The organism is Paenibacillus allorhizosphaerae, from assembly GCF_042659105.1.
Taxonomy (GTDB): Bacteria; Bacillota; Bacilli; order Paenibacillales; family NBRC-103111; genus Paenibacillus_G; species Paenibacillus_G allorhizosphaerae.
This window is the reverse complement of sequence record NZ_JBHSRV010000019.1, coordinates 1-57,671: the sequence shown is the minus strand read 5'-3', so window position 1 is coordinate 57,671 and position 57,671 is coordinate 1. Positions and strand designations below refer to the sequence as shown.

Annotated in this window: 44 protein-coding genes and 5 pseudogenes; 37 read left to right on the top strand and 12 right to left on the bottom strand. The window is 48.8% G+C overall.

Annotated elements, in window-relative coordinates:
* Window positions 1–278 precede the first annotated feature (278 nt).
* The gene (locus ACFQI7_RS33450; protein WP_218101933.1) at window positions 279–782 is read right to left on the bottom strand and encodes an Rrf2 family transcriptional regulator; all 504 of its coding nucleotides are present in this window, start codon (window positions 780–782) and stop codon (window positions 279–281) included.
* 184 nt (window positions 783–966) lie between these two features.
* Here ACFQI7_RS33450 and ACFQI7_RS33445 point away from each other — a divergent pair, with 184 nt between their 5' ends.
* The 8 genes from ACFQI7_RS33445 to ACFQI7_RS33410 all read left to right on the top strand — a co-directional run bounded on the left by ACFQI7_RS33445 (window position 967) and on the right by ACFQI7_RS33410 (window position 11,977).
* Window positions 967–1,614 (top strand): FMN-dependent NADH-azoreductase, encoded by a 648-nt coding sequence (locus ACFQI7_RS33445; protein WP_218101934.1) that lies wholly within the window; start codon window positions 967–969, stop codon window positions 1,612–1,614.
* A gap of 331 nt (window positions 1,615–1,945) precedes the next feature.
* Window positions 1,946–2,584, top strand: coding sequence for an HD domain-containing protein (locus tag ACFQI7_RS33440; RefSeq protein ID WP_218101935.1), 639 nt, complete (start codon window positions 1,946–1,948; stop codon window positions 2,582–2,584).
* 1,307 nt (window positions 2,585–3,891) lie between these two features.
* Window positions 3,892–5,685 carry a cache domain-containing sensor histidine kinase gene (locus ACFQI7_RS33435; RefSeq protein WP_218101936.1) on the top strand — a complete coding sequence of 598 codons (1,794 nt, stop codon included), beginning with the start codon at window positions 3,892–3,894 and terminating at the stop codon, window positions 5,683–5,685.
* A gap of 6 nt (window positions 5,686–5,691) precedes the next feature.
* Window positions 5,692–7,323 (top strand): response regulator, encoded by a 1,632-nt coding sequence (locus tag ACFQI7_RS33430; protein WP_218101937.1) that lies wholly within the window; start codon window positions 5,692–5,694, stop codon window positions 7,321–7,323.
* A gap of 115 nt (window positions 7,324–7,438) precedes the next feature.
* Entirely contained in the window at window positions 7,439–8,350 is a 912-nt protein-coding gene (locus ACFQI7_RS33425) for a carbohydrate ABC transporter permease (RefSeq protein ID WP_218101938.1), read from the top strand.
* Between the two features lie 15 nt (window positions 8,351–8,365).
* Window positions 8,366–9,265, top strand: a complete 900-nt coding sequence (locus ACFQI7_RS33420) for a carbohydrate ABC transporter permease (protein ID WP_218101939.1) — start codon at window positions 8,366–8,368, stop codon at window positions 9,263–9,265.
* A gap of 130 nt (window positions 9,266–9,395) precedes the next feature.
* On the top strand, window positions 9,396–10,772 hold the full coding sequence (locus ACFQI7_RS33415) for an ABC transporter substrate-binding protein (RefSeq protein ID WP_218101940.1): 1,377 nt from the start codon (window positions 9,396–9,398) through the stop codon (window positions 10,770–10,772).
* 86 nt (window positions 10,773–10,858) lie between these two features.
* Window positions 10,859–11,977, top strand: coding sequence for an alginate lyase family protein (locus ACFQI7_RS33410; protein ID WP_218102012.1), 1,119 nt, complete (start codon window positions 10,859–10,861; stop codon window positions 11,975–11,977).
* A 342-nt stretch (window positions 11,978–12,319) separates the two neighbouring features.
* Here ACFQI7_RS33410 and ACFQI7_RS33405 read toward each other — a convergent pair whose 3' ends face one another.
* Both ACFQI7_RS33405 and ACFQI7_RS33400 read right to left on the bottom strand, forming a co-directional pair.
* Window positions 12,320–13,645: an ABC transporter substrate-binding protein gene (locus ACFQI7_RS33405; RefSeq protein WP_218101941.1), complete on the bottom strand. Its 1,326-nt coding sequence runs from the start codon at window positions 13,643–13,645 to the stop codon at window positions 12,320–12,322.
* Window positions 13,646–13,679: 34 nt separating this feature from the next.
* Window positions 13,680–14,537: a helix-turn-helix transcriptional regulator gene (locus ACFQI7_RS33400; RefSeq protein WP_218101942.1), complete on the bottom strand. Its 858-nt coding sequence runs from the start codon at window positions 14,535–14,537 to the stop codon at window positions 13,680–13,682.
* A gap of 746 nt (window positions 14,538–15,283) precedes the next feature.
* On the opposite strand from ACFQI7_RS33400, the gene ACFQI7_RS33395 reads away from it, so the two are divergent.
* Genes ACFQI7_RS33395 through ACFQI7_RS33385 form a run of 3 tightly spaced genes read left to right on the top strand, consistent with a single transcriptional unit; the run spans window position 15,284 to window position 17,898 of the window.
* Complete coding sequence (locus tag ACFQI7_RS33395; RefSeq protein WP_218101943.1) at window positions 15,284–15,607, top strand: metallophosphoesterase family protein; 324 nt, start codon at window positions 15,284–15,286, stop codon at window positions 15,605–15,607.
* Window positions 15,604–16,755: a sulfatase family protein gene (locus ACFQI7_RS33390; protein ID WP_218101944.1), complete on the top strand. Its 1,152-nt coding sequence runs from the start codon at window positions 15,604–15,606 to the stop codon at window positions 16,753–16,755. Before ACFQI7_RS33395 ends, ACFQI7_RS33390 begins: the two co-directional genes overlap by 4 nt.
* A gap of 39 nt (window positions 16,756–16,794) precedes the next feature.
* Window positions 16,795–17,898, top strand: coding sequence for a glycoside hydrolase family 76 protein (locus ACFQI7_RS33385; protein WP_230415478.1), 1,104 nt, complete (start codon window positions 16,795–16,797; stop codon window positions 17,896–17,898).
* Window positions 17,899–18,044: 146 nt separating this feature from the next.
* Here the strand turns inward: ACFQI7_RS33385 and ACFQI7_RS33380 are convergent, their stop codons facing one another.
* On the bottom strand, window positions 18,045–18,944 hold the full coding sequence (locus tag ACFQI7_RS33380) for an AraC family transcriptional regulator (RefSeq protein ID WP_218101945.1): 900 nt from the start codon (window positions 18,942–18,944) through the stop codon (window positions 18,045–18,047).
* A 215-nt stretch (window positions 18,945–19,159) separates the two neighbouring features.
* Between ACFQI7_RS33380 and ACFQI7_RS33375 the strand changes: the two genes are divergently transcribed.
* Genes ACFQI7_RS33375 through ACFQI7_RS33350 form a run of 6 tightly spaced genes read left to right on the top strand, consistent with a single transcriptional unit; the run spans window position 19,160 to window position 27,189 of the window.
* Window positions 19,160–20,461 (top strand): sulfatase family protein, encoded by a 1,302-nt coding sequence (locus ACFQI7_RS33375; RefSeq protein ID WP_218101946.1) that lies wholly within the window; start codon window positions 19,160–19,162, stop codon window positions 20,459–20,461.
* Window positions 20,462–20,514: 53 nt separating this feature from the next.
* Entirely contained in the window at window positions 20,515–21,813 is a 1,299-nt protein-coding gene (locus tag ACFQI7_RS33370; RefSeq protein WP_218101947.1) for an ABC transporter substrate-binding protein, read from the top strand.
* Between the two features lie 17 nt (window positions 21,814–21,830).
* A complete protein-coding gene (locus tag ACFQI7_RS33365) occupies window positions 21,831–23,045 on the top strand; it encodes a glycoside hydrolase family 76 protein (RefSeq protein WP_218101948.1) in 1,215 nt (404 codons plus the stop codon).
* A 27-nt stretch (window positions 23,046–23,072) separates the two neighbouring features.
* Complete coding sequence (locus ACFQI7_RS33360; protein WP_218101949.1) at window positions 23,073–24,407, top strand: sulfatase family protein; 1,335 nt, start codon at window positions 23,073–23,075, stop codon at window positions 24,405–24,407.
* Window positions 24,408–24,437: 30 nt separating this feature from the next.
* Window positions 24,438–25,865 carry a sulfatase family protein gene (locus ACFQI7_RS33355; RefSeq protein ID WP_218101950.1) on the top strand — a complete coding sequence of 476 codons (1,428 nt, stop codon included), beginning with the start codon at window positions 24,438–24,440 and terminating at the stop codon, window positions 25,863–25,865.
* A 37-nt stretch (window positions 25,866–25,902) separates the two neighbouring features.
* Entirely contained in the window at window positions 25,903–27,189 is a 1,287-nt protein-coding gene (locus ACFQI7_RS33350) for a glycoside hydrolase family 125 protein (RefSeq protein WP_218101951.1), read from the top strand.
* Window positions 27,190–27,954: 765 nt separating this feature from the next.
* Here ACFQI7_RS33350 and ACFQI7_RS33345 read toward each other — a convergent pair.
* Window positions 27,955–28,314, bottom strand: coding sequence for a winged helix-turn-helix transcriptional regulator (locus ACFQI7_RS33345; protein WP_218101952.1), 360 nt, complete (start codon window positions 28,312–28,314; stop codon window positions 27,955–27,957).
* A 134-nt stretch (window positions 28,315–28,448) separates the two neighbouring features.
* On the opposite strand from ACFQI7_RS33345, the gene ACFQI7_RS33340 reads away from it, so the two are divergent.
* Window positions 28,449–29,129 (top strand): NAD(P)H-dependent oxidoreductase, encoded by a 681-nt coding sequence (locus ACFQI7_RS33340; RefSeq protein WP_218101953.1) that lies wholly within the window; start codon window positions 28,449–28,451, stop codon window positions 29,127–29,129.
* Window positions 29,130–29,334: 205 nt separating this feature from the next.
* Here the strand turns inward: ACFQI7_RS33340 and ACFQI7_RS33335 are convergent, their stop codons facing one another.
* A complete protein-coding gene (locus tag ACFQI7_RS33335) occupies window positions 29,335–30,525 on the bottom strand; it encodes a XylR family transcriptional regulator (protein ID WP_218101954.1) in 1,191 nt (396 codons plus the stop codon).
* Between the two features lie 588 nt (window positions 30,526–31,113).
* Here ACFQI7_RS33335 and ACFQI7_RS33330 point away from each other — a divergent pair.
* The 8 genes and pseudogenes from ACFQI7_RS33330 to ACFQI7_RS33295 all read left to right on the top strand — a co-directional run.
* Window positions 31,114–32,658 (top strand): sulfatase-like hydrolase/transferase, encoded by a 1,545-nt coding sequence (locus ACFQI7_RS33330; RefSeq protein WP_218101956.1) that lies wholly within the window; start codon window positions 31,114–31,116, stop codon window positions 32,656–32,658.
* A 124-nt stretch (window positions 32,659–32,782) separates the two neighbouring features.
* Window positions 32,783–34,063 carry an ABC transporter substrate-binding protein gene (locus tag ACFQI7_RS33325; RefSeq protein ID WP_218101957.1) on the top strand — a complete coding sequence of 427 codons (1,281 nt, stop codon included), beginning with the start codon at window positions 32,783–32,785 and terminating at the stop codon, window positions 34,061–34,063.
* Window positions 34,064–34,097: 34 nt separating this feature from the next.
* Window positions 34,098–34,822 (top strand): annotated as a pseudogene (locus tag ACFQI7_RS33320) (ThuA domain-containing protein).
* An 85-nt stretch (window positions 34,823–34,907) separates the two neighbouring features.
* Window positions 34,908–35,948 (top strand): NAD(P)-dependent oxidoreductase, encoded by a 1,041-nt coding sequence (locus tag ACFQI7_RS33315; protein ID WP_218101958.1) that lies wholly within the window; start codon window positions 34,908–34,910, stop codon window positions 35,946–35,948.
* Entirely contained in the window at window positions 35,945–37,045 is a 1,101-nt protein-coding gene (locus ACFQI7_RS33310) for a Gfo/Idh/MocA family protein (protein ID WP_218101959.1), read from the top strand. The genes ACFQI7_RS33315 and ACFQI7_RS33310 overlap by 4 nt, the downstream gene beginning before the upstream one ends.
* 587 nt (window positions 37,046–37,632) lie before the next feature.
* Window positions 37,633–37,955 (top strand): annotated as a pseudogene (locus ACFQI7_RS33305) (IS1595 family transposase); the annotation flags it as partial.
* Window positions 37,956–38,134: 179 nt separating this feature from the next.
* On the top strand, window positions 38,135–38,554 hold the full coding sequence (locus ACFQI7_RS33300; RefSeq protein ID WP_218101960.1) for a DUF1579 family protein: 420 nt from the start codon (window positions 38,135–38,137) through the stop codon (window positions 38,552–38,554).
* A gap of 278 nt (window positions 38,555–38,832) precedes the next feature.
* Window positions 38,833–39,120, top strand: a pseudogene (locus ACFQI7_RS33295) (aldo/keto reductase); the annotation flags it as partial.
* 122 nt (window positions 39,121–39,242) lie between these two features.
* On the opposite strand, the gene ACFQI7_RS33290 reads toward ACFQI7_RS33295, so the two are convergent.
* Window positions 39,243–40,592 (bottom strand): sulfatase family protein, encoded by a 1,350-nt coding sequence (locus ACFQI7_RS33290; protein ID WP_218101961.1) that lies wholly within the window; start codon window positions 40,590–40,592, stop codon window positions 39,243–39,245.
* A 248-nt stretch (window positions 40,593–40,840) separates the two neighbouring features.
* Here ACFQI7_RS33290 and ACFQI7_RS33285 point away from each other — a divergent pair, with 248 nt between their 5' ends.
* Together ACFQI7_RS33285 and ACFQI7_RS33280 are read left to right on the top strand one after the other, a co-directional pair.
* Complete coding sequence (locus ACFQI7_RS33285) at window positions 40,841–42,154, top strand: ABC transporter substrate-binding protein (protein ID WP_218101962.1); 1,314 nt, start codon at window positions 40,841–40,843, stop codon at window positions 42,152–42,154.
* An 18-nt stretch (window positions 42,155–42,172) separates the two neighbouring features.
* Window positions 42,173–42,298, top strand: a pseudogene (locus ACFQI7_RS33280) (winged helix-turn-helix transcriptional regulator); the annotation flags it as partial.
* A gap of 515 nt (window positions 42,299–42,813) precedes the next feature.
* On the opposite strand, the gene ACFQI7_RS33275 reads toward ACFQI7_RS33280, so the two are convergent.
* Genes ACFQI7_RS33275 through ACFQI7_RS33265 form a run of 3 tightly spaced genes read right to left on the bottom strand, consistent with a single transcriptional unit; the run spans window position 42,814 to window position 43,722 of the window.
* The gene (locus ACFQI7_RS33275; RefSeq protein ID WP_218101963.1) at window positions 42,814–43,209 is read right to left on the bottom strand and encodes a hypothetical protein; all 396 of its coding nucleotides are present in this window, start codon (window positions 43,207–43,209) and stop codon (window positions 42,814–42,816) included.
* Between the two features lie 7 nt (window positions 43,210–43,216).
* Complete coding sequence (locus ACFQI7_RS33270; RefSeq protein ID WP_218102016.1) at window positions 43,217–43,486, bottom strand: NAD-binding protein; 270 nt, start codon at window positions 43,484–43,486, stop codon at window positions 43,217–43,219.
* On the bottom strand, window positions 43,465–43,722 hold the full coding sequence (locus tag ACFQI7_RS33265; RefSeq protein WP_218101964.1) for a potassium channel family protein: 258 nt from the start codon (window positions 43,720–43,722) through the stop codon (window positions 43,465–43,467). Before ACFQI7_RS33265 ends, ACFQI7_RS33270 begins: the two co-directional genes overlap by 22 nt.
* A 208-nt stretch (window positions 43,723–43,930) precedes the next feature.
* On the opposite strand from ACFQI7_RS33265, the gene ACFQI7_RS33260 reads away from it, so the two are divergent.
* Complete coding sequence (locus ACFQI7_RS33260; protein WP_218101965.1) at window positions 43,931–44,680, top strand: SDR family NAD(P)-dependent oxidoreductase; 750 nt, start codon at window positions 43,931–43,933, stop codon at window positions 44,678–44,680.
* A gap of 115 nt (window positions 44,681–44,795) precedes the next feature.
* Here ACFQI7_RS33260 and ACFQI7_RS33255 read toward each other — a convergent pair whose 3' ends face one another.
* Complete coding sequence (locus tag ACFQI7_RS33255; RefSeq protein ID WP_377518313.1) at window positions 44,796–45,581, bottom strand: IclR family transcriptional regulator; 786 nt, start codon at window positions 45,579–45,581, stop codon at window positions 44,796–44,798.
* Between the two features lie 264 nt (window positions 45,582–45,845).
* On the opposite strand from ACFQI7_RS33255, the gene ACFQI7_RS33250 reads away from it, so the two are divergent.
* The 8 genes from ACFQI7_RS33250 to ACFQI7_RS33215 all read left to right on the top strand — a co-directional run bounded on the left by ACFQI7_RS33250 (window position 45,846) and on the right by ACFQI7_RS33215 (window position 56,758).
* Complete coding sequence (locus ACFQI7_RS33250) at window positions 45,846–47,156, top strand: aspartate aminotransferase family protein (RefSeq protein WP_218101967.1); 1,311 nt, start codon at window positions 45,846–45,848, stop codon at window positions 47,154–47,156.
* Between the two features lie 30 nt (window positions 47,157–47,186).
* Window positions 47,187–48,506, top strand: a complete 1,320-nt coding sequence (locus tag ACFQI7_RS33245; RefSeq protein ID WP_218101968.1) for an ABC transporter substrate-binding protein — start codon at window positions 47,187–47,189, stop codon at window positions 48,504–48,506.
* Window positions 48,507–48,518: 12 nt separating this feature from the next.
* Window positions 48,519–49,781, top strand: a complete 1,263-nt coding sequence (locus ACFQI7_RS33240) for a Gfo/Idh/MocA family protein (protein ID WP_218101969.1) — start codon at window positions 48,519–48,521, stop codon at window positions 49,779–49,781.
* A gap of 35 nt (window positions 49,782–49,816) precedes the next feature.
* Window positions 49,817–51,229, top strand: coding sequence for a neutral/alkaline non-lysosomal ceramidase N-terminal domain-containing protein (locus ACFQI7_RS33235; RefSeq protein WP_218101970.1), 1,413 nt, complete (start codon window positions 49,817–49,819; stop codon window positions 51,227–51,229).
* A complete protein-coding gene (locus ACFQI7_RS33230) occupies window positions 51,213–52,934 on the top strand; it encodes a dihydroxy-acid dehydratase (protein WP_218101971.1) in 1,722 nt (573 codons plus the stop codon). Before ACFQI7_RS33235 ends, ACFQI7_RS33230 begins: the two co-directional genes overlap by 17 nt.
* A 66-nt stretch (window positions 52,935–53,000) precedes the next feature.
* On the top strand, window positions 53,001–53,708 hold the full coding sequence (locus ACFQI7_RS33225) for a sulfite exporter TauE/SafE family protein (protein WP_218101972.1): 708 nt from the start codon (window positions 53,001–53,003) through the stop codon (window positions 53,706–53,708).
* 77 nt (window positions 53,709–53,785) lie between these two features.
* Complete coding sequence (locus ACFQI7_RS33220) at window positions 53,786–54,688, top strand: SMP-30/gluconolactonase/LRE family protein (protein WP_218101973.1); 903 nt, start codon at window positions 53,786–53,788, stop codon at window positions 54,686–54,688.
* A 30-nt stretch (window positions 54,689–54,718) separates the two neighbouring features.
* Window positions 54,719–56,758 (top strand): beta-galactosidase trimerization domain-containing protein, encoded by a 2,040-nt coding sequence (locus tag ACFQI7_RS33215; RefSeq protein WP_218101974.1) that lies wholly within the window; start codon window positions 54,719–54,721, stop codon window positions 56,756–56,758.
* A 481-nt stretch (window positions 56,759–57,239) separates the two neighbouring features.
* On the opposite strand, the pseudogene ACFQI7_RS33210 reads toward ACFQI7_RS33215, so the two are convergent.
* Window positions 57,240–57,402 (bottom strand): annotated as a pseudogene (locus ACFQI7_RS33210) (response regulator); the annotation flags it as partial.
* Between the last annotated feature and the right edge of the window lie 269 nt (window positions 57,403–57,671).

Here is a 57,671-nt window from a genome sequence, read left to right as displayed (position 1 = left end):
TCCAGAAACGAGTATTAGAATCGGGGCACTTAGGGAGGCGTGCAGTATGATTGCACAGTGGGGATACCAATAGACCTGAGTTTGCCATTCACTTTTGGGATGTACACGCGGCGGGCAGGTAGTGGTATAGGTGATATCCGTCATCCAGACCTTACCTTAACACCTTCCTGTATCAACGTTCCCAAGCATACAAAATGTTAGAGCTATATATGTTTTGTTTCACATTATATAAATACTCAGAGGTCGTCGCGATCTAAACATCCTGTCTTTTATTCGGTTTAGTTTATGGAATCGTCCTTTGCAAAGAAAGCTCGTATATCCTTACGTGTCTGTGCGGGCAAAACACGATCCAACTCCTCCTCCAGCCAGGACAATTTCTTACTGCGTAAATAATTTTGCATAGTCTCTTCGGCTTGGAGCATAACTAAATTAATTGAGCAGGAGCTTGTCGAAACTGTGCAGTCTGAACAGTCGCGATTGCGATATAGATAGCCCCTATCCTTGATGTTTTGGCACTGGAAAATTGGCTTCTTGCCCTCCACTGCCTCGACCACATCCCAGAAGGATATTTCCTCCGGATCCCGTGCAAGTTTAAATCCACCTTTAACGCCAGGAACCGACGAAATGATACCCGCTTTAGCAAGATTTGTAAATATTTTGGATAAGTAGGTCTCCGGAATGCCTTGAAAAAATGCAAGTTCCTTGATACCAATCTTTGAATCGTTTGGAATTAAGTAAACTAGACAATGCAGTGCATATTCGACTCCGACACTATACTGCATAATAACTCCTCCCATTTTATTATGGGTAAATATTTATAAATCTAATGATAACCGCTCCAATTGTCAACTGTAGGCCGAACCATAAAAATGGATTTGACTTGGCACATGCATCGCTGTATATTGGGGTCTAAGGTTATCGGCGATTAATCTTGTCGCCAATAAAATCAAATTTAGGAGTGGAAACATGGAAAAATTACTTGTTATCAATGCGCATGCCACTGTTGATTCCCCTGATTCAGTTAGTCTTGAAGTCGGCAAATATTTTATTGAGAACTACCGCAAGTTGAATCCGAACGAATTGATCGAGCAAATTGATCTATATGGCGAAGAAATTCCGGAAATAAACAGCACCGTTCTGAACGCTTGGGGGAAATTTGCATCTGGTGGAGAGTTGACGGACGAAGAGAAACGCGTTACCAGCAAAATGAACGAAATTTTACAGCAATTCAAGAGCGCGAAAACATACGTGATCGTCATGCCGCTTCACAACTTCAATATCCCCTCCCGGCTTAAGGATTACATGGATAACATCATGATCGCCCGCGAAACCTTCAAATATACGGAAAATGGCGCAGTAGGTTTACTAACTGACGGACGTAGTCTACTCGTGATTCAAGGAAGTGGCGGTATCTACACGAATAACGATTGGTACACAGATAACGAATTCTCACACAACTACCTCAAATCGATGTTTAACTTCCTCGGCATTGAGGATTACCAAATTGTCCGAGCTCAAGGTACAAGCAAGCTTGACAAAGCAAACGTGCTGGATAAAGCAAAAAATGAGGCCCAAGAAGCGGCAGCGCGTCTAGCAAAGAAAGTAACTGTCTAGCCGTATTTAATGCCATTTGTGACCATCGCAATATTCGAAGACAAAATAAAGCGATCGTTGCCGAAAGGAAATGATCGCTTCCTCTTCAGTGTTAGATGAAATCCGGAAAGTAGCTATTAGGGATTATTGGTATTAATTGTTCCGCAATATTCGTTCCCAGCAATGAAAAATATGGAGGCGAGACGCATAGTGGAAGAGGGCATTCCGTGTTTGAGCGGCATGCCAAGCTTTCATTCAGGTTGTGAGCGATCCTTGAAACAAAAAGCGCATTATTTTCGCAACGATCAAATCCTATAATAGGTTAGTCGAATGAATAAGGGGGAAGTTGTTGATGACGAAATTAATCGCTGATATAAAGATTCCGGATAGTAAGCTAGCCGTTGAAGCTGCTGAATTAGTGCGTGAGCATGCCGACGACCTTCTATGGAACCACTCGAACCGCGTATATTTGTTTGCGGCTATGAGGGGGAACATGAATCAAATGAAATACGATGCTGAATTGCTTTATATCAGTTCACTCTTCCACGATATAGGCCTTACTCCCGCATTCCGAAGCAAGGACAAACGCTTTGAGGTCGATGGGGCTAATGCTGCCCGTGATTTTCTTAAAAGCCGCGGCATCCCGGAAGATTCCATTCGGCTGGTTTGGGATGCTGTTGCCCTGCATACAACCATCGGAATCGTCGAATATAAGGAAACCGAAGTGGCGCTTATGAATTTTGGCGTCGGTTATGATGTCGTCGGGAAGAACTTCGATCTCATCTCAGCTGAAGCTCGGCAAATAGTCGTCCAGGCTTTTCCTCGCAGTCAGTTCAAACACAACATCTTACATGCCTTCTTGGAAGGCTTCAAACACAAACCGGAAACAACATACGGAACAATTAACGCCGACATATGCGAAATGCTTCTTCCGGGATATAAGCGCCCTAACTTCTGCCATCATGTACTTCATTCCAAATGGGATGAGTAATTGGTTTGAATGATTGGTTGCCTTTGTTCGGCAGAGTTGACAAACCACGCTTGAATCGTTCGGAGGGCCGACGATGACTCGTTGATTGAACCAGGAAACGATGAAACGACTTAAGCAGAAAGAAGGTAGATCCACGGAGGGTCTGCCTTCTTTCTGTTTACGTCGACCCGAACTTCTTAGTCTCCTCATTGTAACGCCACGGACTTACCTTCCTCGTGTGAATACTTGAAGTCGGAAGCCATTCGAAATTATTGACGCTGTTTCTTTATATATCCTATAATTAGCATCAGAATGGGAAGCTCGATCATTCTCCGGGAGTACTGCCGATACGAACATAATGCCCGCAAACCACCAAATGATATTCTTCCAATTCTTGATTCCGAGCTATTGAGCCGTTCCGTATGAGCAAATAAACATATAGAGGAACAGCTTGAGGAAGACGGCAAACAACCATACGAGCATTAACCAAATATCCATATTCTCAATAAACTCGAGCAGGGAATAAACCGAACGGCAAAGAAGTACGGGGACAAAAAAATTAGCCGGGTAATGGGGTCCGAACAGCATAATTACTAAAATTGTCGCTAGAGTAACGGTTGCGTTTGTCGTTAGAATAACCAGAGTAAATGCTTACCGGCTTTCTTAGGAGTTCTAAGGAACGGCATCAGCATAAAAATGAAGTAAGTCTCGCCCAGGGCAAATCTAAATTGAATGGGGGCATGATTGATTCATCATTGAGGGTGATATTGTGGGATTGGAAGAACAACAACAAGATTCTCTGGTACGCTGTCCGACGACACAAACATAGGTGCTTTGAGATCCCCGTAAAATTGGGGATTTTTATTTGAAAGCACGTATGTTTGTGTCGCGGTGTCATGACACAAACATACGTGCATAATCGTTTTGCGACACAAACATATGCGCATAATCGCGAAGGATTTAATGTGTTGTATGCTGCGGGAAAAGGAGCATCGGTTTTTATAAATCTCCGTTACACCACAATTCCATAAACGCAACAACAGTGATGAATAAATCTGGAGCATCATTCTAATAGAAGTATGGTCAACGAAATTGTGCGTGGTGAATGTCTGTAAGCGAACGATCCAATTCTAATCTCCTCGGAGGGACTCCTGCAAAGGGGTCCTTTTCCTTTTTATATAAGGCATAAGCCTAGCTGAGAAAGTTATCCAGTGGTTTTTTCCTTACGTGGGTGGTATATCTACATTAATCGCTCCGGCTTCGTAAATTTTAAGCCCTTGCCCGGCAAGGCCGGGGTATGGAAAAATGCAATCAAGGGGGACGGACTCATGGGACTGATTCGGCGGATTTTCACCGCATTTCAAAATTACAGCTTGCAGCGCAAAGTATTTCTTACCACATCTATCGTCATCTGTTTGGCGGTTCCGCTGACAGGTGCATTCTCTTATAATGAGGTTTCCCGAATATTGCAGGACTACGCCTATAACGCGGCAGACCAAACGGTAAATCAGCTGAGTGGCTACATGGGCAATGAAATGAAGAATGTCAGCGACCGGATGTACCTGATCAATTCCAGCGAAGCGATGAAGCTGGCGATGAGCTGGAGCCTGAATAAAACGGATGAACCTTATACGAAGGTATTCAACACGATGTTCTCGTTGTTTTCGCAAATGCGGACCAACTCGACTTCGATTAAGACGATCTATATGAGTACGCCGCGGGGAGATTTTTTCGAAGGGCCCTTTGAGAAGAAAAAGGTGCCCTTTCGCGAAACTCCATATTATGCAGCTATCGTCAACTCACCGAAAAACGTGTGGGTGCACAGCCAAATCGATCCGTTATTCGCTGGTCAAGGGGATGTCATCAGCCTGCTCACAAGGCCAGCGGCGGACATGAGCTACCTCGATCAAGACAGTTACCTGGTGATGACGCTATCGACGGAAAAATTCGTGAATAATTTGAAGAGCATCCGCCTTGTTCCGCAAGGTTTTTCTCTCATTTTGGATGAGTTCGGTAAGCCTCTGCTGATGTCCGAGGAATCTTCGGCTATGGCGGAATTTATTCGAAATTCAGCGCTCGCCCGTTTGAAGGAAGCGCCTTCCCATTTCGAAATGGACATCAACAAGGAAACGTTCCTAGTCAACCATTCGGAAATCCCATTTACCCAGTGGCGGGCTGTCGTCGTCCAGCCGAAGGATAATCTGCTCGAGAAGGTCGGTTTCATCAAGTATTTCACTATTTTGATGACCGTTATTTTATTGATCGTTTCGTTCCTCGTAAATAATTGGATCGCCAAATGGGTAACCAATCGACTGCGCAATCTGATGATGCTGATGAACAAGGTCAAGCTTGGCGATCTTAACGTGCGCTTCTCTTCCATTTACCGAGACGACATCGGCGAGCTCGGCAACCGGTTTGACGAGATGCTGGAGCGTATTCAAGGCCTGCTTAGGCAGATTGTCGAAGAAGGGAAGGCCAAGCGCCAAGCGGAGATGCGAGCGCTTCAGGTGCAGATCAATCCGCATTTTCTATACAATACGCTGGATGAGCTGTATTGGAAGTCACTCGAGTTCGAGGATCCTACAGCCCCCGAGATCATATTGTCCTTATCGCGTTTTTTCCGGCTCAGCCTCAACAAGGGGAGAGAGGAAACGACCATCGCCAATGAAATGGAGCATGTGGAGCATTATTTGAAGCTGGTGAATCACCAGTACAAGCGGCAATTCACTTATGACATCGAAGCGGATCCGCGTGCCCAAAACGTTCTGGTGCCCAAAATCATCATGCAGCCGCTCGTCGAAAACTGCGTCCTGCATGCATTTAAGGCCAACGAATATATAGACTTCCATATCCATGTGTCGAGCAGGGTCACAGAGTCGGGCACGGTGATTTTGAAGGTCAAAGACAACGGCTGCGGCATTCCACCTGAGCGTATCAAAGATTTTAATGAACCGGTTTTACCTGCCGGTGACTCTGTCTCCGTTCAAAGCGGGGGGTATGCGATCGTCAACATCAAGGAACGGCTGCTCTATTTCTTCGGAGACCGGGCTTGTTTGCGTGCCGAAAGCGGCCTAGGAGCAGGAACGGTCATGGAAATTCATATTTTTGGGTTCAAGGAGTGATCAACGATGAATGTGTTGCTGGTGGATGATAAAGAGAGCGTGGTACTGGGTATTCGTAAGCACATGCCTTGGGAGGAGCTCGGCGTCGATCGAGTAGAGATCGCCTTAGACGGGATGGAGGCTTTGGAAAAATATGCTTCCTTTCCTGCCGATTTGGTGATTACCGACATCAAGATGCCGAATATGAACGGCATCGAGCTCATGAGCCGGCTGCAGACGGAGCAGCGGCCGATCCGGTTTATTGTGTTAAGTGGATATGACGAATTCGATTATGCCAAGCAGGCGATTTCACTCGGCGCATCCGAATATGTGCTGAAGCCGGTCGATATTAAAGAGCTGACGATGATCATCGAAAAGGAGCTTTCCGCCATTCGCAAGCAGCTTGAGTTGGATGAGCAGCGCAAGCAGTTTCAGCGGAAAATACAGGTGAGCCTCCCGGCCTTGCGGCAGCAATATTTGACGGAAATGGTCCTGTTCCGGGATCATCGGCCTTTACGACTGCTGGACAAGTGGAATTTCGCGGAAATACCCGTGAAGTCGGCGCACTTCGGGCTGCTCGTTTTTTCCATCGACCGGTTTGCCGAGATTTCTCAGCAGCCTGTTCAGGAAGTGGAGCTGACGCGGTTTATTGTCGAGAATATCATCCGAGACTGCCTGGCCTCGTGGGGGAACGGCGTCGCGTTTTATTCCGAATGGGGACGGCTTACCCTGCTCGTCAATTACGATCCGGGCGAATCGGAGAAGAACATAAAGCTTCATTTGCTGCACTTTGCTGATTACTGCAGAACGTCCATAGAACAAAACTCCAATATTACCGTCACTGTAGGGCAAAGCTCTCTTTGTCCGGAACTCAAGGATCTGCCGGATGCTTACCGGCAGGCGTGCGAAGCCATAGAGCATATGTCTTTCTTCGGCATGAATCAGGTTGTTCACTACGAAGATCTGTCACACTACCGCCTCCGGGGGCGTGAATACCCGGTGCACGCGGAGAACGAGCTGATGAGCGTCGTCCGAAGAGGACAAACGGAGCTTGTTCCACAAGCTGTAGATGTTTTTTTCACGAGCCTGCACAGCAGTGAAAGCACTCCACAGGAAACCCGTCTGTCCTGCATTCAACTGGCTGCAGTGTTGTACCGTCAAATGTTGGAAATGGATATAGAGGGCGGGCTTTCCGACGATTTCAGCAGAACATGGCCTGAAACGTTCGAGGACACGAGTTTGGCGGAGCTGCGCCGCCGGGTTCTCGAGCTCTGTACGGCCGCCGCACAGCAGGTGAAACTGTGGATTCAGGACGGAACGAAAAATATCACCGAGCAGGCCAAGCAGTACGTCGAGGAGCAGCTGTTGCAAACGATTACGCTGCCCGCTGTAGCAGATCATGTCGGCGTAAGCCCTAACTACCTGAGCAGCCTGTTCAAGAAAGAAACTGGGAGCACCTTCGTGGAATTTATTACGGACAGAAAGCTGGCGCAGGCAAAGCAATGGCTCGCCGATCCGCATATCCCCATCTATGAAGTGGCGGAACGTCTCGGGTATCACGACCGACGGTATTTTCGCGAAATTTTCAAGAAAAAAAACGGAATGACGCCTTCCGGATACCGGGATCACCTGCTCGGGACGGTTACTCTCGACGAATGACGACAGCGTAAAATCTCCCCCCTCCTGATGAAAATTGCCTCCCTAGAGGAATCGGCCGAGTGCCCATATACTTGGGTTAGCAATCACAACTGGAGAGAAAGGAGATTAACCAACAATGTTACTCAGAAAAAAATGGAGAGAGTATTCCGGCCCGTATCTTATGGTGCTTCCATGCGTGATATTGCTTGCTCTCTTTACGATTTACCCGATGGGCTGGGCGTTCAAATATATGTTCTACGATTACGACGGCTTTTCCGGAGCGCGGTTTATCGGGCTGGACAACTTCGTCCGCCTGTTTACCCGGGACGCCGAGTTTTGGCAATCCGTATGGAACACCGGGGTGTTTACGTTCGGCAAGCTGATTGTGACGCTGCCACTGGCGCTGCTCCTGGCTTTTATTTTGAACCAGGGCCGGCTTTTCGGTAAAAACACAATCCGCGCGATCTTGTTCATGCCGACTATTATTAGCGCGTCGGTCATTTCGCTCGTATTTTACCTGATGTTCAACTCGTACAATGGCACTATAAACAACGTTCTTATTCAGCTCGGAATCATCCAATCCCCCATCGAATGGCTCGGCATTAAATACTCGATGGTGACGGCGATCATCGTGGCGATCTGGGGAGCGGTCGGCAACTACATGGTGCTTTTCCTCGCCGGACTGCAGGGCATTCCGAACGATCTGTACGAAGCCGCTTCGATTGACGGCGCCAACAAAACCCAGCAGTTCTTCCACATCACGATTCCGATGCTTGGACCGGTGATGCAGATCATCATCATGCTGGCGATCGTAAATACACTCAAGAGCTATGAAAGCATCATGGTATTGACCGCAGGAGGACCTGCTGGCAAAACGGAAGTGATGTATCTGTACATCTACAAGCTGTTCTTCCCGGTATCCGAGGGAGAGGCGGTTGTGCAGCAATACGGCTATGGGGCTGCGGCCGGCTTCGTATCGGCCTTGATTGTCGGAATCATTACCGGACTATATTTGTTTATCTCGCGCAAGTCCAGCGAGTCGCATTAAGGAGGTCAGCCAGCTATGAGCAGCTTTTCTGCAAGAGTCAATCCGGCCGGCGGCACGGAGGCTAAATCCGCCGATCGTCTCGCTCCGACGATCGGTAAGGGGATCGTTTGGCTATTTTTGCTCGTTATCGTATTTTCCATTCTTTATCCGGTATTGTTTACTTTATTCGGCTCGCTCAAAACCAACTCTGAGCTGCTCGGCAGCACAAGCATTATACCCGAGGCTTGGCAGTGGCATAATTACATCGACGCTTGGAAAAAAGCGAATTTTGCGGTGTATACGTGGAACAGCTTATTCATTTCCGTCATATCGACGGTGATGAACCTGATCGTCTGCTCTATGGGCGCTTATGCGCTTGCAAGAAGGAATTTCCCCGGACGAGGGGCGATCCTATTCGTTCTTGCTGCGACGATGTTCATTACGATCGGTGCGATTACCTATCGCCCTCTGTACGATATGATGAAGTCAGTTCATATGCATAAATCGCTGTGGAGCGTCATTTTGATTTTTGTCGGCACTCACTTGTCGTTCTATCTTTTCCTCTTGGAACGTTTCGTTAAAGCCATACCGAAGGATCTGGACGAAGCCGCCACCATCGACGGATGCGGATTTTTCGGGATTTATTGGCGGGTCATTCTGCCGCTGCTTGGGCCAGGACTCGGCGTAGTCGGTCTGTTTACGTTCCGCGATGCATGGAATCAATACATTTTGCCGCTTATTTTTACAATGACGAACCCAAGTCTCAGACCGCTGACGGTAGGGGTCATTTCCCTGAAATACTCAACGAACGCCGCTGCGGAATGGCACCTGATGCTGGCCGGCTCAATGCTGTCGATGCTGCCTATTCTGGTCGTCTATTTCATGACCAACAAGTCCTTTATCGCCGGAATTACAAGCGGTTCGGTAAAAGGGTAAACAGGGGGACGAGGATCACAAAAAATTCCCCCCTAACCGGAAATTTACCGCTCTACCGATCTGAAGCTATGAAAAATATAATCAGCTATAGCAAACGAAACCGAATTAGAATAAGGAGATGCAGCGAACGATGATGAGCAAAAAACAAGCAGCTATAACCGGACTTCTGGCGCTTTCGCTGATTGCGGCGGGTTGCACAACGACGGAACGGACTGATAGCGGCAAAAGCAATACCGCCGCCTCCGGACAAAAGGTCAAGCTGAAGTTCTGGACAAACGCCCGTCACGACACCGATCTGATGCAGGAGAAAATCAAGCAGTTCAACGAAACGAACAAAAGCAATATCGAAATCGAATATCAAGTGATGACCGATAACTACGAGCAAGTATTGCAAACGGCCATCCTGGCCGGAGAAGCGCCGGACATCATGAACGCCAAGAGCAAGCTTGCGATCACCGATTTGGTTAAAATGAAGGCTATCGAGCCGCTTGACAGCTATACCACGCCGGAGCTGAAGGCGAGATTCGGCGATAATCTTCTTAAGCTGGACGGCATCAACTCGGTCGACGGCAAGCTTTACAGCCTGCCTAACTACGGCTCGACCTTCCGCTTGATCTACAACAAAGATTTGTTCTCCAAGGCCGGACTTACTGAACCGCCGAAATCGCTTGAAGAGCTTGTCACCTATGCGCAAAAAATTACTGAAGCCGGCAAAGCCGACGGCGTATACGGCTTCGCGCTCAATATGAAAAATCCGGTGGCCGCTTACGAGCGAAGCATCATGCCGATGATGCGTCTGGACGGCAAGGACATCTATGACTGGAAAACCGGCAAATACGATTTCTCCACACTGAAGCCGTATGTAGAAACGATCAAGAAAATCGTCGACAACAAAAGCATGCTGCCGGGCTACGAATCGCTCGACATCGACCCGCTCCGTAACCAATTTGCTGCCGGCAAGATCGGGATGTACATGTCCCTGTCCGCCGAACCTAGCGTTTATGATTCCCAGTTCCCGACCAAAATCAACTGGGGCGTAGCTCAATTGCCGACCATTGACGGCCAGGCGCCGAAAGGGGCTAACTATATTAACGCGGCCGGCAACTGGCTGTATATCTCTTCGACCAGCGAACACAAGAAAGAAGCATGGGAATTCATGCAATTCATTCATGGCGACGATGTGCTCGTTCCGTACTTCGAGCAAGGCAAAGGGGTTGCCCTTATCCCTTCCGTAATCTCGAAAGCGAAAGAGCCGTCCTTGAAAAACTTCAAGGATTTCACGCCGAAGGACGACGCGATTTGGCCGGTGTATCCGGTTCATAAGGTGGAAGGAAAAGCATGGCAAAGCGTCGTTGTGGAGTACATTCTCGGGGTGCTTCCGCTCGATAAAGCGATCGATGATATGAACAAGCGCTACAACGAAGGACTTGACGCCGCGGAGAAGAGCGGCACCGTCAAACGCGTAGTCATCCCTGATTTCAACGCGAGAAACCTTATCAGCAAATAATAAACAAATATAAATACCGCTGTATGGAGCCGAACGACGCTTTACAGCGGTATTTTTATACAGAGGAGCTGTTTCAATTGCCATTTATGACGTCCGTCGGCCGGGACTGCCTGGAGCGTTTGTTTAACCCGGATCTCATTGTACAACAAGCGAAGATGTCCTTGGAGGCTGAACCGGTCCATATTACCGACGCGGTCGCAGCGAAGAGTCCCGGTACTGCGCACGACTATTATTCGAACGGCGACTATTGGTGGCCAAATCCGGAAACGCCGGACGGATTGCCGTACATCCGCAGAGATGGCGAAAGCAATCCGGGCAATTTCCACAGCCACCGCATCCTGCTGCGGCAGATGAGAACCCATGTCGCCCGGCTCGCCAGCGCTTACGCCGTTACAGGGCAGGAGGAGTTCGCCGAAAAGGCAGTGCTGTTCTTGAAGAGGTTTTTCCTGGACGAAGAGACTCGAATGAACCCTCATCTCCTGTACGCGCAAGCGATTCCCGGCGTCTGCGAAGGAAGGGGAATCGGCATCATCGATACGCTGCATTTGATCGATGTTCCGATCGCGATTCAGGCGCTGCAGTCTTCTCCGCATAAGTACGAGGAAATCGCAGCCGGCCTAAAAATATGGTTCGCCGATTATCTGCGTTGGATGAGTACGAATCCGAACGGGATCGAAGAGATGAATGAGCGCAACAACCACAGCGTTTGCTGGTTTGTTCAAGCTGCTGTATTCGCCCATTTTACCGAAAACGACGCCATGCTGAATTTTTGCAGAAAAAGGTACAAAGAAAAGCTGCTGCCCGATCAGATGGATATGGACGGAAGCTTTCCGCGGGAGCTTGCCCGAACCAAGCCGTACGCGTATTCGATTTTTCAATTGGATAATCTGGTGACATTATGCCATGTGCTTTCCACGCCTGAGGACAACTTATGGACCTATTGCCTTCCGGATGGCCGCAGCATCGAACAGGGGCTCCGATTCCTGCTCCCATATCTGATTAATAAGGAAAGCTGGCCTTACCCGCCAGATGTCGAAACCTTCGATGATTGGCCCGTGGGCATGTCTTCACTGCTGTTCGCAGGATTGGCCTTGAAGCGGAATGAATGCGTCGATCTGTGGGTTTGCCTCGACAAGGATCCGCAGGACGTGGAGATTCGGCGTAATATTGCGATCCGGGAGCCGCTTTTGTGGCTGCTTGCGTAACGGATATGGCTCGCAGCAGGTTTTACAATTAATTTAACTCATCCCTTATTGCCGCGAGGCTGCCGAAGATGATCCGGCGGCCTCTTTTAGGCTGTATTGAATGTGCTTTCTTTTAAAATCTCATATATTTCTCCTATAATACCTTGTTCATTAACGGAACTACTATGAATGTGGCATTCTCCAACGAGCATGGAGCTGCGCTAACGGATAACGATAGTATGGAGCTGCCACGAGGTCAGCTCTTCTTTGATGTTATTGAAGTAAACCCACCCCATTGGTGACTACGACAGTATAGCTGCCTGCACGGTTCCTTAAGGTCCCAGCAACTATGCGCCCTCTGAATTATTTCTTTGCCGCTTTCGCTTCGTTCAGCGCCTTCATTGCTTTCTCTTCCTGCTCCCGCATCGCCGTGTTCATGTCCTTCTTGTTCAGAGCCATGTCTTCGGCCACAGCGTTCGAGTACGTGGTAATGAGGGCCGACCATTTGGAATAATCGGGCAGCGGCGCCGGAGCCACCTTGAAAATCGACTGCAAATTTTTCCCTTCATACACTTTGGAATTCTGCGCAAACATCGCCTTCAGCTTGGGATCCTTCAGCGGTGTGATGCGGCTGTTTTTGGTCAATTCCTCCTGCGCGCCGGGAGACAGCATCGTCAAGAGCACCCGATAAGCAGCTTCCTTATTTTTGCTTGCTTTGCCGACGGTCAGCATATGAAAATCGACCGGATTGCCAATATTCGGGCGCTCTTTAAACACTGGATGCGCAATGACGTCCCAATTGTACGCCGGCTTGCTCTTGGCGACGGTACCAGTCCACGAGGCGATCCAGTTGGGCAGCATGGCGATTTTTCCATTGTTGATATTGGTTTGCTGATACGTTTTGCCTTGAATCATGCCGGTAATTTCTAAAAAACTCTGCTCCAGGGAGTAGATCACCCGATGCTTATCCGACGTCAAAATAATTTTCTCGTCCGTGGCGTTGGCGCTGGATGCGCCGTATTGCTTAAGCAAATTTGGAACACTGGACGGCGATCCCCCTATGTACTGCACGCCGCCCTCCATGCGGGTCAATTTTTTGGACAGCTCCAGGTATTCGTCCCATGTTACAATATCCTTCGGATACGGGACGCCAAATTTATCGAATAAGTCCTTATTGTAGATCGTAGCGCCGTAATTCATCCCGAACGGCAGCCCGTAGATGGTCCCGCGGCCAAGCCCTTTCAGCGCGTCTACGATACTCGGTTCGATCAGATCGAGATTGATGTTGAAACGCTTAATCATCGCCGTCAGGTCCTCGGGATAATCCAGATCAAAGTAATCGGTCAACAACGTGTTGCTGACGGCAACCAGATCGGGCGGCGTTCCTCCGGCGACCAGCTTCTGAAAATCTTTTTCCTGGGTGAGCTTCAACGTAATATCTGGATATTTTGCCTTTACAGGCTTTGCAAAATAGTTTTCAAACTCTTCCGGGGTCATACCGGAGTTTCGGTCCTGTACGAGCAGCTCTACCGGACCGCCTGTATATTCGTCCGAAGCCGGAGCCTTCCCGTCTGTTACTGATCCAGCGGATCCGCTCTGATTGGAAACGCTTCCGGCACAACCTGAGAAAAAGAGGAGCCCTGCAATCATCGTAGGCAGTAGCGTCATTTTTATCCTTAGAACAGCCATTGTTTTCATCTCCATTTCGGCGCAACCATCTGCACTAATTACTCTCTTTTGCTTGATGCGTGAGTTTTTTGAACCGCTCCGGTGAAATCCCTTCCTGTTCCTTAAACAACCGGCTAAAATGGGAAAGATTCTTAAATCCTACCTCATAGCATACATCCGTTACCGAGCTTGCTTGTTCCAAGCTAAACAGCAGCTTGGCATGGTTGATCCGCCGACTGTGCAAAAAATCGATAATCGTCATTCCGGTCGCCTCGCGAAAAATCTTCGACAAGTATTGCTTGCTCAAATACACTTGCTTTTCCAGCCGATCAAGCGTAATTTCTTCCGCATAGCTGTGTTCGATAAAGGAAACGATTTTTCGCACGCTTCGCTCCCTCTCAGAAGCCTGGATGGCGGTTGACCCCAGCAAATGCTCGCACCGGCCGTAAATAAACATTAGCATGTCGTAAAACGCCATCAGAAATCGGCTGCTGCTGATGAGATCCTGTCGGACGTATAAGCGGTTCAGTCGCAGCAGCATGTCCTCGAACTCCGCTCTGTATTCATCGGTGAGCCGAATGCGGCAATGGATAAGCTGCTCGAAAGGAAGCAGGGGATTCAATCCGTGCAACTGCTTGTCAAAATAACGAATGATAGAAGGATCTAACTGGAACATCGAACGTACATACTCGTCGTCCGCATAAACCTTGGGGCCGTGCGGTGTCAAACCGTCCATGATGATCAGATCGCCGGGATGCAGCGAAATTCTCCGGTCCCCCAACCAAAAATCCCCTTTGCCGCTGTGAAGATAGAAAATTTCGTAAAGTGCGTGCGAGTGAAATGAAAATTTCTTTTTCTTTGGCCAGTTGTAGTAGTATTCGCCGAACAAACTATATGGAAGTGGCAGCTTCAATACATCCCCCTCCGTAAAGAAATAAAGATAAGCAGCATCAAATCCATCTTACCATACGATATGGAAGTTCACTTTGCTGTGATTAACAACATCTTTAAACGAATAACTTAAAATTGTATCAAGCATAACGCATTTTGTTTCGTTGTGCGAAAGATGTATTTTTGCGCCGACAGAAACTACAACAACGACTGTCGGGTGATAAGAAACATGGTGACATTAGAAGTTGCATATTATGCGTCTTTTTCATTTTATGCCATAAAGTTCTTGTCAAAATTAGCTAACAACAACATTATGACACCCGATTTGACATGAACATTATGACATTCCTTACGGATCGCTGCTACTGAATATGGATGACTATCGTAATCTCGGGCACGTCAGCTGCTGATTAAACTAAAGGGCAGTTTAACGCAACAAAACCATTGTCGAACACGAACAAAAGTCAAACTTCTGGATCTAGACTCTTGAGTAGTTTTTTTCAGATTTCTTCTAACGCTTAAAAGTGATATAATTTTCTGAAATGGTTTTCAAAGGAAAAAGGTGCATCCATCTGGAAGAATTGCTCCGCTTGTATTGTATCTGCACCAAGCAAAAAACAACATGCGAATTTAATAAAGAACATATCTTCCCCGAGGGCATCGGGGGATCGGCATCATTATGACAGCGTTGATCATCACTAGACGGACCACTTTCTTATCATCCGTTGGAAAGATTTCAAGCGAAATTTGAGTCAAGAGGGCATTCAAATGAGATTAGGTTTATTGCACTTGAGCGATATTCACATGACCTTAGGGGATAATAGTGTTATTTCAAAGTACCCCAATATTATACCGGCTATACAAGAGTATTTGTTTGAAGTAGATGCGGTATATGTGATCATTTCAGGTGATAGTGCTTACTCGGGAAATGAAGGTGAATACGAAAAGGTAATAAACATGTTGAAGCATATCGAAAATCAAATTGTCGAATTAAAAAAATTTAAGCCGCGTTTCGTTGTTATTCCCGGAAACCATGATTGCGATTTTAAAGATACTTCCCTCTATGCTGTCCGTTTCGCGGCTCTTTGTTGACAAGCCGGTATCCCCACAACTGCGTTTCCGGACACGAGGTTCAGCTGCCGTCAGGGCAGAAAACGATTGCTCATGTGTTCAACGAACACGGTTACAAGACCGCCTACATCGGGAAATGGCACCTAGACGGATTTCATGAAAGGGAAGGGCGGGCCGCCAAGCACATCATTCCGCCGGAAAGGCGTGGAGGCTTCCAACATTGGATCGGGTACGAGAATAACAATAGCCAGTACGATTGCTGGGTTCACGGTGACGAAGGGGATAACGCCTTCCATTATCGATTGCCTGGCTATGAAACGGACGAGCTGACCAATCTGCTGATTGATTATATTAAGCAGCAAGGGAAAGCAAAGAATCGGGGGGACGAGGCACCGTTTTTCGCCGTATTATCCGTTCAGCCTCCGCATGACCCATACATCGCGCCAGAGGAAATGAGAAAGCGCCACAATCCTGCCCGAATCGAGCTGAGGCCGAATGTTCCGAACATCCCAAGGATCATCGATCAGGCGAGAAAGGAGTTGTCCGGCTATTATGCCATGATCGAGAATCTGGACTGGAACGTGGGCCGAATCCGCAAAGCGCTTGAAGCATGCGGATTGGACGGAGACACGCATCTGATCTTTTTTAGCGACCATGGAGATATGCACGGATCTCACGGACAGTTTCGGAAGACGATTCCTTTCGAGGAGTCGATCCGCATTCCGTTCATTATGGGTGGTGAACAGTTGTATCACGGCAGGGTCAGAGGCACGGATACAACACCGATCAATCATGTTGACATCGCGCCGACAACACTGGGTTTATGCGGTATCGAAAAGCCGACTTGGATGGAAGGTACCGATTATTCCAGTCATCGGCTGAGGGGTAACCCGAAAGACAATGAGCCGGACTCCGCCTACATTCAAAACATTAATGCATTAGGAGAAGTGTGCCGGCCCTGGCGCGGAATCGTAACGAAGGACGGCTGGAAATACGTATGCTACGAAGGCGCAGAGTGGATGCTATATAATTTACAAGAGGATCCTTACGAACAAGTGAACCTTATCAATTTTCGATCCCATCAGCGTAAATGCAAGGAGCTGAATGAGCGATTGCGGGAATGGATTAAGACAACCGCTGACAGTTTTACCTTACCTGAATATCACTAAAGCAGCAGAAATTACAAACTTGGTAAAGGCGTGAGAATTGTGAAGGAAGAAACGCTATATTTGTGGCAAAGCCGCGCGCAGGAGGCACAGCACACGTTTGACTCCTGCTTCTGGAATGCCGACATTCGCATGTATAACATTGAATCTCCTTGTCCGGACGGGGAATGCAATACGATATTTCATTATTGGTGGATGGCGCACGCGGTTGAGAATTTGACCGACGCTTATCTGCGAACGCAAGAGCCGCTGTTCAAGAGCAGATTGGCACAAATATATGACGGTCTACTCGAGAGGAATGGCGGAGTGTGGCCGAACGAGCTGTACGACGATATGGAGTGGATGGCCATCGCCTGGCTTCGCGCCTATCATGCCACTCGGGAGGAGCGTTATTTACACGCTGCTCTTACGCTATGGGATGATATTCAGACAGGCTGGAACGACCATATGGGTGGAGGCATCGCTTGGCGGAAGCAGCAGCTGGATTATAAGAATACTCCAGCCAACGCACCGGCCGTCATTCTCGCTGCCCGTCTGTATCAGGCATTCGGCCGGGATGCGGATCTGGAATGGGCCGTCAAGGTTTATGATTGGCAGACGCGCCACCTGGTCGATCCAGACACCGGCTTCGTCTGGGATGGCATCAACCGGACCGGGGATGGCAAGATTGACATGAATTGGAAATTCACTTACTGCCAGGGTGTCTATATAGGGGCAGCTCTGGAGTTGTATCGCATCACTGGAGATCAAGCCTATCTTCGGCAAGCGGTCCGAACAGCCCATGCCGCAATAGCGCAATTGGTCGATCCGGTTTCAGGTATGCTTCCTCTCGAAGGGCCAGGCGACGGAGCCTTATTTAAGGGCATCTTCGTCAGATATTTGACCGATCTATTGACGGAGCTGAAGCTTTCTCCGGATAAAGCCGAACCGACGGACCGAAGCACGTTGGTGGGCTCGCTTCTGCGGAACGCAAACTCGCTATGGGAGAATGCGAGAAGAGAGCAGATGCCGCTATTCGGCAACAGTTGGGCGCGGATTGCGGAAGGAAAGATCCAGCTAAGCGCACAACTAAGCGGGGTTCATCTACTTGAAATGATGGCTGTACTGGAGACACTATATGTTCTCGAGAAATCGGAGCGAAGCTAGAGGGTATGACTTGGGAGAATGCGATCTTGCCAAACAAGTCTCCACACGGCGGACGCTATACAATATAGAGGATTGGCGAACTGGAGGAGCTGTACAGCAAGATACCCCGACACCTGGTGTGCGGGGTATGTTTTTTGCTGCTTCATTCATCTTTCCACGCTCTCCCTGTACTCGGTCGGTGTCAGCTTGACCACTTCCCGGAACATTTCGTGAAAATAACCGGTATCGGCAAATCCGACCTCCTCGGCAATTTTTTTGACGGTCCAATCGGTGGAGTTGAGCAGCACTTTGGCGTTCTCGATGCGGTGATGGCGGAGCTTTTCCGAGAAGGTCATTCCATAATACTGGATCAGGATGCGGTTTAATTGCCGGATGCTGACTCCGATGCGGCTGGCCAGCGTCTTGTGAGACTTGGAGGCTGCGGGATTAAGCCGGAAAAAATCGTCCACGATATCCCTTCGCCGGTCATTGACGATTTTTTTCGGCAGCGAGTAGTTCGGTTCAGCGTCGCCGGTTATGCAGCGCGCCGCCTTCGCGACAATTTGCGATATCAGGTTTTGTACAACCGAATAGCACCCGATTCGCGGGTTATTGAGCTCAAGCATGATTTGCTTGCACAATTCTGCGATGTTCTCTGTATCGTCGCCGAACCAGAACGGATTGCAGGTGAATATATGGAATAGCTGATCAACTTCGCTTTGAATGAAATAGCTCGTTTTTCTGCTCTTGCGGGTTAGCTGCTTCAACTCAATATTAATGCAAAATTCGCTCATCGGCTCATCAGGGTTCGTCTTCTGCTGATGGAATACTTCCGGCCCGGTAATATAAAAACAGCCCGGCGTTATGTCGTACGTCCTTTTTCCGACTTGTAAAGTGCCTTTGCCGAAAGGGATAAAGTGAAGCTCTAAGCTGCTGTGGGAATGATTTTTTACACTCCAGGTAGGTGTAGGGGGCTGATAAGTGATGTACAGCACATTGATGATCAAATTGCCCAACTGAAATTTGAGATCAAGGTCATCCTTATACTCGATTCTTTCCGTAAACATTCGCTGATCCCACCGTCCGTATATATTGAAAGCTGCCTACCTCTATATTACAACATTAAGGAACAGTCAACAAATACGTCATGTTTCGGAAATAATGTCTTTCCTGACCATTGGATACAATATTGAAAGCGGTAAAATAGAGTCATAGGCACGAAGAGTACTGTTGCCGACAGCAATCTCAGCTTAATCTATCAAAATAACAGGGATGTGATCGTATGGCTGAAAGCCGCAAACCGAACATCTTATGGATTTTCTCCGACCAGCACCGTGCTCATGCACTAAGCTGCTACGGAGACGAGAACATTCATACTCCGAATCTGGACCGTTTGGCAGGAGAAGGCATACGTTTTACCCGGGCTTATTCGAACACACCATTATGCGCACCGTTTCGGGCGACGCTGTATACCGGCAAATACGCTACAACCCATGGAGTCGTCTCGCTGCACATCCCGCTGCAGCCGGGGCAGCTTACACTGCCGGAAGTGCTGCAGGCAAACGGCTACCATACGTCCCATATGGGCAAGTGGCATTTAGCAGGAGGTGCGGCGTCGAGCGCCTTTGTTTCACCCTTTTTCCGGCCCGGCTGGAACAACTGGTGCGGCTGGGAAAACTCGAACCGGCCGTGGGAGACGCAATATACCGAAGGGGACACCCCGCTTCCACTTAAGACGCTGCCCGGCTACCAGACCGATGGCTTGACCGGTTTGACGGTGGAATGGATTCACAAGCAGCCGGCGGATCGACCTTGGTTCCATGTCGTCTCCATTGAACCGCCGCATCCGCCTAATTCCGCACCGGAGAAGTATGAGGCGATGTTCCGCGACAAGCCGCTCAAGCTGCGGCCGAACGTCCCGGAGGAGCATCCGAAGCGCGACAAATATATCGCCGATTTACGCCGTTATTACGCCCAAATCGCTAATCTAGACGACAATGTCGGACGTATCCTGGAAGCGCTTGAGGAGACAGGGCAGCTGGAGGATACGATTGTTTTCTACTTCTCCGACCACGGAGATCTGATGGGCAGTCACGGCATGACAGGCAAAAGCCGCCCCGAGGAGGAATCGGTCAACATCCCGCTTATCATCCGTTATCCGAAGCGGGTACCGCAGGGCAAGATATCTCACGGTTATATAAGCGGGGTAGACATCATGCCGACCTTGCTCGGGATGATCGGAGGGGATATTCCGGACGATGTGGAAGGTACCGACCTGAGCGGTACCGTATACGGCCATCAGGAGGAAGGTGCGGACGAGGTTCTTCTCCAGTATGAGCGTACATTTTTTAAGAAGTCACCGGAGAGTTCGTTTCGCTCCATTCTGACGGAGGATTGGTCGTACACTTGCTTCTTGACGCAAGGCCCCGCACAGCTGTTTCATTTGGGGGAAGACCCTTATCAGCTGCACAACCTGATTACGGATGACTCGTATGCCCATGTCAGAGATAAGCTTCACACGAAATTGGCAAATAAGCTTCAGGCGCACAACGACGATTTTTTACAGAGAACCAGTTGGGCTTGAGAAACCGCCGATCAATAGGGAAAACCATACTAGGGGGAAGGGATGATTTCAAGATGAACAAAAAGTTAAGGTATGCAGCTGCTATTATGGCCGCTATTGTCGTCACATCGGGCTGCGCGAAAGATTCGAAGCAAAGCGGCGACTCACAAAAGGGCGCCGCGGAAAAGAACGAACCGGTCACACTCACGCTCTATCAGCATAGCGCCAAGCTGTCGGATGAGGAATTCAAGCAGCTGGTCGCCGACCCTGTTAAGGCAAAATATCCTCATATCACGATGCAGTTAATTAGACAGGGACCTAACAACAACCCGCAAAACCTCATCACCGCCGGGCAGTTTCCGGATATGATGTTCGCAGCTCCTAGTGCGCTCAAGGAATACGAAAAGCTGCAAATCGTAGAAGATTTGAATCCGTTCGTCAAGAAAAACAGCTTCGATCTGAAAAAGTTTGATCCGCACTCGTTCTCGACTGTCAACAACATTTGTGGGAAAGACAGGCTGTGTGCGCTGCCGTTTTCTGCTAATCCCGGCGCATTATTTTTCAACAAAGATATTTTCAACAAATTCGGTGCTCCGTACCCGAAGGACGGGATGACATGGGACGATGCGATCGAGGTGGCGAAGAAGGTGTCGCGCCAATCCGACGGCGTTCAATATATCGGCCTAAATACGGGACAGATCGAATGGATCACGACACAGCTGTCCACACCGAGAATCGATCCCAAGACTAACTTGGCCAATTTCCTGCATGACGATTTTAGGCTGACCTTGCAAAAGTATAAGGATATCCAGGATATTCCTGGGAACAGGCGGGCGAGCAGCGCCATCAACAACTTCTTCAAAGACAGGGATACGGCCATGCTGACTTATTTGATCGGCGGCACGATTGGACCGTTGGTTGAGATGAGCTTGAAAGGCGACGTCTTCGACTGGGACATGGTTTCCATCCCAACCTTCAAGGAAGCGCCGAAAAAGTCGTATCAGAGCGACTATCACCTTCTCGTCATGTCATCGACCAGCAAGCACAAAGAGGAAGTGTTTAAGGTCATGCAGCTGCTGACGGATACGGCATCCCAGACGAACGTATCGAAGTATGCACGGGTTACGTCGCTGCAAGACACGAAGATCAAGGAGGTATTCGGTGAGGCGATACCGGCTTTGAAAGGGAAAAACATTAAGGCGCTGACGGTTAACGAAGTGGCCGATGTCGCTTATCATGAGTATGACAGTGTCGTCGGCCCAATCCTGGTCGATGCGATCCGAAAGATCGGAGAAGGCAGCAAAGATATAAACACGGCGCTGCGAGACGCGCAGGAAGCGGCGAATAAGGCGATCCAGGAAGCGAAGAAGTAGATCAGGGGGGACCTGCGATGAACCATGTCAAAGTGCTCCTGCTCTCCGCCGCATTATGCGTTGGGACGGCGGCGTGCTCATCTGTCGCTCCGTCTCCGGGGTTGCAGCCTGAAGGCAAGGCCCCGGAAGCCGCTGCATCAGAAGAGCGAAATAACGCTGTACCGGCAAAGCAGATGGCGGACCAAACCTACCGAGCATTGATGAACTTTTATTATATCGAAAAAAGCAATCTGTACCTGGAAAATTATACACCTGCGAAGGACGACAAACCGAATTCGTTCCTATGGCCATATTCCACCGTCATTTCAGCCGTTAACGCGCTGGCGAGTATGCCAGATGGCGGCGGCGAGAAGTACCGCGACGATTTGATCCGAGTGCTCGATGGAGTGGAAAAGTACTGGGTATCCGGAGGCAAACCGCCCGCGTATGCCCCAACCGTGCAAAATGGGCGTGGGGGAGGACAAAAATTTTACGACGACAACGAGTGGGTCGGACTCGACATGGCGGATGCTTACCGAACGCTCAAGGATCCGAAGTATTTGAGAAAAGCGGAGGACATTTTCCGGTTTGCCGTCAGCGGCTGGTCGGAGGAGCTGGGCGGGGGCATTTTTTGGCGCGAGCCGAAGCCGAACGAGGAGCGGACCAAAAATACTTGCTCCAACGGCCCGGCAGCCGTGCTGGCTCTTAAGCTGTACGAAGCGACGAAGGACCAATCTTATTTGGAATGGGCCAAAAAAATACTCGATTGGACGGCTAAGCTGAAGTCGCCCGAGAACGTGTACTGGGATCATATGAAGCTTGACGGCAGCATCAACAAGCGGATTTTCACCTACAATGTCGGAACGGTTCTTCATGCCAATGCGCTGCTTTACAAAATAACCGGCGAGAAGAAATATCTTGATGAAGCTAAAGCGCTGGCTGCTGGAAGCCTGGCGCATTTTGCCAAAAAGGACGCTTCCGCTGGAGTGGCGTTCTTTCCGCAAACCCCTTGGTTTAACGTCGTGCTGCTTCGAGGGTATGCCGAGCTGTACCGGGTCGATCCCGCACATGACCGGACATATATTGACGCGATGCGGGCGAATGTTCGATACGCCTGGGAGCACGCCAGAGACCAGAATGGGCTGTTCAGCAAAGATTGGTCTGGCAAAACAGACATAGCGGAACCTCACAAACGGCTGCTGGATCAAGCGCCGATGGTGGAATATTACGCTTTGCTCGCTCAGCTCGAATAGTGAAGCCTGCAGGACGGGAGAATCCCTATGAAAAAAATGACGAGAAGGCAGTTTATCGTTAACGGATCCGCGCTGTTGGCGGCCATGATGAGCGGATGCAGGAAAACCGTCAGCGATCTTGCAGGCATGAAGGAAACGGAAGAAGCCGTTAAGCGTGTGCCTGTCAGACCGACCCGAGACAAGCCGAATCTTCTGTTCGTATTTTTCGACGATGCAGGCTATGGCGATTTCGGAGCTTACGGAAACCGGCAAATTAAAACGCCGGTTATAGACCAAATAGCGCAATACGGGGTTAAGTTCACGCAAATGTATGCCGCTGCTCCTGTCTGCAGTCCGTCCCGCGCCGCCCTGTTAACCGGACGATATGCGCAAAGGGTAGGCATTCCCGATGTGCTGGGACCCGATGCGAAGACGGGAATAGGCAAAACAGAGAAAACATTGGCCACTTATTTGAAGGACCAAGGTTATGTCAGCAACATGATCGGGAAATGGCATCTCGGCTCGCTCCCGCCCTTTTTCCCGACGAAGCATGGATTTGATCGTTTTTATGGCGTCCTGTACAGCAATGACATGGAGCCGTTCGATTTGTACGAGAATGAAGCTATGGTGCAGGCGAACGTAGACAAAACAAAGCTGGCGGAATGGTATTCGAACGAGGCGATCCGATTCATCGAGACGAATAAAGATCGTCCGTTCTTCGTTTATTTGGCGCACAATTACCCGCATGATCCGCAAATGCCTCCGCGGGAGTTCGCCGGAAAGTCGGAAGGAGGCAAATATGGGGACTCCCTCGAAAGCGCCGACTTTTATCTTGGCAAGATTATAGAAACGTTGAAGAAGAACGGCATCCTGGACAATACGATCATCATGGTGAGCAGCGACCATGGACCGGGCCGGCTGGGAAGCACGGGAGGCCTCAGGGGACGGAAGTTCGACGTGTACGAAGGCGGCATACGCGTTCCTTTAGTGGCGCAGTGGAACACGGTGATTCCGCCCGGGACGGTGTCGGGCGAAGTATCCAGCCTCATGGATATCGTCCCGACGATCGTTTCCTTAGCCGGCGGGACGGTGGACAGCAGCCGTGTGGACGGGAAAAACATGTTCCCGCTGCTGCAAGGACAAGGGAGCTCGCCTCACGAGGAGCTTTACTTTTATTATCGGAACAGCTTGAATGCCGTACGGTCGGGACAATGGAAGCTGCATATCGCCAAGGGCACGCAGGGCGATAAGACGGGTATGCCTGAGCTTTACGATTTGGCTGCGGACCCGGGGGAAAAGACCAATTTGGCCTCCAGGCATCCCGAACTGGTGCAAGCTTTGACGGCAAAAATACGATCGTTCGACCAAAATATGAAGCGATAACTTAAGCTGTAAATAAAGGAGCACACAACGATGATGAAATCTTCTGCGGGTAAAGCGGATGAAAGACCGAACATTGTATATATTTTAGCGGATGATTTGGGATATGGAGATCTCAGCTGCTACGGGGCAACTCTGGTTCAAACTCCTCATTTGGATCGTCTGGCTAAGGAAGGTATCCGGTTTACCGATGCCCATTCGCCGTCCGCCGTCTGTACGCCGACCCGATACGGCATCTTAACGGGCCGATATTGCTGGCGCTCCGAGATGAAGAAAGGGGTGTTGAACGGATACTCGCAGCCGTTAATAGAAGAGGGACGAATGACCGTCGCTTCCATGCTGCAGCAATCCGGATATGCGACAGCCTGCATCGGCAAGTGGCACCTCGGACTAGGCTGGACTCAAATCTCCGAGAAGCCGGACGATATCGATTATAACCGTACCCTTACACATGGTCCCGTGCAGCTCGGGTTTGACTATTTTTACGGGATTTCCGCTTCGCTGGATATGCCTCCGTACTGTTTTATCGAGAACGATCGGGTCGTCGATCCGACTATGGTTCCAAAACATCCGTATAACGACTTGCAGGAGAGCCGCGGAGGGCTTATGTCCGCCGGCTGGAAGGATGAAGATGTCAACGGTGTGCATACCGCTAAAGCGGTGGACTTTATTCGCCGTCAAGCGGAGCAGCAATCGGAGCGGCCGTTCTTCTTGTATTTGCCTTTGACCGGACCGCATACCCCTTGGACGGCTGCCGAACCTTTTCGGGGCAAAAGCGGGGTTGGCCGGCGGGGCGACATGATTATGGAGCTCGACTGGACGGTAGGGCAAATAGTCGATACATTGGAGAATCTGGGTATAAGGGAGCAAACCATGATCATCTTCGCCAGCGACAACGGTCCGCATCCCCAGCCTCAAGAGGCGGAGACGTATGGCCATCGTGCTACCGGTCCGCTGCGGGGCATCAAAGCAGGCATCTGGGACGGGGGACATCGAATTCCGTATATCATGAGCTGGACTGGGAAGATCAAACCGGGTCAGGTTTATGACGAGCTGATCGATTTGGTCGATTTTATGGGAACTGCCGCCGCGATCGCTGGCCAGACTTTGCCTGCTCATGCAGGAGAGGACAGCTTCAATCAGCTTCCGCTTCTATTGGGACAGCCGCTTGAACAGCCGATTCGGAAGTATGCCATCCATCATTCCTTGCAAGGGATGTTCTCCATACGCGACAAGGATTGGAAGTACATCGAAGGGAGAGGCTCCGGCGGCTTTGATTGGAATAAGAAGAAGTCGGAGGAATCGGTGGATGAACCTGCTGGTCAGCTTTATTTTATTAGGGAAGATATTGCCGAGCGAAATAACTTATATGACAAGCTTCCTGAAGTGGTGAACGAATTGGGCAAGGTGTTGGATCTCACACGAACACAGAGCTTTACGCGTCCGATCGACAGATCATGATTCCCGCCTAAAGCAAACAAATCGGAGGTAAAAGGCTATGTCACAAATCACGGAAACACCGTTGTCCGTCACAACCTTGATCGAGCAGGTAAGCAGGAAGCTTAGCCACCGCCCCAATATCGTGCGAATGTTCGAGACATGTATTAAGAACACGCTTCATACGACGATCCATCGGTGGCCGGACGGCACAACCTATGTCATAACCGGAGATATCCCGGCCATGTGGCTGCGTGATTCGGCGGCACAGGTTCGTCCCTACTTGACGGTTGCAGCGGACGATGAACAGATTGCCGATATGATTCAAGGTTTGGTAGAGCGGCAATTTCAATTTATCGTTCATGATCCATATGCGAATGCGTTTAACGATTCCCCAAGCGGCAAAGGCCACCAAAACGACCAGACAGCGATGACTCCGTGGATCTGGGAGCGTAAATACGAAATCGATTCCTTATGCTACCCGATTCAGCTGAGCTACTTGCTTTGGAAGAACACGGGACGGACCGCTCAATTTAACGATTCGTTCGTTCGTGCAGTTCGTGAAATTATGGCTTTATGGAAAAAGGAGCAGCGTCACGAGACGGACTCCGATTACAGCTTCCTCCGTATAAAAAAGCCCGGACAGCTGCCGCGTGACGGTAAAGGAAACTTGACGGCTTATACGGGCATGACCTGGTCCGGATTCCGTCCAAGCGACGATCCTTGTCAGTACGGGTATTTAGTTTCTTCCAATATGTTCGCCGTCATCGTTTTGCGTTATACGGTAGAAATCGCGACAGCCATATTGAAGGATCCGGCTTTAGCCGAAGAAGCGATGGAGCTTAGCCTTGAGATTGATAAAGGTATCAAGGAACACGCAATTGTGGATCATCCCGAGTTTGGACCGATATATGCTTATGAGGCGGATGGCCTCGGGAACTGCAATTTGATGGACGATGCCAATGTTCCGAGTCTGCTGTCGATCCCCTATTTGGGTTACGTCTCGGCAGACGACCCGATTTACCGAAACACGCGACGATTTGTATTAAGTGAAGCTAATCCTTATTTCTACAAAGGGCAAGCAGCGGAAGGGATAGGAAGTCCGCATACTCCGGACCGATATATCTGGCATATAGCGCTTGCCATGCAAGGGCTGACGGCCGATCGTACGGAGGAGAAAGAACGGATGTTAGATTTGCTGGAGAGTACGGATGCCGGCACAGGTATGATGCACGAAGGCTTCGATGCGGACGATCCGTACAAATTTACCAGAAAATGGTTTTCTTGGGCGAACATGATGTTTTGCGAGCTAGTACTTGATCTGTGTGATATTGGTGTTAAGAAATAGAGACTATCGATTATAAGGGGATAAGGATAAAAGGAATGACTAGCCTACAAAGTAAGCTTCCTACGGAAACTCGTTCTCGTAATGGCTGTTGTTGCAATGTTAAGGTAAAGCACTTGGCTTCCAGTTGCAGTTGCCGCCGAGATATGTAGTTGCATACGCACGTGTTTTTAATCAAAGTTACTCTAGTATATTGGTTTAGTGGCTCTTAATTGGAGAGCATTCAATCCTACAGAGACCTGCTTTGGCGTACTCGTGCACTGTCGGGTGACAAGAATAATATCTCATTAAATGCCGCGTAAATGGGACTTGACAAAGTATTTATCTAAGTAAAACGCCGATGATCCACCACAATAAATAGTGGATCATCGGCGTTTGTTATTCTAAATATTGTACCATTTAATTGTGTGATGCCATTTGTCAACAGTACCTAAATCGCGGCTTTTTGTGTTATGGGATAAAAAACACAAACGGTGATAGCGCATATGTTTGTATCGTGAAAGCGTATATGTTTGTGTCGCGAGGTCACGACACAAACATTGGTGCATAATCGTTTTACGACACAAACATAGGTGCATAATCGCGGAGATAGAAAAACTTGAATTTGTAATGTTTGTTCAAAAGGCCATTAAGCTAAAGGGCAGGATAGTTCGAATTTATTGATCTTCTTTATGTTCTGGCAGGCCGTGGTGCCGGACATGTCTCGTAATCACTTTCGTTATATTGTGACTCGGAGCAGAATGAAACGGACTAGCGTAATGTCGAACGCTAGTCCGTTTCTGTTTGTTCATTTTTCTCCTTTTTGAGCTGCTTTCGCTCAACGTGGGCCACTCCCCATTGATGTAAGGTTTCCAAAATCGGAGACAGGCTCATGCCGTATTCCGTGATGGAGTATTCTACTTTAAGCGGGATTTGCGGATAAATAACTCTTTTAACGATTTCTTCTTCTTCCAATTCGCGCAGATGGAGCGTAAGCATCCTTTGAGTGATATCGGGCAGCAATCTTCTTAGCTCATTGAACCGCAAAGGTTTACCTTGAAGCAAATGATAAAGGATAATCGGCTTCCATTTGCCGACGATCGAATCCAGCGCCACAACGAATTGACATTGGACAGGATTTTTTTGCATACGTAGGCATCCATTACAGTACCTTTTTTAATACTATATCACATTAATGTGCGTACTTAAAATATGTAAGTATATATAATATGATTATCCTTGAAAGTATAATTATTCTGATTATAGAAGGGAAGTTTTGATTCATGGCAACCGTATTGTACATCACTGCACACCCTCTCGATCCTCAATCATCGTATAGCCTCGCTGTAGGCAAAGAGTTTATCGAAGCGTACCGCGAGGCAAATCCGAAAGATGAAGTTGTTCATTTGGATCTCTACAAAGAGAATATTCCGCAATTTGATGCTGATGTTTTAAGAGGTTGGGAAAATCTTCGGTCGGGTTCATCTTTCGATCAACTGACTGATGCTGAGAAGTCAAAAGTGGCTCGTCTTGAGGCGGTTGTTGATCAATTCGTGGCTGCAGATAAGTATGTATATGTTTCCCCGATGTGGAATTTCATGATCCCACCGGTTTTGAAAGCATACACTGATGCGACTTCAATTCCGGGTAAGACTTCTAGATATACCGAAAACGGCCCTGAAGGTCTGTTGAACGGTAAGAAAGTCTTACACATTCAAGCTAGTGGTTCTGTTTATTCGGAAGGTCCTTTAGCTCCACTTGAAATGGGATACAACTATCTGAATAAGGTTTTACAGTTCTATGGGATTCAATCTATTGAGGCAATTTTTGTAGAAGGAACGGCATTAAAATCACAAGAGCAAGCTCCAGCTATTAAAGAAAAAGGATGCCTAACCAGTCATGAGCGGCGGATTCGCTACTGCCGGTTCCTCGGTCGTGAAAAGTACAGCAGCAAGCGCTCATGACCGCGATATGTCTCAACATAAACAAGATCGCTAATTTCCTAGCCAAGAAGCTGGACAGCCATCGATTCCTTTTCTTTGTACTTTTCTCAGAATAACAACACAACAAAAGCCCCTAGAAACCGGTGCTTTTCCAACAATCTGCGGCTAACTCTGTATTTGTGTTAGTCGTTTTTTTTATGAGTTTGCTGTAATCGTGAAGTTATTATTAAGTTTTTCTCTTTTTTCTGTACGATCCTGGTGACATCCCCGTCTTTTTCTTAAACATCACATTCATATACTCCGCATTCAGGAAGCCGATTCGCTCTGCGATGATGGGCAGTGTAAGCTCCGTTTCCGACAGTAGGTGCTTAATCAGCTTCACTTTGACCTCGATGATTTCCTCGTGCGGGGTCCGGCCGAGTAGCTTGCGGAAACGACTTTCCAGCACACGCCTCGATACGGGAATATACCTTAAAATATCCTCTACTTTAATATTCTCGTACGCATGATTGCGGATGAAGCGAACCGCATCGGAAACAAACTTATCCTCCATGGCGACTACATCTGTAGACATTCGTGTGACAATATCGATGGGTTCGATGAGGTAAAGCTCCGGCTCGATCGTTTCTCCTGACATCATCCGGTCAAGGAGCGACGCAGCCTTATAGCCTGTACTTAATGTATTGGGCATGACGCTGGACAGCGGCGGATCGGAGAGATTGCACAGCAGTTCGTCATTGTCAACGCCGATGACGCTCACTTCGTCAGGTACCGCTATTCCGGCAAGCCGGCACGATTCTAGCAACTTGTGCCCCAAAATATCGTAGCAAGCCATAATACCGATCGGTTTGGGAAGCGATGACAGCCATGTGGCCAGATTCTTGCGGTCGAGCAGCCACGATTGGGAATGCCCCGTTTCGTAAACATAGCACGAGAAGCCCGCCTCCCGGACAGATTGGGAAAAGAATGTGGAACGCTGGTTCGACCAGGCGAAATCTGTGTCCCCACAATAGCCGAACTGTTTGAACCCGCGTTCCATCAAGTGCTTTGCAGCGATACAGGCGATCGATTCGTTGTTCGTCTCCACGCACGGCAGCCCGGGTAGAAATCTGGAGGTACTCAAGTTGACCGTAGGGACGCTCAGGCTCCGGACTGCTTCGGCAATTTCCGGGGTTTCGATTCTAGCGATGATACCATCCCCTTTCCAATCCTGCAACCAGGACAGATCGATGTGCCCTCTGCTTTGCTCACCGAGGTAAATGGACCAGGGTTTATGCTCCCGGATGTACGATTTAATCCCCCGGAGCAGGCCTCGCGCATATTCATTCGACGTTTCCACGATCAACGCGACATGAGTGTGTTTTTCGAAGCGGGAGGCGGCGATCGCACTTTCTTCTGTAAAAAAAACCATTTTCATTCACTTCTCTTTCCCCTGGTCGATAGCGGAACCCATCTATCCCATATATCTCTATTTATTATTGCATCGCTTTCATTGTCAAGGTTAAATAACTCAAGGTCTGGGAACTTCTATTAGTAAAAAAAAATGATCTATTAGGAAGGTACGTGGATAAAGTGTATGCTGGCAAGCATGGGAACATTATTGGGGTTCAGTTAGGAGGATATATTGATAATTGGCTTTATATGAGCAACATCAAGCGCACGATAGGGGAAGTAACAGGCTGTTTTCAGGAATATAAATTTCCACTATGTCTGGTTAATGCCGCCGAAAGCGGTTAAAAATTTCATTGGCAGTTAACGCTCTCAATGGAATAATTAAGAATTGAATATTGAGTATTTCTATGGCTCCTCAGTATATTTACATAATATCGCGATGTTAAATATCTCAATAACAAAGCGAAAAAACTCATCGACTTGCGCGCTTCATTTCACTATAGTAAAAATTAACCTAATCGATTCCAAAGTTAATCATATGGAAAGAAATTCCCCACTTCTTCCATATGAAAGCGCAAACAAATATATGAATCGATAGAAGGAGGTTATTGGTATGAGCCAACCCAATATTGTCGTTATTTGCAGCGACCAGCATCATCCACTCGTAACGGGTTACCGTGGGCATACCTTTGTCCAAACGCCTCATCTAGATCAGCTTGCAGCAGATGGTGCTTATTTCAGCAGAGCGTACAGCAATTGCCCGGTATGTACGCCGAGCCGGATGAGTTTCATAACCGGGAAATACCCGCATCAAATCGATAGCTGGTTCCTCGGTTGTCCCTTGGACCGTAAGGAAATGACATGGTCCCGAAAGCTGCACGAGGCGGGAATCCCTTCGACTATGTTTGGAAAAATGGACTTTTGCGGCGACTACCAAGATGGAGGATTTACAGATTATAAAATCATCAAAAAACGAGCCGCTTTTAACCCGTATCCGCGGACCACGCCGCTCCCCTCGCGTTTGGAAGGAAGCCTTCGAACTCAGAAGCGCATTCTTATCGAGAAAGCTGGATATCGGGATGAGACAGTATCGTTCGAACCCCGCAAGGACGGTGGTGAAGGGTACAACCTTGCCGTAGGCTTTTACGATCATGATAAGCAAGTAACGGACTGGGCTATCGAATTTGTGAAACAAAAGGGACAGGAATCAACCAAGAAACCATGGGCGATGTATATGGGCTTCATGTTCCCGCATTGGCCTTTCATGGTACCAAAAAAATATTTCGACTTGTATTACCCGGATCGCGTCGCGATTCCGCATGATGCCCATTTTCCAAATGAAAATCTTCATCCGCAAGTACGCAATATGCAAAGAGCACTCGATCTCGGATCGCTTTCGGAACCGATGTTACGCAAAGTAATCTCCGCGTATTATGGGATGATTACCGCTCTGGATGAAAATATCGGAAGGCTTGTAGCCGAACTGAAGGCGCAAAACCTTTATGATGACACGTATATTGTGTACATGTCTGATCATGGTGAAAACTTGGGGGAACACGGGTTGTTCTATAAACAGTGCAGCTACGAAGGTTCTGTTGGTGTGCCTTTGGTATTAAAAGGACCAGGTGTGCCGGCTGGTCAGCGTATCGATCATCCGGTTACACTGGTGGACTTGTATCCAACGATCATGGAAATTATGAATTTGGACACTGAATCGGATCGCCCCGGACAAAGCTGGCTGTCATTGCTTAAAAACAACAACAAGGAACGAAAGGATTACGCTTTCTCGGAATATCACGGTAATTTCTTCAAACAGGATTGGTACATGCTGGTGCGCGGCGATTATAAATATACATACTACGTAAACGACAGGCCAAGCTTGTTCAATGTGAAAGAGGATCCTCAAGAGCTCCACGATTTGGCGAATGATGAACGATATGTAAGCGTATTGAAAGATTTTGAGTCCAAATTGCGTGAAGTCGTTGATCCGGAGAAAGTGTCGCTTCGGGCGAAGAAGGATTTGGGCTTGATTGGAAAGGAAGGGGAAGATTATACCCTTACCTTGAGCGAACCGCAGCTCAAGGAATTGATCAAGCAAGGCGTCTTTCAGCACGAACCGGAATTCCCAAGCTGGCCAGAAAGCAACGTTAACCCATAGTTCGTAAACATGTAACACCAGAAGCAGGTTTGTTATTCGACGGTTTCTAGGTTGCATACCGAGTTCCTTTTTTCTTTGTCTACCAATGTTAGAATACATAACCTTTTTAAGGGGATGAATTTAAATGAAGAAAAGATCGGTACTTGTCCTATCAACCGTGCTCTTCGCTTTTATTCTCGAGGGTTGCGATAGTAAAGCAAGTGACACGCCCGTCCAAGCGGGGGCACCTAAAGAGCCGGTGACACTGGTTGTATGGAGTCAGCAGCCCGACATTCCGTCAATTGAAATGTTTGAGGAGCTTTATGCGAAACCGGTTCACGCCAAATATCCCTATATCACTTTGAAATTGCTTCAAGCGAATAATGATCCTCTTGACAAACTGGTTACCCTAGGTGAAATTCCGGATATGTTCATCAACTCGCTGCTTAATTTCAAGAATATTCGGGACGTGGGACTGCTGTACGATCTTAGCCCACTGATCAAAAAGTATCAGTTTGATTTGAACCGAATTCAACCGGGATTAATCAAACAGGTGCTGTTGACCAGTGATAATGGTCAAATCAATAGCATCCCGCACTATCTCAATTTCAATGCGCTATATTACAACAAAGACCTTTTTGACAGATTTGGAATCGGGTACCCTCGAGACGGAATGAACTGGGATCAGATTCTCGATCTGGCACAAAAAATGACAAGAACCGATGGGGGAGTGAATTATCGGGGATTGGATCCTGAAAATCTCGACCGGTTGAATTATATAGTGGGCAATCTAGGTGCTTTAGTCGATCCCAAGACGGATGAACCGCTGGTTGAGCAATGGAAACCGGCTTATGAAATGTATGAGAGGATACTCTCGATTCCGGGAAACAAATTGCCCGAATTCAATTCGTCTATGGATGTCTTCTTGAAAGATAAAAATGTTGCGATGAGATTATCGTACAGCCAATTGGACAGTCTCGCTAAAGTAACGGATTTGAACTGGGATATGGTCACGTATCCGATATTGAAAGATCGTCCTGTTCCTAAGTCGGTGGCAGGTGGAAAGGGACTCATGATTGCCAATACCTCCAAGCATAAAGAGGATGCCTTTCTCGTGATCGAAACGATTCTGTCTGAAGAAGTTCAGAAGGAATTCATGCGTAATGGTCAATTATCTACGTTGAAGGACAAATCAATTCAGGCAGAATTCGGAAAGAAACTTCCGTTCCTGAAAGGGAAAAATGTTATGTCCATTTTCAAATATGATTCGGGCTGGTATGCGCCAACGCCATATGATGGCTTCGTCTCAGGTATTCCCAAGAAACATGCCCTTGATATGTACAATGGAAAGAAAGACATCAACACAGTCATTCGGGAAGCAAAGGAAGAAATGACGAAGATTATCCAGGATAAAATGAAAAAGTAGGTAGTTCTTCGCATAAAGGAATGGAGATGATGTCATGATCCGTGTCATCATATGGAATGAGAATGTTCATGAGCGAACGAACCCTGAAGTCGCCCGGATCTACCCGAACGGCATTCACGGAGCGTTGGCGGAGGGGCTCAAGCGGAATGACTGGAAGATCTGTACAGCGACGCTGGAAGAGCCGGAACACGGACTGACCGAGGATACGCTGAACGATACGGACGTTCTGATTTGGTGGGGCCATATGGCACACGGTCAGGTTATGGACGAGATCGTGAACCGCGTTCATCATCGGGTGCTGCAGGGCATGGGTCTGATCGTGCTGCATTCGGCCCATGTTTCGAAAATTTTCAGAAAGCTGATGGGCCGTCCTGCAACCTCAAATGGCGAGAAGCGAACGAGCGAGAACGCATCTGGATCATCGATCCTGCGCATCCGATCGCTTCTGGTCTTGGCCAGTATATCGAGTTGGAGCGCGAAGAGATGTATGGCGAAGATCATGATATTCCGGCGCCTGATGAGCTGGTGTTCATCAGCTGGTTTGAAGGCGGTGAAGTGTTTCGAAGCGGATGTACTTACCACCGCGGTCAGGGCAAGGTTTTTTACTTCCGTCCTGGTCATGAGACGTGTCCGACCTACCATAACAAAGAGGTACTTCAGGTCATCGAGAACGCCGTGGAGTGGGCTGCTCAGAAACATGGGGCAAGGCCAGTTTACGGCAACGCGAAGCCGCTTGAGGAAATCAAGACAAAGATCTAGCGTAAACGGAACGATCGGCCGTGGCCCCCTATTGCGTTTTTTTTCCACGGGTGGACGTAAAGATATAAATGAGGAGGAGCCATACATGAGAAGTGTGGTCATCGTAAGTTCTATTTTTGATCGAACATGGCCGTATGCGGCTGATCATTTTCATTCGCTGTGGAGGGCACAGGGGGAAGTGGGGTTCATTCGTCTGGAGGAGGGTGATTCCCGTCCGGCTGGCGAGATCATTGCAAATTCGGATACCGTAACACGCCTCGTTTTATTATGCGTGCCGGTCACACTGAAGTGTCTACAGAGTTTATCTGCTTTGAAGGAAGGCGCATTTTCAGCAAAATATGCTCACAATCTGACCGCAGAATGTGAGGAATACTTGAAGCAGAAGGGAGTAAAGGTATATGGACATCCCAGCGAGGGTTTCTGGGGACAATCCGTCTCCGAATTCGCGCTTGCCTTAACGATATGCGGGCTGCGCAGAATCCCGCAAACGCATCATGAAATCATCACCTCTCATGCACCATGGAAATTCAGTCCACCCAAAGAGGACAATCGTCCGGTTGTTCGTGGCGAGCAGTTTAGTGACGATTACCGATTTACAAATGGCACGGTTGCCGGGAAGCGGGTCCGCATTGTTGGAGCAGGCAATATTGCCAGCAGATACGCGAGTTTTGTGCATATGCTTGGTGCTGACGTTGCGGCATGGGATCCCTTTGCCAGTGAACCATGCTTTCACCGTTCCGGTGCCCGAAAGGAATATCACTTAGAGGAACTAGTCAAGGATGCAGATATCTTTGTGCCCATGGTGCCCTTGACCGAATCAACAACAAGACTCGTTACAGCAGAGCTGATAAATTCTCTTCCAAGCGGGTGCTTGGTGGTCCTGTCGACCCGAGCCAAAATTTGTGACACGGAAGCTCTTTACGAACGGGTTTTTCGCGATGAGATCAGCTTAGCCGCGGATGTGTTCGATGTGGAACCACTACCGCTTGCTCATCCGCTGCTTGGCAGGCACAATGTCGTTCACACTCCGCATAATGCCGGAAGAACGACCCATGCAAATCAGCAATGGGCGGAGTTACTGGCAAAGCAGTTCGAGCCACAAGGAGAAAGGAAGTTTTTACAATGAATAGAAAAATAAGAATGGCTATCGCTGGCCTCGGATTTGGAGCCGAATTTATTCCGATTTATCAAAATCATCCGCACACGGAGATGTATGCCATATGTCAGCGTTCCAGTGATAAACTGAAGACGATGGGCGATCACTTCGGTATTCCGGTACGATACGCCAGCTTTGAGGAAATGTTGAAAGATGTAAAAATTGATGCCGTCCATATCAACACCCCCATACCTAATCATGCTGAACAAAGCATTGCCGCACTGAATGCAGGTAAACATGTGGCCTGTACGGTTCCGATGGCGACTTCTGTTGAGGATTGCCGAAGAATTGTAGAGGCGCAGCATGCCTCCGGAAAAAACTACATGATGATGGAAACCGCCGTTTACACTCGTGAATTCTTGCATGTAAAAAAGCTGCGAGACAGCGGTGCGCTAGGACGCATCCAGTTCTTGCGAGGTGCACATCAGCAGGAAATGGCCGGCTGGCCGGGATATTGGGAGGGACTTCCTCCGATGCATTATGCTACACATGCCGTGAGTCCGCTGCTTGCTTTGGCGGAAAGCGAAGTGGATTTTGTATCTTGCTTCGGCTCAGGACGTATAGCTGATTGCCTTATCGAAAAGTACGGATCTCCCTTTGCAGTGGAATCTGCCTTGTTCAGGTTAAAAAATAGCACGCTGGCGGCTGAGGTGACCCGTTCTTTATTTGAAACCTCCCGCGAATATATAGAAAGCTTCGATATTTATGCCGACACTATGAGCTTTGAGTGGCAGCGGCTGGAGGATGAGGATCCGGCTCTCTTTACCGGGGAAGATGGGAAAAGAGTGAAAATTCCAGATTACGCACACCTGCTTCCGGAAAGCATTCGAAGGTATACGACGGAAGGCGTTTACGATTCACAGGAGAATCAACATTTATCCTTTACACAGGGCAGCGGGCATGGAGGATCTCATCCACATCTTGCGAACGAATTCGTCATGAGTATTGTCGAGCACCGGGAACCTTATCCGAATGTCCTTACCTCAGCCAATTGGACGTGCGCTGGAATTTGCGCCCATGAATCCGCGATGAAGGGTGGGGAAATCGTCAAAATCCCGCAGTTTTAATAAAAAGCATGGAGGAAAAACAATGCTAGCATCAAATATCTCAGTTGTATTCTAGAAATAAAAATATTTAGGATTAGCTTTGGCTAACTTCGTTGTAATACACGGGATTTGGGAATCGGGGATATTTGTTCTTATCCAAGAGTATTATCAAGGCCAGCAGATACTACCCAAATCGATCTTCGATGAAGCAGTAAAAGTATTACTCCAGCAAGCCTTAACGAAACCTTACCACGAAATGGATTTTTTTGGTGGGTACTGACTCGGAATTGGGGTACAACTGTCAAAGGGGTGTATTCTCTCGGGATATACGGGAGTGCACTGTTAGTTATACCGGAATATACCATAGTGGCTGTACGAATGAATCCGAGCGAAATTCAGTAGGTTATGATTAAGAAATAAAAAAACATTCGGAAACATGGTTTATTGGGGGCAGTGAACTGTGTCATGTCCCCGTTCGCCCAGATCTTCAATCACGTGGATACGGTAGAGCCTTTGTTTCATTTTTTTGTATAGGCTATGTTAAATCATATTGTTGATATTTGATAATTACGAACGCTTGTTTTATAAGACGTATTCTTACACCCAAATTGGATGATGCAATCGGCAATTATTTGTCCGCATCGAATGTGCCTTGTACCGACTCATGGAGGGCATTCAGTTCCTATGCAAAATCGAAAAGTTTAGACCACTACCGATTTAAGTCCGATGGAAAACAATGTGTTAAAGGGGTTTTATCACATTCAAAATGTAAACAACTATCATACCGATTGAAACGTTGGATTGATCGTTTTAATGGGGTTGCAACCAAGTATTTATTTGGCGTGGTTCCGTTACTTGGATAGCAAGGATTATGAGAACACTGCGTCCAATAAGAAAAATATGTTAATCATATCTTGTCTATTTACTGTAAATGAGTCAAACTCAAAACTTCGAAGGTTGGCTTTTTCTTGATAAACAAACGGGGAATATTGAACAGTGCTTAAACTTACCTTAATACAAAGACAGCAATTAAAAAGAAATCTCATCTCAATATGTGTGCTAATATTTAAAAATTAGTAACACAATTATTAGGTGAAGGAGAAGATTACCTTGGGACAAAACAATGATAATCTACCAAATCTGGAACTTAAAAAATTTGATAGGTTAATCGGCACATGGAATGTCAACGGTCCAATTGTTGCAGGTACAGTGAACTTTAAGTGGTTAGAAGGTGGTTTTTTTCTTGTGCAAGAAGTTGACATGGACTATGAAGGGCGAAAGATCAAAGGGGTTGAGTACATTGGCTACGATGAATCAAACAGAATCTGTTCTTCCCATTTCTTCGATAACGTTGGTCATGTTTTTACATACGATTGGGAGATAGATGGTAACGATATCACAATCTGGTTTGGTCGAAAGGGTTCAAATAATCGATTTAAAGGTAAATTTAGCGAAGATGGGAATTCATACAATGGTACGTGGGAATGGCCAGGTGGAGGGTATGGGGCAACCCTCACAAGAGTAAATTAGAAGAAATATGATGGGTTAACCAGTAATGGATGGTTAAAGTGGTTGAAATTAATTGGATAGCTTAAACGTTGTTAATGTATAGGTTATTACGGGTACGACAGCTAAGTTAACCGCCTTCTAATGAAGGCGGTTAACTTATAATCATTAATCAACATTAAGGTTTAACATAGCCTTTGTAAATGAAATAATGAGACTTTTTGGACTGATAATTTAGATCCAATTGTTGAATCAATTATTAAAACAATGACACTTTTGCTTGATATCAGCCTTCTTCAGTAATTCAGCCGTGGTCGCCTTTCCAATACGGATTCTTCGAAGAAGTATTCCTCGGAAACGACAAGTTCCCGGAACTGAACCGGAAGCTCGATGAAATCACGTCAAAAAACGAAGTAAGCAATACGATCATCGCCATCGCATGGATTTTGCGCGACCCCGCAGGCATGCAGCCGGTCACCGGTACCATGAATGTAGAGCGGTTAAAAGTTTGCTGTAAGACAATCGAAATTTATTTGACACGTCAAGAATGGTATGTGATTTATCGCGCAGCAGGCAATGTGCTTCCGTAAATTGGAACAACCAGTTCACAAAATATTTTGCTATAAACACTCGGCAGTCTATAACTTTATTTTCTAGTTATAGACTACCGCTTCAATCGAGTTAACGTTTTTCCTGCTGAAATGTTCGCTTTCTAAATGAAACCCGTATAAGGCACAGTACCGTTTTCATCAACCGGATATCCCCAGCGTTCAATATAGGTATCCCCGGGTAAAAATTCATCGTTATACTTCTCCAGAAGCCGGTTCAGCCGGTCATCCAGATCCGGAAGCAGCCGCTGGCCTTCCGTTGTTCCGATCAAATTATTAAGTTGGAAAGGGTCTTTGAGATTATCATACAACAGCCAAGGACCGGATAACGCTCTTACATATGTATACCGGCGGGTGCGGATCCCGCGAAACTCCTTGCCGCCGTTTTTTCGAATCCACTGGCCGAAGGGATGGGCATTTTCAATCAGCGTTTCTTCCACGATCAGATCTTCCTTGCCAAACAAGTAGCCGGCGAAGCTGATTCCCTGCACTGTCTCCGGAATCGCGATACCACACAAGCCGAGCAGCGTAGGCATCACGTCGATCGTTGAGAACGGCATATCCACCCGCTTCGCCAGTTTTCCGAACGCCTGCGGCCAATGCAGCAGGAACGGCACGCGGATGCTTTCGTCCCAAGGCTTTTGCTTGTTATAGTGTCCTTGGGAGCCTACCATATCCCCATGATCCGAAGTGTAGATAAAAATAGTTTCTTCCTCCACGCCTTCCTCCCGAAGTGTCTTCCATAAATCTCCAAGACAATCGTCAAGAGCGGAAATATGCGAATAGTAGCCTGCCAAATCTTTCCGGACACGCTCCGCCATCGAGTCCGAAACATTGTCGCGCAATCGTATGGTGCTCGGATCATACATCTGCCGATATTTTTCAGGAGCTGTGTGATAGGGATCATGAGGAGGCCCCCAAGACAGAAACATGGCGAAGGGACGGTTTTTCTCGTGATCGCGAATATATTCCCGCGCACAATCGGTCTGCGCTTTCGCGTCGTAACCGTCCCACTGAAGCATGACCGGATCGTTTCCATAATAGAACGACTTATTATAGCTATGCGTGCATTCGAGCACACGCCAGAAATCAAATCCTTGTCTGCGTTCCGGTGGGATGTGGCTTGAACGCCCTCTTCCGTCCAGGTGCCATTTGCCGATATAGGCCGTATCGTAGCCCGCGGCTTTCAGTACCTTGCCGATGGTTACGGCATCAGGATTAAGCTGCACGTCGTTCACAAAAACTCCGTTCGTGAGAGGACGCTGCCCGGTAAGCAGGCTGGCACGAGCAGGACAGCAAACCGGCGCGCCGGAAATCGCCAAATCGAAGGAAACACTGCAATCATGAAGCTGATCCATCCACGGGGTTTTCACATCCGGATTCCCCTCATAACCGACGGCCTCCGCCCGATGCTGGTCACTAAATACAAAAACAAGGTTTGGTTTCTTAGTCATATGCTACACCCTCCCAGCAGATATAGAGATCCCATAAACTTAGCATAAAATATTTGATTTGTTATCATAAATATCCTCCCGGATCCAATCGGAGTCAACCATAAGTTTTCGTTGAATTGCCGTATGAAACACGATTTAGATGAATTAACCAAATGTTCTGAAGAATACACCAATAAATCCGGTAACCTTTTTTATATAATGAGATTAGAAGTCAATATATTGGTAGTAATAATGGAAAGGGGTCAGGAATGATGAAAAACCGGTTTTTTACATTCATCGGCAGGTTCACCGTTGTCATCGTACTGCTTACGGCATGCAATGGCGGGAAAACGAACGGGACGGGCGATCCAAAGTCGGAACAAACGAGGTCTTATGCGAATGAACCTGCTGAGCTGGTCATTTTCAGCCCTGCGGCCCCGGAGGAAGTATGGAACGAAAGATTCGGGGACGCCTTGAAAAAAAAGTTTCCAAACTACAAATTCACCTACATCCTTCGGAATAATACGAACACCTTGGAAAATATGATTACGTCGGGCGCGCAGGTGGATCTCATTTACGATTCCATTGGAAACGCCTTGAATTCCGTCGTCACGACGGAAATGAGATACGATTTAAGCGAATTGGTTAAAAAGCATAATGTCGATATGAACCGCTTTGAACCGGCGCTCGTGGATGCGGTGAGACAGTTTGGCGGATTGTACGGATTTCCCGTTCATAGCGGAGGGCTGGTTCTCTATTACAATAAGGATATTTTCGACAAGTTCGGCGTGGCATATCCAAGGGACGGGATGATGTGGGAGGAGGCTATCGAACTGGGTAAGATACTGACGCGCAATGACAATGGACGCCAGTACATCGGACTTGGCCCTTCAGTAGACCATGTATTGAGCATGAATGCCTATTCCCTACCTTTGATAGACAAATCAACTCTGAAGCCGGCAATCAATAACGAGAAGTACAAAAAGCTAGTGGAAACGCTCGCGATCGCCCCCACACAGGTCAACGGGTACAAAGAACAGGTCGCGGCTTTAAAAAGGACCTTCAATAATAACGACTTTATGAAAGACAAATTTATTGCCATGTTTATTATGAACTTTGGCCTGCAGAGCCAGAAGGAATTTGAAACCTTGAATTGGGATATGGCAAGCTTGCCTGTGTTTAAAGACAATCCGGGTGTGGGAACGCAGCCTTACCCTAACCTTTTATTTGTTACGAATACGAGCAAATACAAGGATCAGGCGATGGAGGTTATCAAATACGTCACTTCGGACGAACATCAAATGACACTGTCCAAGAAAGGCTACATTCCTGTGCTGAAAAACGAGAGTATCAAGAAAGCTTTTGCGCAGGAATCGGGCTTTAAGGACAAAAATGTAGTTAAGGCCGTATTCACCAATAAGCTGGCACCCTCTAACGTTCGGACCAAGTATGACGGTAAAGTAAACGGCCCTCTGCTCAAGCACATCACCAATGTTATTACGGGCGAAGAGGATCTGAATACGGCGCTGAGAAAAGTTGAAGAAGAGGCGAATAAAGCGATCGATGCGGAAATGAAACGATAGCCGGCAAAGTGGAAGACGGTTATACTGCGCCATTTATCCAAGCGAACTTTGTGTTATAGTCAGTTTCAACAACGGGTACCGAATATTACTCAGCGTATACTGACCCTTCAATTGAAGGAGCTGGAACAGGATGGGTTGATTTAGAGGACCGTATATGACGAAAGGCGGGCTTTTTACCGCTACCTCAGAGAATAAGGTTTTTCTCACGAATGCTCGCTCATTCGCAGGATTTCACGTACTTTTCAAGTAGGAGTTTAAATGAGTAGATAATGTGGTTGGGCAGATCCGTTTGAGCGCATGGGAACAGAAGGTGCAGATTCATTTACAACATCTTCCATGAAAAGCCTTTGCTGCACGCCTCTCTCCAAAAGGTCCTTGGGATTCACTCTCCCAAATCTTGACGGGTCTATGCTCTCACATTCCTTCGTCCTATCTATCCAAGGTGTGGAGTCCGATCAACGTTAACGGAACGGGTCTAAGCCCTAAAGCGTAAAAATCTCGGTACTCCGTGCTTTCTTTGTGAAATCCTGCGAATGAGCCAATCTACGTGCCTGGATTGCGATTTTAGTTTTAATACCGAGGGAAGTAACGGGCAGAATTGTTACATAAAGCCAATGTATAGAACCATATCAAAGCATCCTATAATAGATTCGCAAAAATTAATGAAATGTTTTTTTATTGATTTGATTAAAAGTACCTTCATCACAAATGATATAGAGATGTGCATCTTCAGGAATTGGAGAATCCAGTTTATGGTTCATGTGAAGGTTACCCCGATCTGTTACAAGAGTGGCTCCTTTGTTAAGAAGATCTGTAAAAGCATCACGATATGTTTTCCATTCATGTTGTTTAGGGATTTCATACATTCCTTCTGCACATTGCTGGCACATAAGTTCTGAATACATACGGGTAACTCCGTGAATATATATGGATCTCACTGCAGCATGGGAAATCATTTCTTGAATGGGAATAAATTCATCTACCTTTACATGTTTAAATAAACGAAAATGTTTTTGATTCAATACCTCGGCGGTAACATGAACAGACTTTTTCATTTTTCCTTTAATGGATGTTATAGCAGTGGCAAATTAAAAATGTCTTTCCATCGACTAGAAATGGATCCTTTGTAGCATAAATATCTTGGGTAATTTGGTCAGCAAAAATGATTACCCCTTTTACTTTCGGCAAATTAGCACGGAGCAGTGTCTCTTCATCTGTAGCGTCCCCACGAATGTAAAACAAGCGTTCCTCTAACATTGGAGCTTTTTCCAAATTATCGATAATTACAATATCAGTTTTTGTATCTGAAGTTAAATTTCTTGCATGGCTAATTTAGATTTATCACTCCAGCCCACAAGAATAATATGATTTTTGCCGGAATAATTCATTTTACCACCCACTCTATTCTTTCCGATATGAGACACAGATTCAATTACTTTTCCGATAAACACACTAACAAGCCCAATGCCTGTGATATAGAGACCAATGGTAAAAGCTTTCCCCAAATCGGTGACTGGGGCATAGTCGCCAAAACCAACGGTAACGAGTGTAGTAAGAACCCAGAGCACTTTTAGCGCTAGGAATCAAAGTATGCAGAGCAATGTGCGCATGAATCGTGAGTGAGGATATGGTAAACAATGGTCATGATAGAGTGGGTGACAGCTAGGATCGTTTTTTGCAGCAAGAAACGTCTTGACACAAATCAATGCAAAGTAATATATTTTCTATATTAAACAACGTTTAAAAAATACCAGTTGGCGGAAGCGGGTGAACGCTGTGAGATTAAAGGATAAAGTAGCTATCGTTACGGGAGGGACTTCCGGTATTGGCCGGGAGAGCTGTTTTTTATTCGCCCGCGAAGGGGCGAAGGTCGTTGTGGCGGGAACTAACGCGCAAAGAGGAGAGGCGGTTGCCGCTGCCATTGCGGAAGAAGGCGGGGAAGCCGTTTTTATTCAAACCGACGTGACTCAAGAAGAACAGGTCATTCGGATGGTCAACGAAACGAAGCGGCGCTACGGGAAAATCGACGTGCTGTTCAACAACGCTACGTGGTATAACGTTATCCCGGCAACGGAAATGCCGCTTGAAGTTTGGAGAAGGACGATCGACACGACGCTGACAGGGCCGTTCCTATGCTGCAAATATGTGATTAAAGAAATGATGAAGGACGGCGGGGGCTCCATTATCAATACGTCTTCCGTCGGCGGCACCGTGGCGTTCATCGCCCACCCAGCGTATAACGCAGCCAAGGGCGGGCTGAATATGCTAACCAAAAACTTGGCTCTGGATTACGGCAAATATCAAATTCGAGCGAACTGCATTAGTCCCGGCATCATCGAAACGCCGCTCACCGAGAACAACCTGGGCGATCCCGAAAAATACGACAGGCTGCTGTCCCGCTGCTTTACCGGAAGGATCGGCACGCCGGAAGACGTAGCGAGTGCCGCACTGTTCCTGGCGTCTGACGAGTCTACGTTTATAACGGGAACGAACCTGCATGTCGATAATGGGTGGACGGCAAGGTAAATAAAGATGTTACGAGGGGGGATTCACATCCATAGGCATCTCTATTTTTGTGAGCCCGCTTTCTCAATAGTGAGGTCTGGACGCTATGCGCCAGACCTTCTTTTGCGCTGCACGATTACTCTTCGGAAAACGTATATCCGAGCCGCTTGGATATGTTCCGGGCGGTTTGCTTTACCTTCTCCCCTACGACCAGTATGTCGTGCACGGGAAGATCGGTCCGCAGGGCCGTAATGCTTATCGATGCCTTCAACCGGCCCCGGTCATCGAAGATCGGGGCGCCGATACACCGTATTCCATGCTCGCCCTCTTCATCCTCCAAGGCGTAGCCTTGCGCGCGGACAATGTCAAGAGCGGCCTTCAATTGCTCCAAATCGGTGATCGTATTTTTCGTCTTTTCCTGCAGGCCCTGCACTGCGGCAATTTGTTCCAGCTCCTCCGGCGCAAGATAAGCGGCAAGCGCCTTTCCTACCCCTGAAGCATGCAGAGGCTGCCTTTGCCCGATATAAGTGGAAAACTTGACGAACGACTGACTTTCCAGCTTATCCACATACATCGCCTGCCCGTCATTCAGTACGGCCAGGTGAACGGTAAACCCTGTTTCTTCCAGCAGCTCCTGCAGAAAGGGCCTGGCGAGCTCAACGATATTCATCTTGTTCAGCACCGACAACCCGAGGCTTATGAATTTGGTTCCGAGCTTATACTTTCCGTCCTCGGTTTTAGTAATATACTCATGCTGTTCCAGCGTGCTTAAAATAAAAAACACGCTCGTTTTCGGGATATCGAGTTGTTTGCACAGCTCGCTAACGCCGAGGGGCTCTTCTTGCAAAGATAACGTTTCGATAATGGCGATCGCTTTTTCCAAAGCGGGAACGTTATATTTTTTCAATGGTTCTGCCATCATAACACCTCTAATTCAGTTTATATATTAAATCGTGTTTTGATTTCACGGTAAATCGCTCCGGAAAAAGGACTGAATGCGAAACCATTCCATTTGCATAAACGGAAGGTTCTCTTATTGTATCACAAATACGGCAATAATGCCTATTTTCACGGCGTTGAAGCCATTCCGACGCGCCTAAAATTAAGGATTGACAAGAAAACATTTCCAATGTACTTTTATTTTAAACGACATTTAACATGCAAAACGATTACGAGGAGGAATCTTATGGCTGTCATACAAACGAATAAATCCGCCATGCTTTACAGTGAGGCCAATCAATATACGCCGGGCGGCGTTCATACGTCGATACGCAACGTCGATCCCCACCTCATCTTTACAACCGCCGACGGAGCGTATATTTACGATGCGGACGGCAACCGCTATATCGATTACCAGGCTGCTTTCGGGCCGTTCGTTCTGGGCCATCGCCATCCTTACGTAACCGAGAAAGTGATCGAGGCGATTCAACGAACGGATTTGTTCGGCGTCGGCACGACGGATTTGGAAATTAGATTATCGGAAAAAATTTGCCGCCATGTTCCGTCGGCGGATATGGTCTTATTTTGCAATTCCGGATCGGAAGCGACCTATCACGCCATTCGGTTATCAAGAGCGGTAACCGGCCGGCGTAAACTGATCAAGTTCCAAGGCTGCTATCACGGCTGGCACGATTACGTGGCGAGAAACATGTTAAGCGCTCCGGATATGATCGGCAAACGGGATCCCGGGTCGGCGGGGATGATGGACGAAGCCGTCGATAATACGCTGGTTTGCACTTTTAACGATTTGGACGACGTGGAACAAACGTTTAAGGCGAATCCAGGCGAAATTGCCGCGCTGATCGTTGAGCCGATTCAGCATAATATCGGCTGCGTTCTTCCGCAGCCGGGTTTTTTGCAAGGATTGCGCGAGCTGTGTACGCAGTATGGCGCGCTCTTGATCTTTGACGAGGTCATTACCGGATTTCGCCACGACATCGGAGGCTTTCAGAAGGTGGCCGGCATTACCCCGGACTTGACGACGATGGGGAAAGCGATGGCCAACGGGTTTCCGATTGCCGCGGTCGCCGGAAAACAATCGCTGATGGAACGGTTCAACACGAAGCCTGGCGGAGACGTTTGGTTTGCCGGCACGTACAACGGTCATGCGGTAGGAACCGCCGCTTCCATCGCTACGCTGGAGATGATGGAGCGCCATAACGTGCATGAATACATATTTCGTCTAGGCGAACGCATGCGTCAGGGCATTCGCGATATCCATCAGCGGCTCGGAATTAAGGCGTATGTCGCCGGCTTCGGCTCCGTATGGACGACATATTTCTTGGAGAACGAGCCGCGGAATTACACCGATCTCATGCAGAACGACGCAGAATTGTATGTCGCCTACCGACGCAAGCTTCTTGAAAGAGGAATTTTCAAATTGCCGATGAATATAAAACGGAATCATATAAGTTTCAGCCATACCGAGGAGGATATCGACTATACGCTGCAGTGCATCGAAGACGTATTGAAGGAACTTAAGGAAAGCCGAGGTTGAGCAGGTAAGTATTTTCTAGGGGGAATACCGATGGTAAAGAATAGCCTCCAGCTCATGATGATATCCGTCTTGGCCGTCTCGTCTTTGGCGGGGTGCACCCAAGAGGAATCTGCGACAGACCCGAATGCTGACAATATGAAAACCTCACAATTTAAATTTCCCGATGAGCCGCTAACCTTGCGAATGTATCAGTCCAGCGCCAATATTTCCGATGACGAGTTCCACGATTTGATCGCGGATCCGGTCAAAAAGAAGTTTCCGAATGTTACGATGGAGATCGTTAGGCCCGCGAAGAAAAAGGAAGACCTCATTACGGCCGGTGAATTTCCGGATTTAATCTACACGAATACGACGGTCATCCAGGAATATGTCGATTTGGATCTCCCGCTCGATCTGAACCCGCTGATTAAAAAATACAATTTCGATTTGGGGCAGTTCAATCAGCGGCCCTTCGACGACATCAAGGCTTATTCGAGCAAAGGGCAACTGTTTGGCGTTCCGTTTTCCGTCAATTTCGACGTCTTGTACTATAACAAAGACATTTTCGATAAATTCGGGGTTTCTTACCCGAAAGACGGAATGACATGGGACGAGGTGATCGCGCTCGGCAAAAAAGTGACGAGAGAGGAAAACGGCATAAAGTATGAAGGAATTTACCCGACCTTGATCAAATACTTCTCCTCGCAGCTGTCGGTTCCGTTCGTCAATCCGAAAACCATGAGAGCGGAGCTGACGACGGACGGATGGAAAAAAGTTTTTGAAACGTACAAAGCGATCATGGATGCGCAGGGAGGCACCGATCCCGGCGCTTCCCTCGGCAAGTTTAACAAAAACCAGACGCTGGCCATGATGGCTCATTACGGAGCGCGGGTCGGTGAATTGGAACAGCTTCTCAAAGAAGGAAAGCCTGTGAACTGGGATATGGTATCCTATCCGACCTTCAAGGAATTGCCCGGCATCTCCCAGGGCTTGGATACGCATTATTTGATGATTTCCACGACCGGCAAGCAGCAGGAGGCGGCGTTCCAGGTTCTTTCCTTTTTGACAAGCGGCGAAGCCCAGATGAACGTGTCGAGAAGAGGCAGAGTTTCCGCATTGAAGGATCCGAAAATTAGGGAGCAGTTTGGAGCGGACGTGCAGACGCTGAAGGGCAAAAACATCCAGGCGGTGTTCAAAAGCACGCCGGCGCCTCTGCCGGTGCCTACCAAATACGACGGTCTCGTAAAAGAACCGAATTTGCAAAAATACGCAAATGAGTTTTTGAAAGGAACAGCCGACGTCAATACGATTCTCAAGCAGTTGGAGGAAACGGTAAACAAGGATATCGAAGCCCGCAAAGCGGGAAATTAAGGAGGGATTCAGTTGCAAATCGGAAACAACAATGCTGTCATTCGGATTGGCATCGTAGGCTATAAGCGGGGGCAGTCTTTTCAAAAGAGTCCCGATGTACTGGGCTTCAAGCTGGTCGCCGTATGCGATCAGGACGCGGATCGACTCAAAAATGTGCAGGCGATGGAGGGCGTCGCGACGTATACGGAGTACGACAAATTTCTGGAGCATGACATGGATGCCGTCATCCTCGCCAACTACTTTCACCAGCACGCCCCATTCGCGATCAAGGCGCTCCGGGCGGGGAAGCACGTATTGAGCGAGACGACCGCCTGTAAGACGATACAGGAGGGCGTCGAGCTGATCCGAACCGTCGAGCAAACCGGAAAAGTGTATTTGTTAGCCGAAAATTACGCTTATATAAGGTACAATCAAGAAATGAAGAGACTGTATCAGAACGGCACGATCGGAGAAGTGCGCTATGCGATCGGCGAGTACAACCATACGTTTTCCAAGGATCAGGCGCTTGGCGTAGCTCCCGGCCCGGACCATTGGCGCAATCATATCGCCTCCACCCATTACAGCACACATGCCATCGCTCCGCTCATGTATATCACGGATACGATGCCGGTCAAGGTGAATGCGCTTTCCATCGCCGATCCGGATCAGGAGCATCACTCGGTCCGCAGAGGGGATCCCGGTTCCGTCATATTGATGCGAATGAATAACGGAGCGGTATTCCAAATTTTCGGGAAAAACTTGTCGGGCGGCGGAACCTATTACCGTTTACACGGAACGCGGGGGATGATGGAGAACGTGCGGAAGTCTCCCCAGCAATTGGTTCATGTCTCTCATGCGCCGTGGGAGCTGCAGCCGGGCGAGTCCGAGGACATGGTATACACGCCGGAATACCCTTTCCACGCAGAGATCGCTAAAAATGCAGGACACGGGGGCGGCGATTTTTGGACGATGTATTATTTCGGCGAGGCGATACGAAGCGGAGAACAGCCTTATCTGAATGTGTACCGGGGCGTAGCCATGTCCATAGTGGGCATTCTTGCGTGGAAATCCGCGCTGGAAGACGGAGCGCCGTATGACGTGCCCGATTTGAGCAAGGAGGAAGTACGCAAGCTGCATGAACGCGACGATTGGTCGCCGTGGCCGGAAGACCGGCGGCCGGGGCAGCCTTTCCCGAGCATACGGGGCGAAATCAAACCTACCGATGAGATGGTGGCCTATGCGAACCGGTATTGGGCGGAAAAAGGCATCAAAGTAAATTTTAACAGCCTGCCGTAATCATCACTCGCATCTTGCCCAAAAGGAGCTTACATATGCTGACAGCGGGAGTGGCGCGGGCGGCGATCAATCCGCCCTTAACCTTGGCCCATGCTGGTTGGGGAGCACAGAGCCATGTTTATGCCCAAGCGATCGAGACTGATTTCCGGGTGACGGCTCTCGTCCTGTCCAAGGGCGGTCTTACTTCGGTTCTGGTAGAGCTTGACTTGTGCCGGCTGCTTCCGGAGCAGGTCGAAGACATTCGCCTTCATGTGGCCGCGGCAGTCGGGACTGAGACGCAAAACGTAAGCGTTGCGGTGACTCATACGCACGCAGGGCCTTTAACGACGCGCGATTATGATCGGAGCGGGGCCATCGTTCGAAACATGTATATGGGGTATGTTCGGGAACAAGCCGTAAGTGCCGCCCTGAGCGCGAAAAAGGCAAAGGAGCCCGTAACCGTCGGTGCAGGGTACGGCACCTGCAGCATCGGGAAAAATCGCAGGCAGCTGCTCGGAGACGGGAGAATGGTGACGGGCTATAACGAAGGCGGCGATACCGATCCTACGGTCAGCGTGGTGCGGTTCGACCGCGAAAGCGGAGAAACGATAGCTAGCATCGTTCAGTATGCCTGTCATCCCACCACGTTAGGGTATACGAACCGGCTGCTAAGTCCCGACTATCCGGGCGTAACCAAGCGGGTCGTGGAGCAGCTCGTCGGTGGAACCTGCCTGTTCCTGCAAGGAGCGGCGGGCGATATCGGTCCCGGTCCCGAGGGCTTTAAGGACGACGTTGCGGCCATGAAGCGAATCGGGACGGTGCTGGGCTGCGAAGCAGCTAAGATTTTACTGCAGACGAAGGCGGACGCAACGGCCTTCCGGTTCGAGGGCGTGATCGAGTCGGGCGCCAGCCTCGGCATGTGGGAACGTGAGGCGAACAATGCCGCCGCCCCTGTCTTTCAAGTCCGTTCCGCCATTGTCGGGCTGCCGCTTAAGGAGCAAATGCCGGTAGAGGAAGCGGAACGCCTGCATAACGAATACAAGCAGGAGCTTGAACGATTGCAAGCGGGCTTTGCGGCGGACGATGCCATACAAGCTGCGGGCTTTAAAGCGAAACGGGCCAGCCTGGCGCTCGAGAGGTCCCGGCAGTTTTACGGGCGAAGCGAAGCGGATATCGAGGTGCATGTCCAACGCATCGGCGAGGCCGTCGTCGTCGGCGTGCCGCTTGAGCCCTTCTCGGCGATCGGCAAGAAAATCAGGGAAGCGTCGCCTTTCCGCTACACCTTATTCGGCGGCTACACGAACGGCTGGTTCGGCTACCTGCCGACGGGTGGCGATTACCCGGACGGAGGCTACGAAGTGGAAACGACCCCGTTCTCGCCGTCCGCGGCCGAGCGGTTGATTGAGCGCGTGATTGCGATTATACAGGAGATGAAAGCAGGGGATTTGCGTGATGAAGCTGCGAAGTGAACAATGGTTTAACGGCTCCAGAGAACTCAGCTTTCAGCACCGTTCTGCCATGAGAGCCGCCGGGCATAGGCCGGAGTCTTACTTGGGCAAGCCGATCATCGGCATTTTCAATTCCTGGAACGATCTGAACAGCTGCAATTTGTCCCACAAGGACAATGTGGAGTTTGTGAAGCGGGGGGTGATCGCGGCCGGCGGCTATCCGGTGGAGCTGCATACGATCACGACTCCGGCCGATTTTATGAAGCCTTCGGATCTTCCTTACCGTAATCTGATGTCTATGGATGTAGAAGAGACGATCCGGTCGCTTCCGATCGACGGGGTCGTTCTGCTATGCGAATGCGACAAAACGACGCCCGCCCAATTGATGGCTGCCGCAAGCTGCGATTTGCCCGCCCTGCAGCTCGCGGCCGGTCACCGCAGCTCCGGATCGTTCCGCGGCAAAAAGGTGAATTACGGCACCGACCTGTGGAAATATATGGACGATTATAACGCCGGCTTGTTCAGCGAAGAAGAGTTGGAGGAGCTGGAGCAGGACATTTCCTGCAGTCTGGGCGGCTGTCCCGTGATGGGAACGGCGTCGACGATGAAAAGCTTATCCGAGGTGCTCGGTATGATGCTGCCGGGAACAAGCAGCATCCCGGCAACGCACGCCGCACGAAAAGCGGCCGCCGAAGCGACCGGACAACGAGTGGTGGAAATGGTGCGGGACGATATCCGGCCTTCACAGCTGATGACCGAAGCGGCTTTTCACAATGCGATGAGGCTGCTTGCCGCGATCGGCGGTTCGACCAACGCCGTCCTGCATTTAACCGCCATTGCCGGAAGGCTCGGCATCCGGATCGACCTCAAGCAGTACGAGGAGCTGTCGAAGGATGTGCCGCTTCTCGTCAACTTGCAGCCCAGCGGCGCGTACAGCATGGACGATTTCTTCGAAGCGGGAGGACTGGGTGCGACGATTAAGGAGCTGCTGCCTCTCCTGGACGGCGGCTGCATGGGGGCAACGGGGAAGACGTTAAAAGAAACTTATGAGCATCTGCCTGTTTATCGCAGAGAAGTGATCGCTTCCTTGGATGAGCCGGTCATGGCCGATTCCGGCATCGCGGTCGTGCGCGGCAATCTCGCGCCGGACGGTGCGGTGGTGAAACGTTCGGCGTGCTCGGAACATTTGCTGCGGCACCTCGGCAAGGCGGTCGTGTTTGACGGCTATGAGGATATGCTAAGCCGCATTCACGCGGAAGACTTGGACGTGGATGAGCATTCGGTTCTCGTCATGAAAAACTGCGGGCCGGCCGCGATCGGCATGCCGGAATGGGGGGCCATCCCGATCCCCTCCAAGCTGTTAAAGCGGGGGGTAAGGGACATGGTCCGTATAAGCGATGCCCGCATGAGCGGAACGAGCTACGGTACGGTTGTCCTGCATGCCGCTCCGGAGGCCTATGTCGGAGGGCCGCTTGCGATCGTGGACGACGGCGACTGGATCGAACTGAACGTGACGGAAGGAACGTTGCAGCTGCTGGTCGAGCCTTCCGTCATGGAAGAAAGAAGGAAACACTGGAAGAAGCCGGAACCGGCCCATGTCCGCGGCTATCCGCGGCTGTTTGCCGATCATGTGCTGCAGGCGCACGAAGGCTGCGATTTGGACTTTTTGCGGCCGCGCAATAAGGAAGAAGCCGCTTTCGTCCCTCCCATCGTGGGTAGGGGATAAATGTAGCGATGATGTTGAACGGACGGCAGATCTGTAGGGCCGGACGAAGCGCAAGGGGGAAAGTAGATGGAATGGATGCTCACGTTTGCGGTCGTTTTTTTAGCGGCGATGATCCAAACGAGTACCGGCTTCGGTTTTGCCATTGTGGCGATTCCGCTCTTTTTGCTTATTCATGACGGGCATTATGCGGTATCGCTCAGCATCTTTCTTTCGCTTATTTCCTCCTTGTCTTCATTGCCGCAAGTAAGGAAAGAGATCGATAAACCGCTTCTGGCAACGTTATTTTATGGAAGCTTAGCGGGGCTGCCGATCGGCGGGTTGATCTTTTACACCGTTCAGGTCGAGTGGCTCAAGCTGTTCGTCAGCGTAGCCATCCTTGCGTTTACGATCCCTATGATGTTTCGGCTCCGGATTCCGCTCGGCAGTGGAAAAGGGGCAGGCTTTCTATCTGGATTGATGACTTCAAGCATCGGAATGCCCGGACCGCCGATTGTCCTGTATCTTACCTCCAAGAATACCGATAAAAGCCGGTTCCGTGGCACCTCCATCGCGTATTACTGCCTCGTATACCCCGTCAGCCTGGCTCTGCAATTCATTAGCGGCCGGGTTTCGGCGGAGCTGCTGTCCCACGCGGTCCTGGTGATTCCGGCAATTTATATCGGACAGCTGGCAGGGAAGTTCATCCACCGGGGGATGAGCCAGGCATGGTTTCAACGAATTACGTTTTTGCTGCTTATTGCAACGGCCATCAACGCGCTCATTCAAAGTTTGTAGTGTGCGTTTGCGTGAACGCTGTTTTGCCGTGGATCAATTTTCGCAGCCGTCGAGTATAAGGGAAGGGAGGAACGAAATTGGGAAGAGGAGCAGCCGAAACCGAAGCGGAACTCATCATTGACGCCAAAGCTTCATTGGGCGAAGGCCCATGCTGGGATGCGGAAAACGGCCTGTTGTACTGGGTCGATATCCTGGGACATCGCGTGCACATATACGATCCGGCGACAAATCGCGACCGCAGCATTGATGTCGGACAAATGGTGAGCGCCGTCGTAAAACGCGCTTCCGGCGGTTTTGTCATAGCGGCGAAGAACGGCCTGTACTTTCTTGATCCGCAAACGGAAGAGCTGATTTTAATCACTGACCCGGAGAGCGGTATTCCGGGCAACCGGTTTAACGACGGCAAATGCGACCCGGCCGGAAGGTTCTGGGCCGGCACGATGAGTATGTCCGGCGGCAAGCCGGCCGGATCCTTGTACCGGTTGGATTCGGATGGGACACTGATCAAAATGATGGAAGGCGTTGCCTGCTCTAATGGTCTCGCATGGAGCCCGGGCCGGGGAACGATGTATTATATCGATTCCCCGACGAGGCAAGTAACGGCCATGGATTACGACGTATCGACAGGCCGGATCGGCAACCGCCGAGCCGTTATAACGCTTCCACCCGGAGAAGGCGTTCCCGACGGGATGACGACCGACAGCGAGGGGATGCTGTGGGTCGCCCAATGGGGCGGATGGAAGGTGTCGCGATGGAATCCATACACCGGGGAGCGTCTTGAGACGGTTTCCGTACCTGCGGCGCAAGTAACCTCATGCGCTTTTGGCGGGCCTGAGCTGAATGAGCTTTACATTACTTCCGCCCGTACCGGGTTGAGCGAATCGGATTTGGCGCAGCAGCCTTCGGCCGGAGGCGTGTTCCGCTGGAAGTCGAAGGTGAAAGGCATGCCGGCTTTTGCTTACGGCGGACAGACGGTGTAAACATTTTGTATCGGGAGCGTGTTGATGGTTATGAACAAGTTGAAAGCGACGGGATTGTTTATGATCGGTTTGCTGCTCGTATCCTCTACTGCAAAAAATGTAAAGGCCGTTGTACTTGACGATGCGCAGCAGGCCGGAAGCAAGAAGACAAGCATCGAATCGTCGCATAAAGGCACGGAGCTCATGATCCCGTCCTTATGGTGGAGACAGCTTTCCGTTACGGAAGGCGGCCAGCTGGCTTACTGGGATACGGAGAAGCTCAAAGAGCTGGGGGCGAACTGGGTATCCGCCTCCTACCGCCCCCTAGACGAAAATAACAAATTCGTAGGCACCAGCTGGGTCATTCCTCCCGGGATGATCGAGAGAGTGATGGAACTGGCCAAACCCGGACTGGAAAGCGCCCATAATGCCGGCATAAAAGTAGTGGGAACCTCCGACTCCATGCAGTTCAGGCCCGAAGTCATGGTTAGCGTGGGGATTAATCCGGAGCTGCTGTACGGCCGCGATTTGGCCGGAAATCCAATCAAGATCGACGCCTACCAGAAGGGCAACTATATGTCATGTCTGCTCAATCCGTATTGGCAGGATATCGAAACAAAAATCGGAAAAGCGCATGCGGAAGCCGGATTCGACGGTCTTTTTCTTGATTTGTTTCCCTATACGTCCGGAGAAGGCGTTCTTTGCGGCTGCGAATATTGCAAAAAGGCATGGGAAGCGTATTCGCAGAAAGTTTTCGGCATGGCGCAGCCGTTTCCGAGCGCCGTTCTCGATTTGAACCGGTCCGTCGACCGGACTTTTCTCACCTTTCGAATCGAGGCCATTTACAACTTTATGCAACACGTTGAGCAAGCCGGGAAAAAATATAATCCCGATTTTAAGGTGATGCTCAATTGTAATGCGGACAACCCGACGATGGCGTATTTGCTCCGGCTGGGGATGCCGCAGCCGATTTCCGAGCTCGGCCAGCTGAATGCCGGGGAGGAGTCGTCGCTTTATCTTTATAGGATGATCGAATCCGCGACGGACGACCCTTTATTCGCCCAATTTAATGGTCCGAACCAATATATGCCGGATTACAAATACAAGACAGAGCTCGCAGAGGCTTTTGCCGGCGGGGGAGGGCTCATGCTTGCCGCCAAAAACGATGATCTGGATGCCGTTAACAAGAACTTCACCGACTTTTTGAATAAAAACAAGCCGACGTATGAAGGTGCCGTTTCGGAAGCGCGGGTCGGAATTCTTTATTCGTGGAGAGATCATACGTTCCTGCAAAGCAGCGCAATGAAGCGGACCGATCGCATGCTTTGGGCCAAAAACAGCGCCAGAAGAACGGCGGCCATCCTGGCTTCGAAAGGCATTCCCTACGATTATATTTTCGTGGAAAACGGGTTGAGAAAGAAAGAGCTCTCCGACTATGACGTACTCATTGCTCCGGATTTGAAGCTGCTCGACGACAAGGACGCCGAGGATATCAGGAAATATGTGGAGAAGGGCGGGCGGTTGCTGACGCTCGGCACATTCGGAAGCTTGAAGTCCGCAGGAACGGATTACCTCACACGAGATTCCAGTCTTCTAAAGTCATGGACGGGAAAAGAGATGGAGAACGGATATTTCGAAGCGACGCTGGGCAAAGGAAAGATCGGCGGATCAGCGACCTATGCTATAGGGAATTCGGAATCGGCAATGATCATATCCGACAGCTTTAACAAAGCGGCCGGCTACGTAGAACTGGATTCGCAGTTAAAAGTGAACCATAACGGTAACGGCCGCGTCGAATCCGCCATTCGCAAAAACGGCAGCGCCAGGTATATTCATTTGATCCGTTATAACAACAGGGGAGACATCGGTCAGAAGAAAGCCTCGGTCATTTACAAAGTTCCCGAACAGTACAAAGTAAAAGAGGTAACCGGCGATTCGCCCTATAGCGGCGACATGGGCATTCAGTGGAAGGAAGAGGGCGGTTCCCTTACGGTGAATATTGAAAACCTTGACCTGTACGGGGTTCTTAAGGTTGAACTGGAGCCGTCCGCTGGGTTAAATCGAATATTCAACACAAGAAGGGTTCGATAGTTCTAAGAAAATAAGAAATTTAATAAGTTTACATATTAATTGATATGTTATCTTATGAAGTAATAACGTATATTTTTTCCCAAAAGCAAAAAAAGGAAAATAATTAACAATCAAAACGAGTAAGGCAAGAATTGCGAAGTATGAATTCGTTCACGCCACTAAGTGTATCTATGAGGAATTTCGAAAAGCCTCAAACAGAACAACAAATATCTTTACGAAGTTATGTCGATCAATACGTATCCAGGATCACAATTTAAGAAGTAAAATGCATTGAAACCCATCGCAACTAGCGATGGGTTTCGTCTGTCGGGAATGGGATAAGGTTCTTGTCATTTATGGGATAATGTTCTTGTCATCCGACAATTATTAATTTAACATCAGGGGGTTTCATCGTTTCATAGACATATGTATAAAATACGGGTTTTGTGAATATGTGTCGGCACGGCATCAAAACAAAACACATCTTATACGATCTGGTAAGTAACTCTGTAATTTTATCTACCCTCCGTATCTTTCGCGGTCAGCATGATAATTGGATAGGTGTGCTTGTCCCGTATCTTTTGGCAGATCGTGAGGCCGCTCGAACCGGGAAGCATTATATCCAGTATGGCAAGGTCAAGCTTGGTCTTGTCGATACATTCCAACACTCATAGTTATCAACCCTCCTCTTTTAACAAATTCTTTAATACCATCATACGCTTTCAGCCTCATGACGATTTCTCACCACCTACATGGCCATGATCGCCTACTACAATGACTTAAACAAAAAAAGCGTCAAGAAGACGCTCAGATTGTTGACAAAGCCCCGAATTTTTTCGGGGTTTTGTTTTTAAGGGTACATTTCAATGAATTTTAGCTGATGTGGATTGCAAAATAAGAAAGATCGCCTGCTATCCGGCCCTCTTGCCTAGGA

Coding starts and splice junctions, on each gene's coding strand:
- ACFQI7_RS33225 (WP_218101972.1), top strand. CDS start 53,001: ATGGAATGGATGCTCACGTTTGCGGTCGTTTTTTTAGCGGCGATGATC.
- ACFQI7_RS33435 (WP_218101936.1), top strand. CDS start 3,892: ATGGGACTGATTCGGCGGATTTTCACCGCATTTCAAAATTACAGCTTG.
- ACFQI7_RS33380 (WP_218101945.1), bottom strand. CDS start 18,944: ATGTTTACGGAAAGAATCGAGTATAAGGATGACCTTGATCTCAAATTT.
- ACFQI7_RS33230 (WP_218101971.1), top strand. CDS start 51,213: ATGAAGCTGCGAAGTGAACAATGGTTTAACGGCTCCAGAGAACTCAGC.
- ACFQI7_RS33405 (WP_218101941.1), bottom strand. CDS start 13,645: ATGGCTGTTCTAAGGATAAAAATGACGCTACTGCCTACGATGATTGCA.
- ACFQI7_RS33315 (WP_218101958.1), top strand. CDS start 34,908: ATGAGAAGTGTGGTCATCGTAAGTTCTATTTTTGATCGAACATGGCCG.
- ACFQI7_RS33285 (WP_218101962.1), top strand. CDS start 40,841: ATGATGAAAAACCGGTTTTTTACATTCATCGGCAGGTTCACCGTTGTC.
- ACFQI7_RS33275 (WP_218101963.1), bottom strand. CDS start 43,209: ATGAAAAAGTCTGTTCATGTTACCGCCGAGGTATTGAATCAAAAACAT.
- ACFQI7_RS33255 (WP_377518313.1), bottom strand. CDS start 45,581: ATGATGGCAGAACCATTGAAAAAATATAACGTTCCCGCTTTGGAAAAA.
- ACFQI7_RS33415 (WP_218101940.1), top strand. CDS start 9,396: ATGATGAGCAAAAAACAAGCAGCTATAACCGGACTTCTGGCGCTTTCG.
- ACFQI7_RS33355 (WP_218101950.1), top strand. CDS start 24,438: ATGATGAAATCTTCTGCGGGTAAAGCGGATGAAAGACCGAACATTGTA.
- ACFQI7_RS33325 (WP_218101957.1), top strand. CDS start 32,783: ATGAAGAAAAGATCGGTACTTGTCCTATCAACCGTGCTCTTCGCTTTT.
- ACFQI7_RS33370 (WP_218101947.1), top strand. CDS start 20,515: ATGAACAAAAAGTTAAGGTATGCAGCTGCTATTATGGCCGCTATTGTC.
- ACFQI7_RS33430 (WP_218101937.1), top strand. CDS start 5,692: ATGAATGTGTTGCTGGTGGATGATAAAGAGAGCGTGGTACTGGGTATT.
- ACFQI7_RS33350 (WP_218101951.1), top strand. CDS start 25,903: ATGTCACAAATCACGGAAACACCGTTGTCCGTCACAACCTTGATCGAG.
- ACFQI7_RS33245 (WP_218101968.1), top strand. CDS start 47,187: ATGGTAAAGAATAGCCTCCAGCTCATGATGATATCCGTCTTGGCCGTC.
- ACFQI7_RS33450 (WP_218101933.1), bottom strand. CDS start 782: ATGCAGTATAGTGTCGGAGTCGAATATGCACTGCATTGTCTAGTTTAC.
- ACFQI7_RS33440 (WP_218101935.1), top strand. CDS start 1,946: ATGACGAAATTAATCGCTGATATAAAGATTCCGGATAGTAAGCTAGCC.
- ACFQI7_RS33425 (WP_218101938.1), top strand. CDS start 7,439: ATGTTACTCAGAAAAAAATGGAGAGAGTATTCCGGCCCGTATCTTATG.
- ACFQI7_RS33365 (WP_218101948.1), top strand. CDS start 21,831: ATGAACCATGTCAAAGTGCTCCTGCTCTCCGCCGCATTATGCGTTGGG.
- ACFQI7_RS33345 (WP_218101952.1), bottom strand. CDS start 28,314: ATGCAAAAAAATCCTGTCCAATGTCAATTCGTTGTGGCGCTGGATTCG.
- ACFQI7_RS33340 (WP_218101953.1), top strand. CDS start 28,449: ATGGCAACCGTATTGTACATCACTGCACACCCTCTCGATCCTCAATCA.
- ACFQI7_RS33290 (WP_218101961.1), bottom strand. CDS start 40,592: ATGACTAAGAAACCAAACCTTGTTTTTGTATTTAGTGACCAGCATCGG.
- ACFQI7_RS33330 (WP_218101956.1), top strand. CDS start 31,114: ATGAGCCAACCCAATATTGTCGTTATTTGCAGCGACCAGCATCATCCA.
- ACFQI7_RS33335 (WP_218101954.1), bottom strand. CDS start 30,525: ATGAAAATGGTTTTTTTTACAGAAGAAAGTGCGATCGCCGCCTCCCGC.
- ACFQI7_RS33310 (WP_218101959.1), top strand. CDS start 35,945: ATGAATAGAAAAATAAGAATGGCTATCGCTGGCCTCGGATTTGGAGCC.
- ACFQI7_RS33360 (WP_218101949.1), top strand. CDS start 23,073: ATGAAAAAAATGACGAGAAGGCAGTTTATCGTTAACGGATCCGCGCTG.
- ACFQI7_RS33215 (WP_218101974.1), top strand. CDS start 54,719: ATGAACAAGTTGAAAGCGACGGGATTGTTTATGATCGGTTTGCTGCTC.
- ACFQI7_RS33250 (WP_218101967.1), top strand. CDS start 45,846: ATGGCTGTCATACAAACGAATAAATCCGCCATGCTTTACAGTGAGGCC.
- ACFQI7_RS33375 (WP_218101946.1), top strand. CDS start 19,160: ATGGCTGAAAGCCGCAAACCGAACATCTTATGGATTTTCTCCGACCAG.
- ACFQI7_RS33395 (WP_218101943.1), top strand. CDS start 15,284: ATGAGATTAGGTTTATTGCACTTGAGCGATATTCACATGACCTTAGGG.
- ACFQI7_RS33445 (WP_218101934.1), top strand. CDS start 967: ATGGAAAAATTACTTGTTATCAATGCGCATGCCACTGTTGATTCCCCT.
- ACFQI7_RS33420 (WP_218101939.1), top strand. CDS start 8,366: ATGAGCAGCTTTTCTGCAAGAGTCAATCCGGCCGGCGGCACGGAGGCT.
- ACFQI7_RS33410 (WP_218102012.1), top strand. CDS start 10,859: ATGACGTCCGTCGGCCGGGACTGCCTGGAGCGTTTGTTTAACCCGGAT.
- ACFQI7_RS33235 (WP_218101970.1), top strand. CDS start 49,817: ATGCTGACAGCGGGAGTGGCGCGGGCGGCGATCAATCCGCCCTTAACC.